This is a genomic window from Nocardia sp. NPDC058658 (assembly GCF_042716665.1).
In the GTDB taxonomy this organism is placed as follows: Bacteria; Actinomycetota; Actinomycetes; order Mycobacteriales; family Mycobacteriaceae; genus Nocardia.
In genome coordinates, this window is sequence record NZ_JBHXRR010000030.1 from 1 (window position 1) to 57,671 (window position 57,671).

Consider the following 57,671-nt stretch of genomic DNA (forward strand, 5'->3'; position numbering starts at 1 on the left):
ATACCGGAAACGAGGTGAACGAACCCGCCCTCGAACTCAGCGCCTGACCCATTGAACCGAAGGATTTGCGTTACACCACTACTGGGGACTTGACCATATCGCTGTCCCTGCCACGCGACGGCGGTGCCACTCGCAGCGCTGCATCGAACTTCCTGGACAACCTGTTGCCGGACAACGCTTCGGCGCGGCAACGGATGGCATCGGTGTACGGGGTCGGATCGATGGATACCGTTGAACTTCTCGCCGAGGCAGGTGGTGATGTCGCGGGTGGATTGGTGCTTTCGGCGCGGGAGGAACCGCCGACGGCCGGGCCGCTGGTACTGGATCCGGCCAGTGACGCCGACGTCGCAGGCCGCATCGACGCGGTGAAACGTTCGCCTGATCAGTGGATAGACGCGTCGACACCGGCCCGATTCTCCTTGGCTGGTACGCAGGGGAAATTCGCCCTCGCCGATATCGGTGGCGAGTGGTATTGGTCGAACGCCACGGTGCCCTCGACACACATCGTCAAGCCGGCGCGGCCTGGACTGGTCGGATTGGAAGATGCGGAGGCGATGGCGATGACGCTGGCCGCTCAGGTCGGTGTCGGTGCACCGAGCGCGCGAGTTGTTCACATGCTCGATCAAACCGCGTACCTCGTCGAGCGGTTCGATCGAGTGCGGTCCGGGCAGATCGCGGTGCGCCTGCACGCCGAAGACATCGCACAGGCGATGGGCCGGGGCCCCGACGAGAAGTACGGGGTCTCCGCCGTCCAGGTCATCCGACTGCTCCGCGAGCAGGTCGATGACGAAGTCGCCTACGATTTCATCCGGCAACTGGCCCTCAACACGTTCCTGGGTAACGCGGACGCGCACGCCAAGAACTACTCGTTGCTGTTGCGCCACAACAGCATTGCCCTGTCGCCGATGTACGACGTTGTGCCGGTCGGTTTGTACCCGGACTTCGATCAGAAATTGGCGATGCGCATCGGTGGAGCCCGGTACGCGGCCGAGGTCACTGCGGCGCATTGGCGCAAGCTTGCCCGGACATCCGGGCTCGTGGAAGACCGCGTCTCCGAAACGGTGACGGCACTGGCGAGTTCGCTTCGAGAAGCTGTCAGCTCACTGTCAGCAGGCTCGGCGGTTGATGGGATCACGCGTAGTCGCGACCTCGTCTACGACAACACGAAGTCATTCGTGAGTGGCTGAACGACTTGCCGAATCTCGTTCGCTTCGAGGGTCCCGGCAGGAGCTGCAAAGCCCGCTGCGGCAGCCGCGAGCTCGTTGCGCGCCGATTGTTCGAGGCCACGCTGTCGCTACTTACTCCACGGTGATTCGGTGTCGTCCGTGTCCGGTTGGGCTTCTCTGCGGCGGTGGGCCGCGACGCGTTGGGCGCTGCGGCCGAGGATGTCCAAGCCGGTCGCGCCGGCGTCGAGTCCGCGCGAGCCCAGCACCTTGGCCGAGTCGCCGAAGGACTTGATGCGAATTCCGAGTTCGGCGAGGGCGTCTCGCACGGTCGGGTCCTCATGATCGTGCCATCCGAGGACTTCTGCCCGACGTGCGGTTGCGAAACTGTCGAGGTCGCACCGCAGTTGCACGCCGTCGCGCTTGAGTTGGGTCGTCGACAACCATCGCAGGAGCTCGAGGGGCTTGATCGCCGCGTAGCTCGCGAGCTCGGCACGAGCTTTGAGCAACAGCTCGCTGTCGGAGTCGAGCTGTTCGGCGAGTATTCGGCGGGCAGTCGCGATCACCAGCTCGAGGTTGGCGAACTCGGTTTCGCGGACTCGTTCGATGCGCAGGCGTTGCCACTGATACATCGAATCCTGCGCGAGCGCGAGCAACTCGAGGGTTTCGCCCAGGCGATTGTCGCGCACTGCCCGTGTCAGGTATTTGGCGCGATCTTGCACGGGTTTCGTGCGGTCGAAACCATTGATGGTTTTGTTGATGTGGGCGCGCAGGCGCTCCACGACTGTCTCGATTGTCGGTCCCAAGTGTGCGACCGAGTCCCAGTCGACCGCGGGCAGCGTGCCGGTTTCATCGAGCGTGCGCACGATCCGCGTCAACGATCGGTGATGCCCGATGACGTCACCGATCGTGGTTGCCTTGGCCAGGTTCAACACCTGATCAACGGTGCCTTCGACACGCTCGATGGCCGCAGTTGTCTCAGCGATCGCGGTCTGAAGAGCGATCGTCGCGACGGCCATTTGCAGCGAGAGCGCTTTGGTCCCCGCCAGTTGTACTGGCTGCCATTGCATTTGGCCGCGAAAGCGCCCGGCGACGTCGGTGACTGTCATCCGGTTGAAGCCCGATTCCCCAGGAATGACTTTGAACTTGCGCAACAACTCGATATCGGCCGGCCGGATCCGGACGAAGGTTCCGTGCTGAGCGCCGATCGCAGCCAGCCCGGTGGCCAGGGCAGCCGCGCCGGTGACGGTTTGGGCGTCCACGCCGGCCACTTCGACCAATTCCACCGCGTTGAAGCGCAGCTTGCGCAAGTACGTGGCAACAGCATCGGCGTCGCCAGCGACAAGTAGCCCCTCCGGTTCAACGGAAACGCTGAGAGCGGTCTCGCTATCGGGCTGATCCACCGTTGGTCCTCTGCTCGGCTGGCGCTGTGTGGCCAGGCTACTTGCAGATTGTCGAGATCGTTGGCGGTCCCGAAGACAACGGCTCCAGCGTCTGACGGATCAGCGGCTCCACGCTCACCCAGTCGAGGCCGCCATGCCCGCACCCGAGCGCCGGGATGGCCACCGATCGGATCTCGCTCCGCTCGATGGTCTCGGCAAGGGACGGTAGGCCACGTCGGCCACGTCGGCCAGGCGGCTGGGGGAGCGCCAGTGTCGTTTCGTCGAGAAGTTGATGATGAACCGCGGACCGCTCGTGGCGCCGGTTGCCCACACGTGCATCGCACCGATCTGAACTTCGCCGGCCCGTGCGGCTCGGGCGTACTCCCGAAACATCTCCGGGTGGTCTGTTTGAACTGCAACGCGATCCCCTTGCCCATCACGCCGACTGTGCTGACGGCGTTGACGAGCGCTTCGACGTCGGCGTTGAGGAGGTCGCCGGATTGCACACGGATCATGTCGTCACCGTGAGGCACCGTGCCGAAATATGTCCTGGAACAGTGCCTCTCTTCGGGGAAGCGATCGTGCAACGCCGTGGCGGGACGAGGGGCATCACGCGTTACCTCTTGGGCGGCAGGGGCATTGCCTCGGCTCGCAGTTCAAGAAGTTGCGCGGCCTGGGCGGCGGTGATGACACCTCGGGCCCTCCCGAGCTCTATCACCTGTTCCATCCCCTGTAACAAGCCATCATTCAAGGCGGCCACGGCCTTGGCGATACCACTCTCAGGTACTTCGGCGTTCACGAAAATCCTCCCGTATCGGCTGGCAGTCTGTGCTGGCTGATGAGCAAGCTACAGTCCGGCACCGACAAGAACCGGAATCGGCGCGAACGCAAGGGTGGCGCCCGCAGTTGAACGAGTGCTCGGCGTCGAAAACTGCTGACAGAAGTCCATTTATCTGCTCGAATAGTCACCGACCGCGAATCTCAACGGTCACGAACTGGCTGGGTAGGAGCCGATCGTGGATGGGATGCAGACGTCGGGGTGGTTGCGGCGCGACGGGGATGGCGTTGCGCCGCCGACGGTCGGCCAGGTTGTTCGTGAGTACCGGCTCGCGGGCGGGGCCAATCAGGCCGCGGTCGCTGATGCGTTGGGGATCACGCAGCAGTTCCTGAGCCAGGTCGAGAAAGGAACACGCAAGGCCACGCTGGAGCAACGGCAAGGATTCGCGCGGGTTTTGGGGATCCCTCCCGAGGAACTCGGAATCGCGGGCCGCGCTCACCGCCGGGCGGGCGCCGATGACACCCGTGCGGTGGCTACCAGCCGAGGTCGGTGGCGAGTCCAACGCAACTGGCTGAATCACCACCGCGACGATCTGGCGAGACTGGCGACCGCATGGTATCCGGAAGAATACCGGCTTCCGAGGACGTCGCTGATCACTCTCGATGGTTGGCTGCCAACTGCCCCAGTAGATTTGGAATCACTCTCTCTCGAACTCGACGAAGGACCGCAACTCGCCGACATCACCGGTGCCGAGCGAGAGACTGCGCCCGTGCGCCCGCTGCGCGTTCCCGGGCTCGCCTTCGAGACGTATTCCGCGGCGGTGAAGCATCTTGACCCGCCGCAACTTTTCGAGTCGAGACCGAGCTACCGGTATCTCGGCGGGACGGTCACATCCGGTGTATTGGACTTCGGGCTGGCCAGCTACTTCGACAAACTCGATGTAAGCGAGGCGCTCGCGCACGAGTTGGCTGCGGCTTGTCTGGCTCATCCGACCACTGACGTCTCGGACTTGAGGGGCTGCTTGCCTTTCCGCGAGCTCATCGGAGATCCGTTCGATCCGGCTCGCCGCGCGATCATTCCGGCAATCACGACGTTGACGATCCGGCTGCGAAGGTTCCCAGCACCGCCGTCGTTTCTGCTGCACTGGCGGGATCCTTCTCGTGTCGCGACTGCAGCCGGTGTCTACGACGTGATTCCGGCCGGTGAGTTCCAGCCGTCGAGTCTGGGGTTGTGGGACCGCCGCAACGATTTCTCCCTGTGGCGCAACATGGTTCGGGAGTATTCAGAGGAGGTACTCGGCCATCTAGAACACGATGGGACGCGAAGCGTTCCGATCGATTACGCGAATTGGTCGTTCTATCAGCAGCTCAGTGCGGCACGTGCGCAGGGAAAGGTCACCGCGCATCTACTCGGATTCGGGCTCGATGCGCTGACATTGGCAGCCACGTTGCTCACGGTGGTCGTCATCGACGACGACGTGTTCGACGAAATCTTCGGCACGATGGTGCAGTTCAACGAGGAAGGCGAGGTCGTTGGCATCGGTGATGGGCGAGCCGCCGATGGAGTGCCGTTCACCGAGGAGTCGGTGACGCGGATGCTGGAAGCCGAACCCATGGCTGCGCCGGGAGCAGCGTGCTTGGCTCTTGCATGGCAGCATCGAGACAGCTTGATCAGCTGAGGAATCTGGAGATCATATGCCCACGCAATCGCGCACCCTGACCGACAGCGAGCAGGCGTGGGTCCGAACCCGCTCCTATCTGCGTGAACACCGAACCGCATTGGACCTGGCCGCGGCGGGGGAGTACCCAAACGCACACCGTGTGGCCGATTCCGCGCTACTTACACGACGCGAGTGGCTGCCGACCTCGCCAATTCCGTTGAACGACATCAGGCTGGATTGGTCTCCCACAGGCGCTCTGTCGTCGGCGGTCCATTCGCCGCGCAGTTCGGTCCTGCCTGTGCGCGCTGAGGGCGGGGAGTATGAGACATATTCCGCAGCGGTCGGCGATGTCGCGGCACCGACAGTCTTCGAGAATCGTCCGACCTACCGACTGTTTCGTGCGGAGTTGACTGGTCCAACGCCAACCCTGCAATTCGGCCTGGGGCATTACTTCGACAGTGTGGATATAGGGGAAGCGGCTGCTCACGAGTTCGCCGTTGCCTACCGCGACGGACAGGTCGCACCAGGCGTACGCGCCGCGATCACCGACCCATGTGACCTCGAGCAACGTCGTGCGAATCTCGCGATCAGCACGCTCACAATCCGGCGCGACGTCGACACCGGCGAGCGGTCGTTCCTGCTGCACTGGCGTGACCCACGCAAGGTTGGCCACGCCGGCGGGATGTATCAGGTGGTCCCGGTCGGCATCTTCCAGCCCTCGGCGTACGCCGAGTGGAACGTGGGAAATGACTTCTCCCTGTGGCGCAACATGATCCGTGAGTTTTCCGAGGAACTGTGTGGTGCCGACGAAGACCATGGCAGCGAGAATGCGCCGATCGGCTACGAGTCGTGGGAATTCGCTTCGAGGCTCACGGAAGGGCTCGGCGACGGATCGGTCGAGGCCTATTGCTTGGGCCTTGGCGTTGATCCTCTCAGCTTCGCCACGGATCTGCTGACCACTGTGATCATCGACGGGCCGGTCTTCGATGAACTATTCGGCGGAATCGTGACCGACAACGATGAGGGGCGCGTGCTCGAGTTGCAGCCCTTCACTTCAGAGCGGGTCGAGCAGATCATCGCGGAGCATCCGATCCAAGCCGCAGGGGCCGCAGCCCTTCGGCTGGCGATCTCTGAACTGCCCTGACTCGATACAACAGGCTGTTGTACAGCAGCCTGTTGTTGGAACCACCGCCATGGTCGGAGAGACGCTGGGGCGGTGAAGAATTCAGAGATAACAACGACCGGCCTGTTGCACCGCGCCGTCGATATCGGCTTGCAGTTCAAGGCTCGCCCCGAGATATTCGGTCGGCGAAGCACCACACGCGAGATCCGAGACCTGCTGGTCACTGAGCTCCCAGTGCAGCCCATGACCGGTGAGGAGGTCCTGGCCGAATTCGTTGATCACGTGCTGCCGCTGTGCAAGAACGAGGCATCGCCACGGTTCATGGGTTTCGGTGACACCGGCGATGATCAGCTCGCCCTGATGGGCAGCGCACTGGCCGTGCTGACGCAGCAGAACATGATCAACCAGTCGTTCGATAGCCCGAGTGCCACCTTCGTCGAGATCGCCGTATTGCGATGGCTACGAGACCTGCTCGGCTATCCGAGTCCACCGGTCGATGCGGTGCACACGGTATGGGATGTGGGCGGCATGGTCACTCCGGGCGGGACGACCAGCAATACCGTCGCGATGATGCTGGCCAGGGAAGCGACAGCGCCGGGCACGATGCAGACCGGCGTCACCAACCTGGGCCGGATGGGAGTGGTGGTTCCGAAGGGGATCGGGCACTACAGCGTGAAGGCGGCGTTGACGTGGATCGGGTGCGGAGCGCAGGTGATCGAAGTCCCCACCGACGGATTCCGCTACGAGAGAAGCGAACTCGCCCGAACGCTGCGGGAGAATGCTGATCGCGTGATGGCGGTGATTGCCTATGCCGGTGACAGCCGAACCCAGACGGTCGAGGATCTGCGGGCTGTGAACGATCTCGTGCGAGCAGTCGACCCGAGAATTTGGTTGCACGCGGACGCGTGCTGGGGGCTGCTCGCGGCATTCAGCCCGAAACTGCGGGACAAGATCGACGGCATCGCCGAGTTCGACAGCATCACCGTGGACCCGCACAAGATCATGGCCGTGCCCTACGGGCTGAGTGCGCTGCTGGTGCGTAAACCTGCTGTGCTGCGGACCATCTCGACCTACTCCGACCTGATCATGCAGGAGGACTTCGCCTTCGGTCAGGTCACTCCGTTCATCGGCACCAAAGGCTGGATGTCGCTGAAGCTGTGGATGATGATGCTCGGTCGCGGACGAGCGGGACTCGCAGAACTCGCCGACCATCGGCGGAAGCTGGCTCGACGATTCGCTGAGTTGGTCGATGCGCACCCACGACTGGTTCGGCTCAACGAACCAGACCTGGCGGCGGTTGTCTTCGCCTACCTGCCTGCGGGCATCGTGCCCGGACGTGTCGACGAGTTCGGGCTGGACCGCGTCAATCAGCTCAACATCGCCCTCCACGATCGGATCCTCGCCGAAGGCCGCTGGCACCTGCACCAATTCACGCTGCCGGATGACCTGGGCCGCCTACGAAAAGGATCGGTCGTGTATCCGCTGCGGTTCATGGCCAACAACCCTGGCCTCACCGAAACCCACATGCATGAAGTTCTCGCCTACCTCGACCATCTCGCCTCGGATCTGGAGGAACAAGCAGCATGACGAATTCAAGTTTTCGCGCGGTGTACGAGGCAGCCGGCACCTACGACAAGCTGCTGTTGCAGCATTTCTACGGCGGCACGGAAGACATCGACCTGGTTGCGGACTGGCTCACCGAGCATCATGCGGCACCGCGTGCAGCGTTGAATGTTGTCGAATTCGGCTGCGGCACCGGCAGAATCACGGACGCGATCGCACCATATGCCCGAAATCTCGTGCTGGCCGATTACAGCGAAACGATGGTAGTCGCGGTCGCACAGATGTTCCCCGACGCGCAAACGATTTGCGCGGACACCAGCGACGCCGTGACCTCCCTGCTCGCGGCCGACCGAGCGGCGACCTTCGACCTGGTGACGGCGTTCTGGTCGTTGAGCTACCCGATCGGCGAGTTCTTCGAGGAGCTGTCGCCAGCGGGCGTGCGGCCACGGTGTGACCAGGCCGTCGCCGCAGACCAAGCGCGGAAGTTCGTGCTCGACCTGGTTGGGCTGACCGCACCGGGCGGGCACTTGCTGGCCATGTTGTTCGACGCCGAAAGTTCGGAGCAGAAGTTGGTGACACAGGCCTGGGAAACAGTCGCTCCATTCCCCGGCGGTGGCCGCGCTTACACCCGGCACGTCCTGATCGACGCGCTTCGCGAGGCCGAGAACCGCGGCGACGGCACGCTGACCCACACACGGCTCGGGGGAGTGGCCTGGGCTCCCACACGTGAATCCGCCCGAGAATGGTTCTTCGGCGTCCATTTCAAGCACCACCCGCAATTGCTCGACGACCTCGAGCTCGAGCGGGCCGTGGAGGAGTTCATCGACCGGTACGAAATGCCGGAAGGTGGTGTCGCGCTGCCGAGTGGGGTCCATTTCATCGACTTCCACGCGGTCGCGCACCCGCGTGCATCGCTTCCGGATGGGTTGGCGTCGTGACTCCCGAACTGTTTGCCGCCGCGGCGCAGCTATGTCGCACCTACACTCCGGTCGGTGGCTACGGATTGGCGTACGGTTCGCAGGCCAGCGGCGCCGGTCACTCGGACTCGGACCTGGATCTGGTGTTGGTCGGACGGCATCGCCCCGGTTATCACATCATGAACGACCTGGTCACCGCCGTGTGCAAGATCCACGACGACTTCGGTCTGCGCAGTGACACGGAAGTCGATTACGAGACAAAGCTTTTCGCGACCTATACCGATGTCGACAGCGCAGTCGGGTTGCGGTGCTTCTCGCGGATCAGCGGTGTGCTCAGCCCGGATCCTGTCGTCGCCGAGCAACGCTGGCTGAATTCGTCGGCATTTGCTCAACGGCTTGTCCTCAATGCCCTGAGCAGTGAACACGTGTTCCTCGGCGGGAGCGTGGCGCGCTACCGCACTGACCGTGCGAGGGCGGAGCAGTCGATCGCCGTGCTCGCGATTTCGATACTGGGGGCGCTCGAACTGACCGTGTCTGACGCCGTACAGGCACTCGCCGAAGGGCCCGGAGCTGAGCGTGGCAAAGACTTCCTGGGCTACACACCGGGCCCTCGCCTGTACTCGACCGTTCAGGCTGGACTGGCATCGCTGGTCGCGCGGAATCTGGTCGAGGTGGTCGACGGTGTGCGGTTTCGCCGGTGCCATGTCCGAGACGAACAGGTCGGTCCTGGTCACGCCGCATGACGCACCTGCGACAATGGGCTCACCATCCCCATCGAAAGGAATCTAAGGTGAGCTCTGCCGGTATTGTGCCGCTGCTCGGACGTGTCGCTGCCGCTGTGTCGGAGGCGATCGTGCGAGTCCGCCCGGAAATGGCGGATGCGGACCCGGTAGTGCGACGATCCGATCGGGCCGACTTCCAATCCAACGCTGCATTGCCGTTGGCGAAGAAGGTCGGGATGCCACCGGCTCAACTCGGTGGCGAGCTCGCCGGCCAGCTTGATCTCGCTGAGGGTGTGATCGCCGATGTGCAGGTGTCGGGGCCAGGATTTCTGAACATTTCTCTCGCTGATCGGGCGATCTGGGAAAGCGTGGCTGCACGGCTGGCTGATGACCGTCTCGGTGTGCCAGCAACTGAGAGCGGGCATCGGGTGGTCATCGACTACTCCGCGCCGAACGTGGCGAAGGAGATGCATGTCGGGCATCTGCGGACCACGATCATCGGTGACAGCCTTGCCCGGATTTTCGGGTTTCTCGGTGCTGATGTCGTGCGCGCGAACCATCTCGGTGATTGGGGTACCCAGTTCGGGATGCTCATCCAGTACATCGACGAGCATCCCGAATCACCCTGGCACACTGGAGAACTCGAGGATGATACGAGTTCGGTGTCAGCGTTGGACAGCCTGTACAAAGCTGCCCGCGCCCAGTTCGACTCCGACCCCGCCTTCGCCGACCGGGCGCGGACGCGGGTGGTTGCCTTGCAAGCCGGCGACCCCGACACGGTCGCACGCTGGCGGGAGATCGTCGCCGAGTCTGAGAAGGCGTTCGGTGCGATCTATGACCGGCTCGGTGTCCTGCTCACCCCGGACGACTATGTCGGTGAGTCGTTCTACAACGACCAGCTCGCGGATACGGTCACCGAACTCATCGACAAGGGCGTAGCCGTCGACAGCGACGGCTCGATCGTCGTCTTGTCCGAGCAGGTCACAGGCCCTGACGATCAGCCTGTCGTACTCATGGCCCGCAAGCGTGACGGCGGGTACGGCTATGACAGCACCGACCTGGCCACCATTCGGTACCGCATCTCGTCGCTGCACGCGGACCGGCTGCTGTATGTCACCGATTCACGACAGGCTTTGCATTTTCAGCTGATCTTCGAAGCGGCGCGGCGAGTCGGGTGGCTCACCGAGGCGATCCAGGTCGATCACGTGGCTTACGGCACGATCCTGGGGCCCGATGGCAAACCGTTCAAAACCCGTGCGGGTGGGACTGTTCGGTTGATGGACCTGCTCGACGAAGCCGCTGCACGCGTCCGTGCTGTTGTCGCGGAGAAGAACCCGGACCTTTCTGCTGTCGAACTCGACACCATCGCCGAGCAGGCGGGCATCGGTGCGGTCAAGTACGCGGACCTGTCGACGTCGCGGGTCAAGGACTATACCTTCGACCTGGACCGGATGACGATGCTGAACGGCAATACCGGTGTTTACCTGCAGTATGCCCATGCTCGAGTGCGTTCGATCCTGCGCAAGGCCGACGCCACGACACTGTCCACGGTCAATACTGCAGTCCCGCTCGATCCGGCCGAGCGGGAGCTGGCGTTGGTGCTCGATGGCTACGGGACTGTCCTGGCCGAGGTAGCCGACGTACTGGAGCCGCACCGCCTGGCGGGCTACCTCTACGAGCTTGCCCGTTCCTACACCACCTTCTACGACGCGTGCCCGGTCCTCGCGGCTACTGAACCGATCCGATCGAACCGAATCGCGCTTTGCTGGTTGACTGCTCGAACCCTGGAACTCGGCCTGGGTCAGTTGGGAATGGCTGCACCGCAACGGATGTGACTTATCGGCCGGCCGCTCGCCCGTCCGCATCGGCGCTGCGTCCGGCCGACCGTCCGTAATCTCGCCGACAAGAAGTTCGAGGTGGAGCGGCAGGTCAGCCGGTCATGACATCGAGCGCCCTGGGTCAAGGCCCGACGTGCGGCAGGAGTTCGCTGTCACCTACTCGGCTGACGCCGGGGTGAAACGTCAGCCGAGGTAGCCCAGGTGAGGTGATGGCGGTGAAGATCTATGGCGCCGCGTACGGTCCGGCCCATACGGCGCATATCCGCTTCGTCAGGTCTACTGAACGGGATCGAATATCGTCGTCGGTCCACTGCTCGTGGTGCTCGTCGATGAGCTGCTTGTTCATCCGCAGCACACTGTATTTGCCGAGGAGGGAACGCTTTCCGCGGCCGGCTTCCTTGCCGGTTGGTGCTGCCACGGCCGCTTCTTCCTGGGTCCAGGGGCGATGAGACAACGAGCCGTTGAGCTTCTGGGTGACCAATGTGAGGTTGCCGAGTGTGTTGATCAAACGATCACGATCGGCGGCTTCGGACTCGTCGAGTCCGATATCCCAGTGGGTGCGCCACTGCCGCGGCATGACATGCTCGATTTGCAGCGTGTGCCCAATCTGGACGTCTTCGTTGTACTCGGTGCGAAGCTGATGCTCTACGCCTTCGAGTACCACTCGGAGCCGCCCCTGTCGAATGTTGCCGTACATCCGCAGGTTCGGTACTTCCGCGACCATCTCGTCGTCGGTCGGCCAACGTCGTGCCTCGGACCGCTGGACGGCAAGGAACCCAGCAACAATGGTGCCGATTGCTTCGCTGGCGTTCTCATCAAGCATCCCGAGAATGGACACCATGGTCTTGTTGACGTCCTTCATGGTTCGGCGTAGCAAGGTCCGGCGGATGACCCAGCTCTCGAGCGCCGATAGCGCCTGCCGCACTTGTGGTTCGGGAACCTTGTGGTTGTCAGAGATGATCCACATCAGTAGTGGCATCGTGGCTGCCAGTTCGAACTCTTGGACGACTCTGAAGTAGAACCTTCCTACCTCCGAGCCGTCTGGATTCTCAGCCATCAACCTGAACTTCTCGGCATCGCGGAGGAGTTCGGCGAGGAACGCTTCGGCTCTGTCGGAGGCCGACATCCGGTCGGCCGCGTACTCGGTGAACTTGCGGAACACGTCGTCGGTGAGGACCTCGTCCCGGGTGCGCATGGTCAGCCAGTACTGCAGGAACGTGTCGATACGTGATCGCATATGTCGACCCTGAGAGGTCTCTTCGCGCCACCAGTCGTCGTCGAAGTCGCTCCAGAACCTATCCGGCCAATTGTCGGTTTCGGCGCCGATCTTCTCACCCTGCTGGAAGATCCAGTTCTTGATCAGATCAGCCTTGAGTAGGGGCGCTCCACGGTCGTTGAGCGTTTCGAAGATCAGCTGGTCGTCGTCGTGTCCTGAGAGGTTGATCGCGACCAAGCACAATCGCGATTGCAGGACGTCGGTGAGTGCTTCCGCTCGCTGAGCCGCGATGACGTCGGCGTCGGCGTCGGCGTCGGCGTCGTCTGACGCTCCGCTGATCCAGGTGCGGATCTCATCCTGAAAGAAGCGGCTCGCCTCGATGATTCGGTGTTCAGCGAACGGTGCCAGGTCCGTGTCCTCGCTCATCACGGCAGCAAACGCATCCCGGTCGGAACGAGAAGGCCACACTTTGTACTGAGCTGGCTTGCCCTGGAATCTCTTGGCCCGGTTACACGTCAGCTCCGAGAGAGCCTCACCGTGGTCGTCGAACTTCAGCTCCGTCAAGACCTTTTGAGCGGCGTCGAGCATCACCTGCAACGTCGTGGTGCGCTGCTGTCCGTCGATGACTTCGTAGCGAGTCACGTCGCCGGTGATAGGCGCTTTAGCTTTGAACACTATGGCGCCGAGAAAATGTACCCCAATGGTGGCGAGAGTGTCTGCGGACTCACCGGCAGCAATCACCTTGTCGGCGAGGCGCTGCACGTCGCGCCAGAGTGGAGACCACTGGTCTTCCTCGGACCACACATACGGACGTTGAAACACCGGAATCTCGTACTGCACCGCACTGTCGAACAATGCCTTTGGCGCCCATGCGTCCGCCTTCATAGAATACTCCTTCTGGAAAATGGCCGGATGTTGTCCAGTTGCGGACTATATGCGGGAAGACGATTCGCCTCGAGTGCGGTACGAAAGGTTCAATCGGACTTGGCCGTAGGTGTGAGTTTTACGCGGGCGCCTGAGCCGAAGAAGCCGCCCTTGAATTCGATCGCTGTGGCGACCGTGCCTTTTGGGACGTCGAAGGCGATTGATTCTTCTTCTGTGAATCCGGGATTCAGGCTGGTGTGGCCGGAGGAGATGGGTTCAAATTCTCGGCCCTTTTCGTCGAAGAGTCGTTGTTGGCTGAGTGTGTAGTCCTGTGGCTCGTCGGATAGGTTGCTTGCTTGGAACTTTACGATGACGAACTCGCCTTGGGCTGTGTCTGAGAACAAGCCGTCGCGAGTCTCGGTGGCACCTTGCTCCCACGTGGTTATTGTGAATTTTATGCCGTCGTCATGGACTGCGTTTCCTGCGGGGGCGGCTTTTGGGGTGTTTATTGACCCGGTCGCGACTCCGATACCGACGATGGCGACTGCCGCGAGGATGACGGCGATTCCCCAGTTCGGTATGCCCTTCTTCGGGGGCGGGCCGTAGTTTCGGGGGTAGTACGGCTGACCGTGCGGTGGTTGGGGTCCTGGGGGTGGCGGGTAGTTCATTGTGTCCTCATCTGGCTGCGGTGCGGTCTTCGTTTTGCGGTGTTCAGGTTGTGGCTTGGCGGGCGAGTTCGGCGAAGTGGTCGTGGGCGAGTTTCATGTCGCGTTCTCGGTCTACTGCGGTGAAGGGCTCTACGTATGTGATGCCGTCGATAGTGAGGTCGGATGGGGGGAGGGTGCCCTTTTTGCGGTATTCGGTGGCTAGTTTGGTGGGGAGTTGGCGGCCGGTGGTGTCGTAGAGGGCTTCGCGTTCGTATTTTTGGAGGACGGGGAATTGGGTGCGGTAGATGGTTAGGAGTTCTTCGGCGGTGATGTCGAGCATTACGGCTACTATGGAGTCGATTTCGATGAGGGCCTGGCGACGCTCGGCGGCGGTTCGGAGTGGCACCGCTATGGTCCAGTCTTGGGGAACTTGGCCCAGGCATTGGGGGGCAGGGGTGTGGTTCGAGACGTATGCCCAGGAGTCACGTTGCCACTCAGGCGAATACATTTCGTCCCACAGGGGTTTGTACTCTGCGATGAGGCAATTTAGCCGAAGAGTACGAAGGATCAGTGCAGCTTCTAGCATGTGACCTCGAATATGTGGGAGTCTGCCCACCGTGGGACCGGCTAGTTCGGTGAGGCCGGTTACTTTGACAAAGAAGTCCGCAACGATTGACGACCAGATCCCAGCAGCTATCACAAGGTCAGTACTGGATGGCAAGGCCGCGCTTCGAAGGAGATTGACGTGACAAGGGCCAGGCGGGATTATCGCTGCATGGAGTGAGCGTACTGTTGCGGGGTCAGCCATTCTGCGCCAAGCGATTCTGAAGAAGTCTGAGCTGGGTTTGCTGTCCCAGCTAGGGTATGCCGATCTGTAAACTTCCGACAGCGACGATCGCTGATAGTTTGTTCGCGGGATAAATTCGGAGGGAATGCTTTCTAGGTCAACCCGTGAGTAGTCCGATTGGCCGCGCATCGTCGGATTTGCCTCCTGGAATACTGGACATGCCACCGTCAGATGTGGGCCTTGAAGGATCACATCCCTCCATGATGTTGGAACTGCGGAGCGCGACTCGAAATGTCCAGCTCGCCGATCGGCGAGCTCGTTCCATCCCAATGCTGACCTATATGGGACTTCTGCAAGTCGTGGGCTTGAAGATATCTTTTGAATTACCGTTGCGCTGGCTCTATTGACTGGATAAACCATACGGGCCTCCGGAGCTGGTGTGCCCGGTTCGTCGAGAAGTTTTGCCCAACCAGCGAGGCTTGATTCAGATATTGTAGTGATCCGCTCTTGGTGTGGGTGAATATCCCAGTGGCCATTCGAATCCCTTACGCCCGGAGGAGTCCCGCTACCATCGTGATGGAATGATCTCTGTACTACGTCTGGGTGGTATATCCACGATGCTTGAGTGAATTCGATCGTATCTTGAAGCACGCCGTATACATGGACACCAAAATCCTTCTTGTCGCTTATCTCTCGGAAGATGTATGCGTTGTTCTTAAATGCCCAGTGACGTCGCAGATGGCGGTATGTGTAGGTCCTGAATATATTGGCGCGTAGCTCGGAGAAGTGGGTCTCTGGATGAATTAGTCCGACTATTCCTCTCTTGGACATGGTTCGCCATGTGTGCTCCATGAAACAGCGATATAAGTCGGGCCGAAGTCCGCGAAGGATAGGTCGTTCTGTAGCGGAGCTGAGGTGCTCGTTGATGCCGGACTGTGAGGCTCGCTCTGATAGAAGAGTGTCGCGCAATTCGCTTTCTCTGAAACTCGCGGCCATCTTCTCCAGGCGAGTGGTCTCCGAGATCTTGTCAGTCAGTTTCCACCACGGGTCGAACTCCGCGAGTGCGCCGGCTTGGTCCCAGTCGGGCCGAACCCACGGCGGGTTACCAACCTGGAGGTCGAACCCGCCTTGAGCGAATACTGGTGCGAAGTCCAGTTCCCAGTGGTGGAAGCCCTGAACTTCGGCGATTCGCGAAGCAACGGTGAGCCATGGGAACTCCGTCACAGCTGCATCGAACGACTTGGCCTGGGCGAATACCCGGTCGTTGTCTTCAGTGACGTCTAGTTCGGACCAGCCTAGGTCTGAGGCGAAGCTGGTTTGGCCGTACTTCTCGAACTTGCCAGCCTTGGCTGTGGTGCCGAGGATAGCTTCGAGGCCCCCGACCCACTGGTCCCAGTCCGGTGCCGCGATGTCGCCGGTGACTGGCCATGACCAGATCGCGCACCAAGCGTTCATCACACGACGCAACCGCTGATAGGAACCGTTCTCGTCGTTCAGGACCGCTTCGATTTGTTCGCGGGTGACTGCGGGAACATGGTCGATGGGTTCGCTGCGCCACAAGTGGAGATCGCGGCGAATTTCGGACTCGGCGATGGTCAGGCGGCGGAGGGTGAACTCCCATAGGGTTTCGACGCGTTGAGCGAGGGAGGCCAGGCGTTTGGTGATGTCTTTGGAAGGGGACTTGCGGATTTCGTTGCGCCACAAGCGGAGTTCTTCGCGCTGGTCGGGGGCGTAGGTTTTGGCTTCGGCGGTGTCGACTATGGCGCCCCAGCCTTCGGCGGGGAGGAGGAAGTGGTGGATGCCTGCGCCGATTTCGGTGCCGAGGGGGACGTCCTTGGGGACGGTTTTGAGCCAGGCCTTTTTGGTGAGGTCGGTGGGGGTGTAGACCGCTCGACGGGCGCCGATCAGGGAGTTGCCTCGGCGGAGGTGGAGGCCGAACCAGGGGGCTTGCAGGCCGGCGACCATGGTGTCGAGCCAGAGGGAGATTTCGGCTAGTTCGACGGCTGTTGCGTTGAGGTCGACGCCGTAGACCTGGTGGATGGCGATGTGGGCCTTCACCTTTTGGAGTTCGATCGTGTACTGGTCGGCGTCGATCAGTTCGCCGAGGTCTTCCTGCTTGCGCTTCAAGTATTCGGCGGCGAGCTGGCGGACAGCTTCGATCGCGAACGCGCCAGAGCCGAGGGCGGGTTCGCAGATGGTGAGGGACAGGATTTCGTCGGGGGTGGTGCGGTGGCCGTCTTGGTCGAGGAGTTCTTCGAGGGCCTGGGAGACGACGAACTTGGTCAGGACTTCGGGGGTGTAGTACGACGCGGACTGTTGGCGTTCGCGGCCGGCTAGGCGGAAGACGAAGGTGCCCTTGGGGTGGAGGACGGGCTTCTTTTCGCCGGTGGCGGGGTCTTCGATGCGGACGAAGTCGGATTCGGAGAGGTGGTCGGCTCGGTGGGTGGGGACTACCCAGGAGCCTTTTTCGGGGTTGCCGTCTTTGGCTACTTCGTAGAGGTCTTCTTCGGCGAAGAAGCCGGTGTAGGACATCAGGCCCTCGTAGACCGCGCCCAGTTGGTTGATGCCGAGTTCGGCATAGCTGATGAAGCCGCGGTCGGCGCCCTTGCGAGACTTGGATTCCTTGGTCAGCAGGAGGTGGGCGAGTACCTGTTGGGTGGCGTCGTTGCCGAGGCCTACCTCGTCGATCAGGGAGGTTGCCTTGGGGGAGAACAGGTCTGCGCGCAAACGGTTGAATTCGAGGCCGGGGGCGGGATCATCGGTGACGTTCTCGCGCACGGTCGGGGTGTGTCCGTTTTCCACCAACCAGAATAGTTTCGCCAGGGATTCGTAGAGGTGGGTGCCGGTGCGGGCGTGGTGGGAGACGAGTTCGGTGAGGGTTAGTTCGCGGAGGCGGTCGAGGCCGTAGCCCTCTTCGTATTCGGCTGCGCCGGTGGGGAGGACCTGCATTTCGGGGGAGGCTTCGGCGTAGAGCAGGAACAGGATTCGGTACAGGAAGCGCAGGGAGTGTTTGGCTAGTTCGTTGCCGTCGATGTTGTCCAGCGGGAGGTCGCGGGCGCGGCGGCGGTTGACGACCTCGTTGGCGATGATTTCGATGGAGAGGCGGATGCCTTCGCGGAGGTCCTTGGAGACGCCGACGGTGTGTTTCACCGAGTCTTCGAGGACGCCGGTCCACCAGATGTTGCCGTCGGCGTCGGGCTTCAACGCCTGATGGCCGAAGATGGCTGCGGCGCGGTCTATTTCGCCGCCGCGGGCGTCGTGGCGGCGTTCGGCTACGACCAGGAGGTCCAGGGCGAGGTAGCGGCCCTCGGCCCAGCGTTCGGCTTCGGCGAGGACGAGCCAGCGGCCTGCTTGGACTACGACGAATGCGGGTGGGGTGTCGGAGCGGAAGGCGGCTGAGACGGCTTTCGACGCGGACTCGAGTGATTTGTTGTCTTCGATGGCGGGGGTGATCAGTTCGCCCGTGCCGAGGAAGTCTTCGATCGATTCGACTGGTTTCGCTTGTAGGAACAGCACATTCGGGGTTTCGGCGAGGGCGGCATCGGGGATGACCAGTTCGGAGCCGGCGCGTTCGGCGGTGAATGGGGTCAGCTCGCCGTCGAAACCGAATGCCGCGCGGACAGCGGCACTTGATTTCAAGGCGGACTCGGGATTCTCAGCGAGTGCACCCAGCATAGTGTGCAGCTCACCCGCGGCGGACAGTAGCGAGCTGCGGACGGTCTTGCGGCCTTCCTTGGCCTCGGCGTCCCACGCCTTGCGCAGCTCCATGACCTTGCCGTGGAACGACTCCTTCACCGAATCGGTGGTGAAGTAGTGCTCCGAGATCCAATCCTCGCCGACGACGATGGAATCGAAAGAGGCCATGATTACTGGTCCTTTCCGGGGACGATCACCAGCAGGGGACGCACCAACTGCTGGGTGGGGCCTGGGATTCGGCGAGGCGTTGTTCTTCGGCGATCCGTTGGGCGTACTTGTCGACCTTCTTGCGCGCGCCGCCGAACAGTTCGAGTTGGTCGGCGCCGGAGTGCCAGCGTTCGGCGCGGCGGCGCCATTGGGCGAGGCGTTCGTTGGCGGTGCGTTCCTGTTCGCCGAGGACGAGTTTCATCGATTGGGTGGCGTTGTCGACGGCGAGGGGGATCAGCTGCTGGTAGCGGTCCGGGTCGGGGATGGGACCGGGGTTGGCGGTGTCGGGCTTCAAACCGGTGTCGGGCTTCAAACCGGTGTCGGTGAGCAGGAAGTCGAGGTTCTCCAGGGGGCTGGTGAAGGCCAGGCTCGGGCGGTCGGGGTCGGGGAATTCGACGGTGGAGAAGACGCGGGACACGAGCTGGCCGCGGCGGTTCATCAAGGTGCCCATCAGCAGGACCGTGACGGCGTCGACGCCGCCGCGGATGGCGAAGATCTGGTTGCGGCCGAGGGCGGACAGGGCGCGGTCGCTGGCCCAGTCGAGCACGGGGTGCAGGGGGCCGAGGAAGTGGGCTTCGGGCCAGGTGGTGTTGTTGATGCCTTTGCCCTGGCGGGCGGCGCGGAGCTGGGCGTTGCCGACCTGGGTGTTGGTGGCGAGCTTGAGCTGGGTGTCGATGCGGCCCTGCTCGCGGTAGTTCTGTGGGAGGTGGGCCAGGCGCTGGCGCAGGTCGCGGGGTGGAATCAGTTCGGCGATACCGTGATTGGCGTGCAGAGCCCAGCCGACGCCACCGTTGGCGGGAGTGGCGTGCGGGACGTCGTTGTAGGCGGCGTGGAGGGCTTCTTCGAGGAACTCGATGTCGTCGGCGTAGAGGCTTTGGCGAGGGCGCTCGGGAAGCTCTGGCACGTCGTCGGTGTCGAGTTGAGCGAAGAAGGAGTCGAAGTCGTCGCCGTCGAGGAGGTCTTCGACGGTGCGGACCTGGTCGTCGAGGGTTGCTTTGCCCGCGAGGACATCGCGGATGGCCGATTCCTCTTCGCCCACACTGTGCTTGCCCATCAGGGACGCGACATCGCCCAGGGTGGAGTGCGCCTGGTTCTCGCGTTCGAGCAGGCGCGACAGGACACGCAGGTCGCCGGAGAACTCGGGGTCAGAGGGTTCCAGGATGAGCGAGGAGATGACCGGCGGGAACTTCTGGCCGTAGCGGTCGACGCGGCCATTGCGCTGTTCGATGCGGATCAGCGACCAGGGGATGTCGTAGTGAATCAGGTTGTGGCACTGGGCGTGCAGGTTCACGCCCTCGGAGGCGACATCGCCGGTGACCAGCACGCGGATGGGGGAGGTTTCGAGTTTGAAGCTGTCGACGATCTCCTGCTGCTCCACATCCGACAGGCCGCCGTGCAGCATGGCGATGTTCTCCGGCTTCAGGCCTAGGGCGGCGGGCAGGAGCTCCTTTAGCCATTTCAAGGTGGCGACGCGTTCGGCGAAGACTACGGCGCGCATCGATGACTTCGGGCCGACGCCGATGTCTTTCAGGCGTGCGACCAGGGCGGCCTGCTTGCCTGCGGATTCGGTGAAGGCCTTGTCGTTGAGGTCGCTGAGGGTGTTCAGGGCGGCGAGTTCGATGTGCTGTTCGGGGGTGCCGTCGCGGAGTTTGTCGCGGCGCTGGTTGATCGACTCGCGCAGGGCGGCGGGGGAGGACAGGAAGGCCTTCGCCAGGGTCCAGGGGAACAGGCCCTTGGTTTCGCCGGAGTAGGGGGATGCACCCTGAGGGTGCAGCCACACCTGCGAAAGTTCCTGGGCAACAGCGTCTTCGGCGGGGGAGGGTTTGACGGGGAGATGCACGGGCTCAGCGCGTTCGGCCCAGTCGCTGCCGACCTCCGCGGCGACCTCGTCGTGGTGACGGTGCCTGCGGATCAGCAGGTTCTGCACGTCCTCCTTGGTGAAGGAGCCGTCGGCGGCGACCGCGGTGGGGTCGAGCAGGCGGAGTAGTTCGGCGAAGGATTCCTCGCGGCCGTTGTGCGGGGTGGCGGAGGCGAGGATCAGGGCCTCGGTGTTGGGGGCAAGGACTCGGGCCAATTCGTTGTTCTGGGTACCGACGTTGGTGAGGTTGTGGGACTCGTCGATCACCACCGCATCCCAGTGCTGGCGCTCCAGATGTGCTTTGTAGCGGGGGCTTTTGAGGGTGTCGATCGAGATGATCGCGCGCTTGTAATACGTGAAGGGGTTGCGGGTGGCGGGGAGTTTCTGGCGGACCTTCTGGATGCCCGCCGAGTCCAGGCGGACGAACGGGAGGGCGAAACGGCACCACAGTTCGTGCTGCATCTGTTCGAGGACGTGCTTGGGGGTGACGATGAGGATGCGCTCGCCACGGCCGCGGCGCACCAGTTCCGAGAGGATCATGCCGATCTCGAGGGTCTTGCCGAGGCCGACCGCATCCGCGAGGAGGATGCGGGGGCGGATGTGCTGGGGGTCAAGGGCTTTGGCGACGGCGGCGCGCTGGTAGCCGAGGGAGTCGGCGAGCATCTGCGTGGAGACGGTGACGGTCTGGTCGCCGTACGGGAAGGGGGTTTTGCGCAGCAGGGCCTCGAGCCACAGGCGGGAGTTGCGGTAGCCCGACGAACCGTCGGAAATGATCTTGGCCTTGGCGGGGTCGAGAACCTCGATGTGGTCGAGGCTTTCGTAGAACGTGGCGGTGGTGTCGGCGACCAGTTCGCCGAGGCCGCGCACCCGCAGTAGCCAGCCGTCGGAACCCTGTTCGGCCGAGGTGACCAGCCATTCCTCGTCGCGGACTACGACGATCGAGCCGGGGGCGACATTGAGCGCGCGGGGCTCGATGGCATTGGTCATCAGGGGCACTCCTGCTGGTCGACGCTGAGGAGATCCAATTTAGTACCGAATGGCACACATTCGGACTTCTGCATGTTTATCCGAGGTGTGACCCAAGGCTAGTGATTGCTGAAAACTATGTCAATTGACAATTTTGTCTTGTTTCGTGTTCGTGATCCGAGTTGGCTGGACCGGCTGTGTGGCCGTCACGCTGCTACCGTTGACGCACCCGAGAACGGACAGTGGGGAGGTGGCGATCGGTGGAGCGTGACGCGGCAGGGGCGCCGACGGAGCTGGTTGCCGACGATGTGCTCGCATCTGATGTCGCAACCTACACGGCGGCGCGAACATCCGTCCTGGACTTCTCCTCGCCTGCCACGCCGGAACTTGTCGCGGGGAACGGTCCGCGTCCGACGGTGTCGATCGGCGAGCTCGTCGAGGCTGAAGCGTTGCGTGTGCTGGAATCACCGCCCACGCTCGTCGCCACCGCGGACGGCGTTCCGATGTTGAGTGTTAAGGATATTCGTCTCGGCCGCGAGCCTTCGGTCAACGGTGACGGCGCAATACCCGGTGCGGTGACGGCGCAGCCGGGCGATGTGGTGCTGGTGACCGGAGGATGGCATGCCGTGGTGTCGGTGTGTGAGGAGGCCGCGTTACTCGGGCCCGGGATTTCGGTACTGCGGGTGAAGCCGAACGTCATCGATGCTTGGTTCCTGGCCGGTGTGGTGCGCGCGGCGCATGACGCCGCTGGGCAGATCGACCTGTTCGCGGTCGCGTTCCCCCGAGTGGCGATCGGTGAGCAGCGGGCGGCCGGCGCGGCGGTCGCACAACTGCTACACGCCGAGGCCTCCTGGCGCACTTCGCGTCTCGCGGTCGAACGGATGGTCGTCGCGGGTCTGGCCGGGCTGTCGTCGGGAACCCTGCGGGTTACGTCCGAGCATGGTGGGCCGCATGGCTGAGGGGGCGGTGCCGCGGATCGTCGGCGATCGCTACGAACTGATCGAAGTCATAGGGCGCGGTGGCATGGGGCAGGTGTTCCGGGGATTCGACCGCAAGCTCAAACGGCAGGTCGCGATCAAGATCATCCATCCGCGGCTGGCCGAGAACGACGAATGGGAACGGCGATTCGTGCGCGAGGCCGAACTCATGGCGCGGATGAGTCATCCGGGCATGGCTACGGTGTTCGATGCGGGTATCGAGCCGGGGCCGCCCGAACAGCCGTTCCTGATCATGGAATACATCAACGGTGTCACTCTCGACAGCTTGCTGTCCGCGCGGGGCCGACTCCCCGTGGGTGCTGTCGCCGGCATCGCGGCACAAACCGCGGCGGTACTCGCTGAAGCGCACGGGCACCGGATCTTTCACCGCGACCTCAAGCCGTCGAACCTCATGCTCTGTGCCGACGGCACGGTCCGGGTACTCGACTTCGGTATCGCGGTCGCCCTCGATGCTGATCAGACCCGGCTCACTCGCACCGGCTCCGGTATCGGGACACCGGAATACATGGCGCCTGAACAGGTTCGAGGCAAGACCGTGGTGCCGCAAACCGATCTCTATTCGCTCGGCTTGGTCATCTACGAACTGCTCACCGGTCAGCGGGCCATGCTCGGCTCCTCGGAGTTCGACACCATGTTCAACCAGATCACCGCCGCGCCACCGGTTCTCGTGCCCGAACGCGACGGGGTGCCGGACGAACTCGCGGTGCTCGTGACGAGCATGCTGGCCAAGGAACCCATCGACCGCCCGGCCGATGCGGCGGCAGTGCACGCGGTACTGATGCGGTATGTCGGTGCGCTCGACGGGTTGATGGAACGTCCGGAACCGGCAAGCCCGGCGCGGCTGTACGCGACAGCGGTCGGAGCATCGGCGTCGACCCGGACCGCGACGACTCGACTGCGGGCTGATGCTCCTGCCCCCGCTCCCGAATTCACTCGTGGAGACCTCGATCGGGCGGTGCGGCGCGCCCGCGACCTCGCCGACGAATCCCGCTATGTTCCTGCTATCGGTGGGCTGAAAGACCTTCTCGGCGTTGCTGTTCCGGAATTGGGATCGCGCGATGGGGATGTTGTCGATGCGCGAGTCCGGCTGGCTGACCTGTGTCTGGAATCCGGGGACAACACCCAAGCCGGCACCCTCTACAGCGATCTGATCGACGACCTCACCGCCGAACGCGGGCCCTATGACGATCAGGTCATGTACTGCCAGCGACAACTGGCTACCTGTCAGGTGCGCAGCGGTCAGGTACGGGCGGCGCTGACCCGGTTACGGAAGCTGCACACTCAGCTGGCTGCTTGGCATGGCGAGAGCGATGCGCGGGTAGTGCAGCTGGCGGAGATGATCGCCCAGATCAGGGCTGGTTCGAGGTAAAAGGGTGCCCATCTGCGGTACCGGTGAAACCTCGGCAGGTCGAGGAAACGACGAGCGGGCATGGTTGCGATCTGGGCATCCTGGTAGCGAATACGCCTGACCTGGCGATACCGTGTGAAGGTTGGCCTGGTGTGAGGAGAGATCGGATGTCGGACGCGGGGACCGTGGTGGATGCCGATCTGGCGGATCGGGCATCGCGGTTGTTCCGGTTTCTCGCGCGTGTGCAGGGGGTTGGTGGGGCCGCGATCCTGGATGCCAACGATCTCGGGGCCGTGGAATGGCTCGGCGAGCTCCCCGCGAGCACCGCGGTCCGGTTCACGCCGGGGTCGGAGGACAAGCCGTTCCTGCGGTTGGACAAGGTGCCGGTAACGCCGCCGATCGCGCCACCCGAACCCGAGGTTCGTTCGTGGCTGGTGCCGGGGCGGCTCGACGATCACGCTGCCGAACCGGCCCTGCGAGCGCAGCGGGTCGACGGTGGGGCCGCGGTCGAACGGCTGGCCGACCACCCGGAGGTTTCCGAGCGGTTCGGCGCGTGGCTGGCTCGGTGGCGTGTCTGGGCGGAGAAGGCGCGGATCGAAGAACCGGCCTATCGCTGGTATCGGTCGGTCTACCGGATGTACTCCGATGTCAACGCCTCGGCGGAGAGCCGAGAAGGTGTGCTGGCGCTGGGCTGTGTGGTGTGGCGGCGTCCCGAAACCGGGACAGTCCGTAGACACGCCCTGACCATGCCGGTGAAGTTCGAATTCGATACCGATTCCGGCACGCTGACTGTGCGGCTGGATCTGGATGCGGGCCGTTCGACGATGGAGCTGTCCGATTTCCTCGATCCGGGTGAGATCGCGGATCTGTCGCTGCTGCGTGCGGTGGAGCGCGAATTCCTCAGTGGGATAGACCCGTTCGACCATGACGCTGTCGGGGTGCTCATGCGTAGGCTGCTGCACAGCCTCGGACCCGACTCGTCCTTCCACGACGAGATGATGCCTGCTGCGGCGACCACCGAGCCGGTCGGCTACTACGCGCCCGCCCTGATCGTGCGCTCGCGTGGCACACGAGGGCTCACCCGGGTACTCGAAACCATCGCCGACCGGATCGAGGATCAGCGCCGGGTGCCGTCCGGGTTGCGCACCCTGGTCGATCCGTCCTACACCGCCACGGCCGACTTTCCGTCCGACAACGGGGCGATCGTGCGCGACGGAACCGACAGCTTTCTGCCGCTCCCGCTGAACGCGGTCCAGCTGGCGATCCTGCACCACGTCGACTGTCATCCGCACACGATCGTGCAGGGGCCGCCCGGCACCGGTAAGACCCATACGGCTGCGGCACTGATCGCCCACCTGCTGGCGCAGGGAAAGCGGGTGCTGGTCACCGCGCATACCGACCGGGCACTGGCCGAGGTGCGGGGCAAACTGCCCGAGCGGATCCGGGATCTGTGTGTGTCGGTGGCCGGTGCGAGCCGGGACAACTTCGACGACCTCAAGCTGTCGATGGAACAGATCGCGGCCGCGGCCGATGACCACGACGCGCAGGTGGCTCGGCGCAGAGTCGAGGCCGCTACCGCGCGCGTGGCCCAGTTGCGGGCGGAGCGCACGCTGCTCGGCGAACAGCTGCTGCGGCATCGCGAGCGGGAAGTGACCACTCACGAAATCGGTTCCTACCGTGGCACATTGACCGAGCTCGTCCTCCGGCATCGAACCGAAGCAGCGCAGTACGGGTGGATTCTCGGTCTCGACCAGGTCGCACCGGGGACCACGTCACCGATTTCGTCCATCGAGGCCGGGCAATGGCGCGACCTGCTGCTCGATGAAGCGCTGGCTGACCCGGAAGCCGCCGCTCCGGCCTTGCTCACCGTGCACGACGTGCCCCCTGTTGCGCAGGTCGCGCAATGGAGCCAACGGCTCGAAGCCGCTACCGCGCGGGTTGCCGCCTCGTCCGCACACGGGACTCGGCCGTGGATCGAGGCGATTCGGGGGTTGACGCCTGCGAGCCGTGCCGAGGTGTCGGCCATCGCGCGAAAGGTCGACAACGAACTCGCGGAGCTGGCAGGTAGCCGCGACAGTTGGGTTCGCGATGCCGTCGCCGATGTCGCCAGGGGACGGGGTGGGGTGTGGCACGGGCGGCGGACTCGGATTCTGGAACTGCTCGACCCCGCAGCCGCACTGACCCGTGAGCTCGGCATCTCGCAGATTCGGGTGTCCGGTGGCGACCGGGCGGCACTCGTCGCGCTTGCGACATCGGTGCTCGCCCATATCGAGAAGGCCGGGCCGCTCAAGCTGCGGGCAGACGGCGCACCGAAGGTCGGTCTCACCACCAATCGGGTGGTCAAGGATGCGGCACCCCTGTTCGAACAGGTGCGGGTGGACGGCCGGATACCGGTGGAGCCGAAACAGCTGCGCGCGTTCCTGTGCTACGAGGAAGTCGAGCGGCTGGTCGAACAACTCGACGAGGTGTGGACGGGATACGGTGTCGGTGCCGCGGCGCCCGGCAGCGCGGGGATGCGGCTGGCCCACCACCGGGAACACGCGGATCAGCTGCGAGCGCTGCTGACCGTTGGGGCCGAATTGGTCACGGCGGGAAGACAATTGCGGGTATTCGGGATGGCTGAGCCCGATTGGTCGGACTCGGCTGCCCGGCGGGCACTGCTCGCTTCTTTCGACGCGGCTGTCGCCATCGATGAGCAGGCCGAAGCTTCGGCATTGTTCGACACGGTCGCCACTCGGATCGGCGGGCTGCGCTACCAGCCCGGCGCCACCGCGAACCTGCACGATCTGCACCAGGCGATCGAGCGACGCGATGTCGAGGCCTACCAGCGCGCGCACACGCGGCTGGACGAGCTGAACAAGCTGCGTGCCCGGTTCGCCCGTCGGGCTGAACTCGACGCGCGGATGACGACATTGCCGCGGCTGCGCGAAGCGGTGGCGTCCACCGCGGTGGCGCAGGTGTGGGACACCCAGCTCGGCCAGCTCGAAAAGGCTTGGGACTGGGCCGGACTCGGGGCCTGGCTGGCCACCGTCGAACCCGAGCCGATCAACACGCTGTTCGATCAGCTCGACGACATCGAGGCCGGGCTGCGTGCCGAGGCCACCGAGCTCGCCGTTGTCAAGGCATGGGATCGGGCCGTGGCGCCCGACCGGCTCGGGCCCGCCACCAGGATGGACCTGCGGCAGTACGCCCAGCTGGTACGGCGATACGGCAAGGGCACGGGCGAGCATGCCGACCGTCGACGGCGCGAGATCCGCGAGACCATGAGCCGCTGTCGGCCTGCCGTACCGGTGTGGATCATGCCGATCTACCGGGTGGTCGAACAGCTCGAGATCGCCCCTAACATGTTCGACGTGGTCGTGGTCGACGAAGCCTCGCAGGCCGGTGCCGAAGCGGTGTTCCTGCAGTACCTCGCACCACGGATCGTGGTGATCGGCGACGACCGGCAGGTGTCGCCCTCTGGGATCGGCATGAAGATCGACACCGTGCGTGGGCTTGCCAAGCAGTATCTGGCCGACAATCAGCACAAGGCCAGCTGGATCGACACCAAACGGAGCCTGTTCGATGACGCGGGGATGCGGTTCTCCTCGCGCCTCACCCTGGTCGAACACCGGCGCTGCGTTCCGGAGATCATCGGGTTCTCCAACCAGATCGCCTATAAGAAGGATGCCAAACCCCTTATCCCCGTGCGGGTTTTCGGCAGCGACCGCCTCGCGCCGATCCGCACCGAGTACGTGGCCGACGGGGTCAGTACCAAGGGCAATCTCAATGCGATCGAAGCCGACCGGATCGTCGCGCGAGTGGCAGAATGCCTGGCCGACCCGCGCTATGAGGGCAAGACCTTCGGCGTGGTCTCGCTGCTGGGAGCGCCGCAGGCCGACCTCATCTGGAACAAGCTGCTCCTCGCCGTGTCGCCGGAGGAGATCGACCGCAGACAGCTGCGATGCGGTGACGCGGCCGACTTCCAGGGCGCCGAACGTGACGTGATGTTCCTGTCGATGGTGAAATCGCTGAACCCCGAAACCCGGTACATGCCGCAGACCGACCTGTCAGCCATCCAGCGGTACAACGTCGCTGCCTCGCGGGCCGCCGATCAGATGTGGGTGTTCCACTCGCTGCGGTTGCAAGACCTCGGCAATGCCGACGACATGCGCTATCAGTTGCTGGACTACTGCCAGTCCCACGAGGCCGCGCAGACGCTCGACGACGACGAATTGCCGACTCCGGTACGGGAAGACCGCGTGGTGGCGCCGTTCTCGTCGGTCTTCGAACAGCAGGTGTTCAACCGAATCCTGGACCGCCGGTATCGGGTGCGTGCGCACTACGAGGTCGGGATCCACACCCTGGACATGGTGATCGTCGGCGGACATATTCGGGTGGCTGTGCTGTGTGAAGGCGACGCCTGGGCCGGGCCGCAGGCCTACCAGCAGGCGTTGTCGTGGCAGCGTGATCTGGAGCGGTGCGGGTGGCCGTTCTTCCGGGTTCGCCAGTCGCAGTTCATCTCCCATCCGGAACGGGCGCTCGAACCGCTGTGGGAACTGCTGGACTCGGTGGGGCTGGCTCCTGTCGCCGAGGAGTCAGCGGAGCCGGTTGTTGCGGAAGTGGCTGTCTTCCAGCCGGTTCCGGAGCGGGAATTGCTGAGCAGCTTCCGGTGGGACAAGCCGTGGCTCGATGAAGCCGAGGTCGACGAACCGGTCGAGCCGGCGTCATCTGTGGAGCCCGAGCCCGAGCCCGAGCCCGCGTCGGTGCCGGAATCGTCGGCTGTCGAGCCTCCGATTCCGGAATATCCGCCGCTGCGCGTAGGTGCCCGGGAGAGGTTGGCCCAGCAACGGGCGACATCCGAGATCGCCGAATACCAAGCGTTTTCTGGGCTGCTCTCGGTTTCGGGGGCGGCGGTCAATGTCGGCTCGATCAAAGAGGATCTGCTGCGCATCGTCGAAGTCGAGGGGCCGGTGACCGCTGACCGCCTGCATGCGGTGATCGGTCGTGTCCGGCCGGCCGATGACGAGGATCGAGACCGGATGCCGGTGCTCATCGATCGTGCGCTGGAAGCTGCTGTGCAGCAAGGGTTATTGGTCGTCGAGGACTTCCTCGAGGTCGGGCAGCCGCACTGGCTCACCTACCGAACAGAATCCCAGCCTGCCACCCGGGTTCGGCTGCTCGGTGCGCGCGCGATCGAACATGTACCGCCGAGCGAGCTCGGTGAGATCCTCGCTCGCAGTGCCGAATCCACGGGGTGGTCCAACCGACCGGCGCTGATGCAGCGCGCGGTGTCACTGCTGGGCCAGGGGCAACTCACCGACCGCGCCATCGCGATGCTCGCCATCGTGTTGCCTGTCGCTCAGCAGGCACAGAGGGGGAACTAGAGCAAGGCTTTCGCGGTCGTGCCGCGCAGGAAGGCCGCGATCTGGACGAGGCGGTGCGGGGAAACTCGCAGGCCGTCCAGATCCGCGATCAGGGCGTGCATGCCGCCGATCGGGTCGGCGGAGTCGGCTGCCCACACCGCGATTCGTTCGGCAGCCGCGCGGTTGTGGCGTCGGTCGTCGGTGTCGGTGGTGGTGAGCACGAGTAGATCCTCGCTGTCGCCGCCGATTTCGTGGAAGACCAGGTGCTCGGCGCGTGCCGCGTCATCGATCAATTGGCGAAGTTCTGCCGGATCGCAGCAGCCGATCAGGTCACCGAGTTCCTCGCTTGTGCCGATATCGCCCAGGTTGGTCAATTCCGACAGTATCTCCGGGAGTAGCGAGTACGTGTCGATGCCGGAATCGTCATCGAAGTCGATCAGGTCATCGGCATCATCGGCATCGTTGGGGTCGGTGGCGAATCGGTGATCGACAACGTACTCGTCGAGTTCTGAATCCGGTTCGGTCTGAGGGCCCGCGGCGACGGGCTCCTGCTCCGCAGAGACGGATGTCGTTGCAGTGCTGTGCCATTGGCGAAGTAGTTCCACCAGACCGGCGGTGTCGGTCCGGACGATCTCCGCTGCCAACGAGCGGATCACCGCGGTCGTTCCCGCGTCGTCGCGGCTCGGGTCTTCGGCCGACCCGGCGACAAACGCCACGATGACCAGTCGTCGTCGCGATGACCGACCCGGCCCGACAACTCGGCTGAGACGGTGGACCAACTGGGTGCTGTCGCGCGTGCGGGCCAAGAGCAGTGCGATCTCTGCACCTGGGATCGTGAGGGTCGGATCGAGGATGCGCTGTTCTACGAGAACCGAGACGGACTTGTCGCGAAGGCCATCGGCGATGGTGGATCGCTGCTGTGCGGTGAGAGTGGGGCTTGTTGTCGCCGCGGCGACGCCGTTGGCGGCGAGAACGCGATGGATCTGCGCAGCCGCTACCGGTCGATCAGCGAAGATGACCGACTGTGTGGTGGCCAAGAGGTCGGCGGGTAGTGCGCGGACGAGGTCCAGTTTTGCTGAGCTCTCGGCCAGGGCGGTAGCGCGATCGGCGACAGCCGCGAGATATCGGTTCGCGTGGTGTGCGCCGGAACCCCGGCCGGCTGCGAGCGCTTCTACGAACAGCCGGAATTCCGTAGGTGATTCGGGTGCGCCGTAGGTTCCGACCAGGGTGTCGTACTCGCGGTCTACAAGTGCTTGCGCTCGGTCCAGCGCGGCCCGTTCTTTCGGGTCGAGATCGACCGCGACGTGAATCAGGGTGATCGGCTCGAGGACACCGTCGGCGCGCGCAGTCGCGTAATCGCAACCCGCCAGGACCGGGCCGAAGTAGGGAAGCAGCTTGGCACGTACGGTCTGGTCGCCGCGGTCGAGCGCGCGGGTCAGTGCCAGCCGTGTCGCGAACTGGTCGGTGAGGACCTGGGCGAACACACCGTCGCTGTAGCGGTCGATATCGTCGATGACGAGCAACGCGTCCGAGCACTCGGCAGCGGGTGCGATCTGGCGGAGCCGGGGGACCGTCGATGGCGTCACGATCGCTACCTGCCAGGTGCGCGGGCTGCCCAGCCGCGGGCCGATATTCGGTCCGGTGACGCGGCAGTCGGGCGCGACCGCCGCCAGCTCCGCCAACCAACGGGTGCATGCCTGATCGTCGGCGACAACGACCACAGCCGGGGTGCCCGCCGTGACAGCCTCCAGGACGGCGCGAACACCGAGCACGGTCTTGCCGGTGCCGTCGACGGCTTCGATGACGCCCTTGCGGCCCTTGTCGATCCACAGTGCGAGAGCGCGCTGCTGCCAATTCCGTAAAGGCCTTGTATCGGCGGCCACGGAGGTGGGCGGTGGGACGGTCGGCTGCGGTATCGGGGCGGGCTTCGGCGGTGTCAGGGCGGGCGAGCGCGGGACGACTTTCAGCGACCAGCGCGGCGGGTTGGTCGACGCATCGACCACGAAACGCGACCACTCCGCATACAACAGTCGATTGACGACGGAACGGTCGACACCGGGCTCGGCGAGGCACGCGACGATCTGTGGTGCGCTCAGATTCGGTTGCGCCCGCAATATCGTGACGATTCGCTCCGTCAGCCCATTTCGCACACCGCACCGCCTTTTCACCCTCGGCCCTGTCCGGCCTGGATCGAGGGTAGCGGCTCGATCGCGTGTGCGCGGGGCGTGTCGGTTCGATGAACCCAGGTGGCCGAGTCGGCCCACGGTGTCGGCGGGTGGTGCGATGATGGGCGAGCTGATGCGAAAGGTTTGCCGCTCGTGCAATGGGGTAGCGGCTGGGTGGAGGGGTGGTGCGGTGCCGGACAGTTTCGCGTGGCGCGAGGCAGGCGACGAGGAGTTCCGCCAAGCGCGGCGGCTGGAGCAGGTGTCGCTGTTCGCGGAATTGAACCTGGACTACGACGAGATCGTGCGGACCAGGGATCTGTTGGGCCAGGTCATTCGTCAACACCGGCCGCAATTGGGCACTTCCCGGCTGATCGACAAGTTCCCCGCGTTGACCCTGACGACGTTGATCGGCCACGCCGGTCTCGATTACGAACAGGGCAAATACTGGGAGAGCTTCTGGGACGAACTCGACCTCGAACGCGAACAGGATTTCGAGAACCTGCTCCGCGCACGGCTGCCGGTGTTCCTCCGCAAGTTCGGGATGCGTCAGTTTCCTGAGCTGAGCAGCCAGTACGTCCAGATGATGGCGGTGCATGCCGGGGTGCCGGTGCACTGTCTCGGCGATCTGGTCGACATCATCGAACAACACATCGGGCAAGGACGTGATCCCAGCGGTGCCGCGGTGTTCGAGTGGCTCACCCAGCCCGGGCTCGAATATCGCATGAACCACCTCGACGTTCCGGTGCGCAACTTCCTGCAGCACGGTGGCGAAGTGGCTGTCGACATCGTCGACCGGATCATCGAGTTCGCGGACTACACACGCGAGCACCCCGATTTCGCCAACGACATGGCGCTCGATACCGCGACGACAGGGCTGCCGAGCCTGCTGCTCGAGGCACTGATCAGACGCTGGAGTCAGCGGCCGTTCGGTGCGAGCGCGGTCGCCGCGGCCAGGTCGGTGCGAGCGCGACGACCGGTCCTGGCGTACTCGCGCACCGACGATCAGGTCGTCGTCGAGGTGCCGTACCTGCCGGAGTCCGCCGACATCGCGTGGTTGGTGTCCTTCGACGGCGAGACCACCAGTGTGCACGCGCGGCGCGGCTGGGGACTCGCGGACGGTGACGCACAACCACCGACTTCGGTCCCGGTGCCACACCGGGTGCGGGAGGTGGTGCTGCGTCACGAAGGCACCGGCCAGCACTATCGAATCGCCTTGGTGGACAAGACGGATCCGCTGCTGCTGTTCGATGAACAGGGCAGACACCTGTCGCGTCACGTCGCGTTGCCGCGTGGTGAGGTGATCGCTGTTCATCCGGCGCGGGCGCACCTGCACGACGCCCACACCGGTGCGGCACTCGACTACCTCACCGAAGCGACGCCGGTGGGCTGGCGTGACTGGGTCGCGCGCGTGTACGACCTGACCGACACAGACACCGTCGCACTCCACGACGACGAGAGGTCAGGGCCGCCGCGGCAGGTGCGGCGCACCGGGGCGGCCCGTCTCGTCCTTCCTGACGCGGTCGACGGGGTGTACACCAGGTCCGGCCTGCCCGTCTACGCCGAACGGCCTGCGGTGGATCTGCCCGCCCATGCCGTGGAACCCGTGGACTGGCGGGTGCGAGTACGTCGCACGGGCACGGTCGACTGGTTGGCTGACGACATCTGGGAATCGGACACAGAGCCGGTCTCGCTCGACCCGTTCGAAGGACTCGACCCGGGCTTGCTCGGCATGTTCGACGTGGTCATCAGCGGGCCGCTCGGTCAAGACATCCGGCACAGCCTGTTCATTGCTGAAGGACTCGTCGTCGATCACGCGGACGAGTTTCGCGTCCCGAACCCGGCCGGGCTGGCGCCGACCAGTTCGACGGTGTCGGGTGCGGCGCCCCTGCGGATCGACAGGTCCGAGATCCAGTTCGGTGCCACGGACCGGGAATCGTTGTTCGCCATCGCGTCGGGGGCGGTCACCGAACGGCTGATTGTGCGGCCACCGGGGGTGGAGCTGCGGGTGGATCCGATCGGGGCAGCCGCTCGCTGGCGGACGGTGGCGCCGGTGCTGACCGTCGATGATCTGGCCGAATACATGGTGGTGGCCGCGCGGGTACCCGGTTCGGTCGAAGTCGACATCGTGCTGGTCGACGACGCCGGCGCAATTCGTCAGATCGCTGAACCGCAGGTGCTCCGGGGCAACATATTCCAGTCGCCGACAAGGGAATTCACCGACACCGCGCGTTCGATGCGACGGTCGCGGCTCGTCGTGCGCATCGACACCGAAGACGGAGCGACCACCTCGGTCACCCTCGCCAGGATCCAGCCGCGCAGATTGTGCACGGGCGTGGAGCTCATCGGCGCCGACCTCGTCTTCGACGGTGCGACCGACTCCGACCTGGCCGCTTACGTCTGGCCGTGCACGGCACCGTGGATCGTGCCGATCCAGGTCACCCTGGACGGTGGGCGTGCCACGCTGCCCCCGGAGTTCGTCGGCGCGGGACCGTTGACCGTGCAGGTCTTCGTCGACGATCCGTGGACGGTGATCACCGCGCCCGAACACCCCGACGAGACCGCCTTCACCGTCACCCAAGCCGGTTGGATACACGACGCGGATCTCGGCCGGACCGAGCTGGCCCGTTACCTCGCCGGTGCGGGCGACCTGCCGCGCGCGAGCTCGGCACTGCCGGAGGCATGGACCGTCTACGCGGCGGCGAGAGTCGGGCAGGTGCACCGGTCGTCGGTGCGCTCCGGGCTGCTCGAGGTGTTGCGCGCCGACCCTCGGTCCTCGGCGGAAGCGCTGGACCGCAGCACCATCGCGCGCAATGCTGTCCCGGCCCTGCTGATCAGTAGCGGCTTGATCGAACTGGACCTGTCCTCCCCGATCCGGTCCGGGGCGCTTACCGATCCGTGGCTCGGCTGTCTCGTCGGTATCGCCGACCTGCCGTTCGTCGCACTACACCAGGCGAATTCGGCCGCGGCCGAAATGCGAGCAGAGCTCGTCAACTACGGCGGCAGCCAGCTGATCGACCTCCTTTCCGGTGATGCGCGTGGCGCCTGCACCGATGTCTTCGATGCCGCGACCGTCCGCCTGCACTACATGCCGGACGCGCAGTTCGCCGCCATCAAACAAGCCTGCGAGATCGTGCCCGCCGCCCTGCTCGACGGTGACACCCGCCGCAGCGCGATCTTCGAAGCCTTCGCCCAACGGCTCGCCTGGCAGGACGACCCGGCCGCCACCGCCATGACCGTCCAGTCGGCGGACCTGATGCGGCTGCTTCGCCGTTCGTCGGCTGCGATCTACGACATGGTGAAAGCTCGCAACGAAGCATTGACCGGCGCCGACACGACCGAGTTCCCCTGGCTGCTGGTGTCGATGCAATCGCTGCTGTTCGCCGCGGTGGCCCGGCTGCGGGCGCGATCGGTGATCCGGGATTGGTCGATGCCCGCGCCGATGCGCGAATCGTGGGCGCGCCTCGCCGAACTGTGTCCCGCACTGGTGTGCACCGACGTGCTCATCGCCGACGCGGTCGCCTCCCACACCCTGCACCACGACCTCATCAACAAGATCGGAGAACCACGGTGACCGAGCGACTCGATCCCCTTGCGGCAGGCGCGGATATCGAAGCCGGTTACAAGCGGTACTTGAAAACCTTGCTGGCCCCGCGTGATCCGGTATTGGCCACGGCATTCGACCGGGCGGTGGACGAGACGTCGCTGCTCACCAAAGGGCCCCTGCTCGAGCTCACGCCCCCGTACGCCGCCGGGGCGTCGTTGCGGTCGTTGGTCGGCGAGGGCGTTCTGCACCCGAACTTCACCGAGTTCGCCGAGACCATCGCGCTGGATCGTCCGCTGTATCAGCATCAGGAGACCGCGGTCCGCAAGGCGGTCGCGGGCCGGAATCTGGTGGTGAGTACGGGAACCGGCTCCGGTAAGACCGAGAGCTTCCTGTTGCCGATCCTCAACGCGCTCATTGCGGAGAAGGCGGCAGGCACGCTCGGTCCCGGAGTGCGTGCGTTGCTGCTGTATCCGATGAACGCCTTGGCCAACGATCAGCTCAAACGGCTGCGTCAGCTGCTGGCGGCCACTCCGGACATCACCTTCGGTCGGTACACGGGGGAGACCAAGCAGCGTCGCATCGACGCGGAATCGGGCTACCGTTCGATGTTCCCCGGGGCAGCTCGACTGCCCAATGAACTGCTCAGCCGCGAAGAGATGTGGGAATCCCCGCCCAACATCCTGCTCACCAACTACGCGATGCTCGAATACCTGCTGCTGCGTCCGCGCGATATGGAACTTTTCGACGGAAAGTACGCGCGGACATGGCAATTCATCGCACTCGACGAGGCGCACGTCTACGACGGCGCACAAGGCAGTGAGGTCGGCCTGTTGCTGCGCAGGCTGCGCGACCGGGTGGCCGGCGACCGGCCGCTGCAGTGCATCGCGACGTCGGCGTCGCTGTCGGGCAGCACCGACGACAGGCAGGGGATCGAGGCAACGGCCTTCGCGCAGAAGCTCTTCGATGTCCCGTTCGAGTTCGTCGACGGCGATCCGTCCCGCCAGGATCTGGTCACCGCGACCCGGATGCCGCGCAGACCCGAACCCACCTGGCAACTCGACGACGACAAGTTACTGAAGCTCGCCGAGCCCGACGCGGATCTGACGTGGATCGGTGCGAACGCGGCGTCAGGCGATACCGCCGATGCCTTGCATGCGGAGCGTCGGACCGCCGATCTCAAAAAGTACGCGCGCGGTGGTCCTGCGAGCATGAGGGACCTGGCCGGGCATCTCTGGCCCGATGACGACCTCGCGGCGACCAAACTCGAGGCGCTCGTCGCATTGGGCTCGAAAGTAACCGGCGCAGACGGTAACCCGGTGTTGTCGGCTCGATATCACCTGTTCGTGCGCGCCACGGAGGGCGCGTTCGTCAGCTTCACCGATGCCGAGCCCAGGGTTCTGCTGAGTCGGCACGAGATCGACCCGGTGACCGGCCGGGCGGTGTTCGAGTTCGGTACCTGTCAGCGCTGTGGTGCGGTGCACCTGGCGGGCGAGCCGCACGCCGAGGGCGGGCGTGAGTACTTCCGTCCTGCCAAGCGGGACTCGAAGGTCAAGTGGCTGGTGCTCACCGACAGCGATGCAGCCGACCTCGTCGACGAGGACGATGCGACGCTCGACGAAGACGCGGGAACGGACCGCGGTACCGGGATCCGTTCGTTGTGCTCCGGGTGCGGCAGGCTCGACGGCGGTGCCGGATCGTGTGGGCTCGACTGCCCGGGTGGTCCGGTGCTGCGGGTGCGGGAACATCCTGGGGCGCAACGGATCATGAGCAAATGCACCGAGTGTGGGGCACGGTCGCGGCAGGTGATCCGGCGGTTACGGACCGATACCAACGCCGCGCCGGCGGTGATCACAACCGCGCTGTATCAGAACCTGCCCGCCGCCGAGGACGAGACCGCCGAGAATGTCGGTGGCGGACGCAAGCTGCTGATGTTCTCCGACTCACGGCAGGCCGCTGCGTTCGCGGCGCCCTATCTCGCCGAGACCTACGGGCGGATGCTGCAGCGCCGCTACCTCGCGCACGTGCTGTCCCAGCCGAAGTACGCGGGTGACGAGCTCTGCCCGGAAGATCTCGCCGAGGGGGCGCGCAAGGTCGCCGTCGACGCCGAGCACTTCGATGAGCGCGCCACCCGCACCGCCCTGCGACGCGCGGTCAATCCGTGGGTGATGGCTGAGCTGATGGCGATGGATCAGCGCATGTCGCTCGAAGGGCTCGGGTTGATGGCGGTGTCGCTGTTTCGGCCTCGGGCAGCCAAGATTCCTCCGGCGTTCGCCAAGTTCGGGCTCACGGACGAAGACTTCTGGGGCCTGCTGGACGAGTTGGTGAAGACGATCCGGTTGCAAGGCGCGATGAGCCTGCTGCCCGATGTGGACATCAAGGATCCGATCTTCGAACCCCGCGCGAATCGCATCTGGATCCGATCCCGTGCCGCCGATCGGGACCGTCGCATCATCAGCTGGCTGCCCGGTGGCAAACCCGGAACCACCAACAATCGGATCTTGTTCCTGCGCAAGGTCTTCGCCGCGATCGGCGCCCCGCCTGATATCGCCGAACGTGCCCTCGACGCGTGCTGGACGTTCCTGATCGACAACAAGTTCCTCACCCAGGAGACCGACCGCATCGCGGGGACACTGCATCAGCTCGACCAGGAGCAGCTACGGATCCGGCCCGGAGCCGAATGCGACTGGTTCCAGTGTGGGGCGTGCCGCCGGTTGACCACGCACAACATTCGTGACCTGTGCCCACAGGGAAACTGTGACGGGCGGCTGACGCCGTTCACCCTGCCCGCGCACAGCGACCAGGACACCAATCACTACCGGACCACCTATCGCACCATGGCCATGCTGCCCCTGTCCGCCGCCGAGCACACCGCCCAATGGGAGGCGACCGCCGCCGCGGAAGTGCAGCGCGACTTCGTCACCGGCCGGGTGAATGTGCTGTCGTGCTCGACGACCTTCGAGCTCGGTGTCGACGTCGGCGAACTGCAATCGGTGATGCTGCGCAATATGCCGCCCAAGACCGCGAACTACGTGCAGCGGGCCGGACGGGCCGGTCGCCGCGCGGCCTCCGCGGCCTTGGTGGTGACGTACGCGAAACGCAGTTCGCACGACCTGTCGAAATTCCAGAACCCGGAATCGATGATCGCGGGCCGGATGCGGATTCCCTGGATTCCCATCGAGAACGACCGGATCGGCCGACGTCATGCCCATTCCATCGCGCTGGCCGCCTACTTCCGGCACTGCTTCGACCGCACGGGGGAGGAATGGCGGACGGCCGGGGACTTCTTCACGCCCACCGACGGTGCGCAGGACTCACCGGCCGCACAGGTCAGGAAATTTCTGAGTCCCGTGCCCGAATCCGTGCGCGCCTCTCTACGGGCGGCGCTGCCGCAGCGGATCCAGCACGAGATCGGTGTCGACGACGATGCGTGGGTCGACCGGCTCTGCGCGCAGCTCGCCGATGCCGAGAACGACATCCGAACCGACATCGCCACCTTCGAGGAACTGATCGAACAGGCGGTGGCCGACCGGCAGCTTCAACTCGGACACAGACTGCAGAAGACCCTCGAGACGATCAACAAGCGGCAGCTACTCGGCTACTTGGCCAACAAGAATGTGTTGCCCAAGTACGGATTTCCGGTCGACACCGTGGAACTGCGGACTTCCCATTGCGAAGGAACCGTCGGAGCGCGACTCGAACTGTCTCGCGACCTCGGGCAGGCAATCTACGACTACGCGCCCGGAAACCAAGTGGTGGCAGGCGGGAAATTGTGGACCTCGCGTGGTCTGCACAAACTGCCCAAGCGAGAGCTGGAGACGCTGCAGTACCGGGTGTGCAAGGCGTGCAACCACTTCGAGTGCGGGCATGTCCTCGACGGGCCTGCGGTGTGTTCCAACTGTCAGACCGAGTTCGAGCAGACCAAACGTTGCGTCCTGCCGGAGTTCGGTTTCGTCGCGGATCGAAAGCCCGATGACGTGAAATCGGAACCGCCGAAACGCTCCTGGTTCGGTGCCAGCTACGTGGAGACGATCGGGGAATCGGTCGAGCTGCCACCGTGGCACTCCGACACAGGGGTCGAGGTGCTGGCACGGTCGGGCACCAGGGCCAGGTTGGCGGTGATCGGGGAGGGCGCCGGTAGCGGATTCGTGTTGTGCGGGTGGTGTGGCTGGGCCGATCCGATCGGAGCGAATCGCGCCAAGACCAAGGGGCACGCCCGACCAGCCACCGGCACCGCGTGTTCTGGTCCACTGGAAGTCGTTTCGCTGGCTCACCGCTATGAAACCGACGTCGCCGAGATCACCTTCTCCGCCGAGCTCGCCTACACGCCAGAGGCCGAGGCGCGGTGGCTGTCAGCGCTCTACGCACTGCTCGAAGGCGCGTCCGAGGCGCTGGAGATCAGCCGCGACGACATCGACGGCACCCTGTCGTGGAGCGTGGACGGGCGACGCAGCATCGTGCTGTTCGACACGGTCCCGGCCGGTGCGGGCGCGTCGAAACAGATTGCCGCGCAACTCGACTTGGTATTGCGTGCGGCGGCGGAGCGGGTCACCCAGTGCGACTGCGGCGTCGAGACGTCCTGCTACGGCTGCTTGCGCTCGTTCCGCAACGAGCGCTTCCACGACAAGCTCACCAGAGAAGGCGCGCTGGCCGTATTCGACGGGCTGGGACTTGTCTGCGCCGAGGATTCGGCCGTAGATCATTGGGGCTTCGCGCCCACCGAGGTGTCGGATGTGGTGCGGGCATTGATTGCCGAGCTGGCGAAGGCCGGCGTGCCGCAACCGGAGATCGGCATCGAGGAGGGGCGCCACTACTGGCCGGTCGAGCTGGCGTGGCCGTCGTCGAAGGTCGTCGTGGTGGAAGGTTTCGACAGCGATCGGGACTCCGGATTGCGCGGGGACGGCTACCGCGTGATTCCTGCCGAAGCCGACGACGCTGCGAGGCAGGTCGGCGCGCTCGTGATGCAGTGAACCGATTCGGGGGTGGTCAGGTCAGCAGTTCCGAGATCTGACCGCTCCACGTCACCACGAGCTCGTCGCGTGCGCGGCTGGCCGCGACGTACAGCAGCGACCGCTCGCGTTGCCTGGCCTCGGCTACCTCTTCCTCCGGCATGCCGCGCAGCCGTGCCCGCGACGGCACGTGCTCGCGATCGACACCGGCAAGGATCACACACCGGAATTCCATGCCCTTGGCTCGATGCATCGTCAAGACCAGCACGCGGTCGCCCTCGGGCAGCTCGTCGTCGAGGATCTCGGCATCGACGCCACGATCACGCAGGGCGCGGGCGAAGAGGTCCCGATCCTGCTGTGCGCTGGCCAGTACTGCGATATCGCCGGGCGCGACCTTGTCGGTGTCGATCCACCGGGTGATCTGATCGGCGATGACCTGGAGTTCGTCTGTGCCCGAACGGCATTCGACCAGCCGCGGATTCGGTCCGAGTCGGGCACTGGTGTAGCCGGCCGTGGATTCCGCACCTTCTTCGAGGTCGCGGTACTCGCCGCCTTCGAGGATGCTCACCGCGAAATGCAGGTTCTGGGCTGTCGTACGGTAGTTGAGGGTGAGCTTGGCAGACCTACCGCCGCGGATATTGATCCCGAGCCTGCTGAGAACGACAGGCTGACCGTAGATTCGCTGATGCGAGTCCTCGGCGATGAACAGGTCGTCGGGACCTTCGGCAACCAGCGCCCGCAACAACGACCAGTGAGTGGCGTGCAGATCCTGCGCCTCGTCCACGATGACATGGTCTGCCGGACGTACCCCGGTCGACTCGGCCCGCCACTCGAGGTCGGCCGCGGCGACCGCGAGGACCTCGGGGAAAGACAGCCGACCGGCGGCGCGACCGATCCTGCGGTACTGCTCGAAAATATGCCAGATCGCTACCCGCTGTTGACGAGACAGCCGCACCCCACGCCCGGCCCGCGGTACCCGCAGGTACTGCTCCTTGGAGGTCACCCCGTTGCCAAGGACGACGGTGACGTACTCGGTTGCCAGGAACGACGCGTTGCGAAGCCTCGGATCGAGATCGGTTCCCGCCGCGTCGACCGCCTCAGCCCAGCCGAACTCGGCCCCGCGTCGGATGCTGCGCCGGGTCGACGTGCCCGGTCCGTACACCATGTCGAAACTCTGCTCGAGATCACGGCCGGCGGTGAGGACGGCGGCAGCGAGTTTGTCGAGACCTGCCACGTAGACACCTTTGTCGCCGGGCTTCTCGGCGAGCGTGATGCCAGGGTCGAGCGCACGCAGGTCGTCCTGAAGCGACTTGGCCAGAGTCTTGTTGAAGGTAGTGACAACGATGCGGGCATCCGGGTTGCGATGCGCGAGATACCGCGCACGATGCAAGGCGACAACGGTTTTGCCGGTCCCGGCACCACCGGAGAGACGGAACGCTCCTCGATTGCCTTTCTCGACGAAGCGGCGCTGGTTCGGATGCAGGAACGTCCGCCACGCCTTGAAATCGCCCTCCTCGATGACGCGGCGCAGTTCGTCGCTGTCGTCGACGAGGGTGAACTGCATCTTCGTGGCCGGATGGGCCAGCGCGGCCAGGATCTGCTCATCTTCGTCGAGATCGTGGTCGACCGGCTGATCGGTGAAGCCGAGCCCGTCGCGGATGTCGTCTATGGATCTGCCCGCAGCCAGTTCGAGTACCGCGTTCTGCTGCCAGGTGACCGGGGAATCCTGTGCAGCGAGATGGATCGTGTCGCGATCCGCCGCCGCCAGCGCGGCGGCGGCGAGCTCGCGACCGAGGCCGAGATACTCGGTCAGCTGGGTCAGGGTGTAGCCCGCCCGGGCGAGGTAGCCGGTCGGCGATTGTGCGGCGAGCTCGACGAGTTTGCCGCTGCGGTCGGGCACCACCGTGCGCTTACGTCGATCGTCCTTGCCGTCCAGCGCGCCGACTATGCCTTCGAGCACGCCGTTGACCTTGTTGACCTGCAACTTCGATTGGGCGGCCAACTCGGTCGCCGCTTCGCTGTGCCAGGTCCCTACATAGATGTAGGTGGGGTCGCCGAGCCGGTCCTCGATGCGGAACATGATCGCGCGATGCTCGGGGTCGACCTGCCCGGTCCGCACCCTCGGGTCCACCGCCCCTGGCAACTTCTCGATACCCAGGTCGATGCTGGTGTCATCGGTGCCGACCCGGTCGAGGTAGCGGTAGATGCGGTCCTTGACCACACCGCTCAGCTTCGGCATCGACTTGTTGTTCGACGCCACCACGACCTGTGCCACAGAGTTCACCGTCCGTTCTCGCTCGTTCGGGCAATAGTATGGCGCCCTCCTGATCGGACGGCCCGGGCGGTCGATCGGCCGAGATCGCAGTGTGCCCACAATGTTGCGAACGCCCGAGAATTCCGCGAATTCGACTGGGGTGAACCATATTTCGTTATGACCACGCGCATTTCGCCTAACCTGATCCTGGACGTACACAGCTACGCAGGGGGCAGCGATGGCATCTATCGGTCGAGATCGACGGCGGCATTGGGTCGAGCAGCGGCTCGCGGAGGTACCTGGGCTCGGATCCGAGCGCCGACGGGCACTGTCGGTTCCGCTGATGGAGTCGGGCTGGCACGCACTGGTGTCGGAGACGAACCCACTGGGGAAACGAGCCGACGCATTTCTGGTCGGCCGCTCGGGGATCTACGCGCTCGTATTCTCCGACGAAGTACCAGGTGAGTCGGTGCTGCGCGCGATCCGCACGCATGCTGAGGAGACGTTGGCTGATCTCCAGTTCGACCGACGCGCGTTCGTACCCCACATGGTGCAGGTAGTGGTGGTGCTCCCGCGTGAAATCCGCTGGGCGGACGGTCGAATCCGGGTGGTCGACGAGGCGACGTTGCGCGCGGCGCTCGGCGGCGGAAAGGTGCTCGATGGGAAACGCTCGCGGTTGCTGGTGGAGGCCATCGCCCTGAGGCTTTCCGATTACATCCTGATCAGTACCGACGATGCGCCGACACCCGAATCGACCGCGACCGAAGGTCTGTTCACCGGCGAGGAACTCCACGAACACGAACGGGAGCGGGTGCTGCGACGCCCGTTCGCGGAATGGATGACTTTCCTCGATCCCGAGCAGCTGGCGTTGGTGCACCGGAACTTCAACGGTCCGGCGAGGCTCAGCGGTCCGGCCGGAACTGGCAAAACGGTCGTCGCCTTGCATCGGATGGCACGGTTCGCCAAGCAGAACTCCGGCCGGATGCTCTTCACGAGTTTCGTGAGAACGCTTCCCGCCTACCACCGTTCGGGATTTCAGCGAATCGCTCCGCACGTCGAAGACCGGGCCGAGTTCGAGGGGCTGCACGCCTGGGCGATCCGGTTCTTGCGGGACCGGGGCATTATGCCGCCCTTGGATGTCGACGGCTGTGAGAACGCCAAGGCGAGGATCTGGGTGAAGCATGCACGCAGCGCCCTGTCCGAGATAAAAGGTACCGGCCAGAGTTATTGGTCGGACGAACTCGATCGGGTGATCAAGGGGCGCGGCATCGCCACCCTCGAGCAGTACCAGTCGATCGAGCGGATGGGGCGCAATCGGGTGCGGTTGGGTCCCGCCGGTCGTGAGACTGTGTGGAGGTCGATCTATCTGCCGTACCAGCAGTGGCTGGAAGAACACCGGATTTGCGATTTCAACGACCTGTTCCGTTGTGCCAGTGAAGAACTCAAGGCTCGTCCGCTCGCAGAGCCGTATGGTCTCGTCGTGGTCGACGAGGTTCAGGACTTCACGCTGACAGAATTGCGGCTCGTTCACCAGATCGCCGGTGGCCGCCCCGACTCGCAGCTCCTGTTCGTCGGTGACGGCCAACAACAGGTGTATCCCGGCGGCTGGCGCCTGTCCGACGCGGGAATTCCGATCGTCGGTCGCGGCGCGGTGCTGCGGGTGAACTACCGCAACAGGGCAGCCGTGCACGACTACGCGAAAGCTGTCGATGCCACCAACACCGTCGACGACCTCGATGGTGGCGCGGGCGTGGTGCTGCGCGACAGCGACGTGGTACTGCCCGGTGGGGAAGCCGAAGCGGTGACCGGGAACAGGCGCGAAGTCGAAGCGAAGCTCGTCGAGGCGGTGAAGTCCGCGCAGTCGCGAAGGGCCGACCTCGCGGTGCTGGTCGCCACCACCAGCGAAGCGGACCGGTTGCGCAGGATCTTGACCAAATCGGAAATCCCGACATGTCCGCTGACCCATTACGACGGAACGCAGCACAACGAGGTGAAGGTCGGAACCGTACACCGAGCCAAAGGCATGGACTTCGCCGGCGTCTTCCACCTTTCGGTCCGCCCACGGATTCCGATTGCCGAGCTGGACGGAGCCGAGCGGGACCGGGCAGATCTGGACGCGCGGCAGACGATGGTCGCGTTGACCCGGGCCAGGGACTACATCTGGATCGGTGTGGTCGAGGGATAGGCAGCAAGGCCGCGACGGCGATCGTGGACTATTCGTTACCTGATCTACGAACGCCGTGAGCCTCCGACCGCATCTAAGTCAGTGAAAGGACCTGAGCGGGAACAGGTTCTGTAGATCGGCGAGGAGTGACATGTCCAATCTCGAGGAGCGGATGAGGCTGGCGGTCGAGTGGCTGGAATCGAACCAGTTCTCCGATGGGGCGGGTGGGGCCGGTTGGGGATGGGTGCATGATGTACCGCCCAATCCGCAGAACACCGCGGAGGTGGTGTGTGCGTTGACGGCGGCGGGGATCGCCGTGCCGCGGGCCGACGAGGTGTTGCATCTGGTGCGGCGGACCATGATGGCACCGCCGTGGGCTGCGCCGGGGGAGTTCAGCGGGGCCATCGACATCGCGTGGCGATTACGTGCGATGCACTGTCTAGGTGTGGGATTCGATGATCCCGATGTGCGCGATTGTGTCGAGGCGCTGATTCGGGACCAGGATCTGGAGTCGGGCGGCTACCGGATGTCGGGGACGGTCGGGCCGGTATCGATCACGGCGACAGCTACCGCGCTACATGCGCTGGGGCCTTTCATCGGCGTGGACGATCGGATCGCCCGGGCAACTCTGCGGGCGGTGACTTTTCTTGTGGTGACAACGCTGTCCGACGACGTCCGTACCGAGCCTGTCTACGCCGCAGCACAAATCGCGGAGGTTCTCGCGCGACCGGAATACGCGTCACTGGGTGGCAAGCGGTCGCGTCGGGCGTCGGAGCTGGCCATCGCGCGGGTACTCGACGGGCTCGCCGATGATGAGGATTGCAGCGAAGAGGAGTCGTTCCGGCGCGGCGAGGTAGCGCACACCTGGCGGCATCTCAGTTTGCACCTGGCGGTCAGTGCGCTGCTGTACGCGGACGGTGACCTGATCTTCCATCCCACCGTTCGTGCGGCACTGACCGAGATGTTCGACCTGCAGGAGATGACGCCGCAGCACGCGGCGCACGGCGGGTTCAACACGTCGAGCAAAGGATTCGTCACGTCCTTTGCCACGAAGTTGGCGGTCGAGGCGATGGCGCACGCGCGAACGGCAGTGACCGCGACAGTCAATCCCGGTCGCATCTTCGACATCATCTGCCGGTTCCAAGGGGCGCACCACACGGATGGCAGCTCCATAGGTGGGTGGGGCAATCGACGGTTGGTGATGAACAGCTTCACCGGTGTCGCGGTATTCGTGCTGTGCTCGGCGGCGGCGCTGACGATCGCGCTGATCGCTGCGATCTATCGAGAATCCATCGGCATCCCGAGCCGCATACTTTTCGTCTGGGGCACTGTCTTTTTCGCGATCGGGGTGCTCACGTGGGCGACGAGCCGGTTCCCGAATGTTTCCTCAGGGCGGATCGCGGCAGGGGTCTTCGCGGGGTTCACCGCGGTGGTGTTGCCGATCGTCACGTACGTGAATTCTTGATCGTCGCCCGGGCGGCTCGGTCAGGTGAGCGGCTCGTCGTATCGGAAGCTGTGTGCTGTCTGGACGAATGCCGCGCACTTGACGCGGTCCTTGCTGCCGGTGCCGATCCTCGAGCCCTTGACGCCGGTGTTGACATCAACGGAATGCGGGCGCACGGTCGCGATCGCCTCCGCAACGTTCTTCGGGTCGAGTCCACCGGCCAGCATCACCTTCGCGGGCGTCCCAGCGATCGCCTCGGCGATCTTGCTGCTGATCGTCCAGTCATGAGTCAGGCCGGTGCCTCCGAGTCGATCCGCCGTGCGTGTATCGAGAAGGACCGCAAAACAACCGGACGCTGCGGCCTCGGTAGCGGTGTTGATCCCGGCTTCGAGTGCCTTGATGTCGGTCACGTGCACTGCCCGGACGACCTCTCGACCACGCGAGCCCGCACATACCCTCTGCAAGGTTTCGTCGTCGACGTCCAGGCCGTGTACCTGGATGCGATCGACTCCGATGGCGTCGGCGAGTTCGAGGATTTCGACCGAATCGGTCAGGTGGGTGACGAGAACTCTGGTCACCGTGGTCGACAGCTCCCGCGCGCGTCGCGTTAGATGTTCGGCTACCTCTGGTGACAGCTCGTCCTCGCTGACGTGGGTCACGCCCGAAATGAATCCCACCGCATCAGCACCGGCGTCGAGCGCGTCGACAAGGTCAGCTTCGGACCGGATGCCACAGATCTTCGCCTGGACGCGGGCAGTCATGAGCCCCAACCCTAGTGCTGTTCCCTGCGCGGTGCGCGGGCTGGGGTTGATCGAGCCGGCCTGCGCGGTTCGCGCGACACGCCATCAAAGGATTGCGAGATCGCGTTCGGTGATAGATGCTGGTCCAACTGTTGGTGCGTAGCTGGGCGTGACTTTTCCGCGACCGTTTCGTAATCTTACGGTGACCTGTTCTCGACAATGACTGGTGATTGACAACGTGACTGCTTCGCATCGGAAACCGTCGGCTCCCAAGAGTCGTCTGCCGCTCGCTGTCTGCGGTCTTGCCGCGACCGTTCCCGGCATGTTGATGATGGTGATGCGGCCGGGGGCGCAGGTCGAGGCGGTGGCTTCGGTCGAACCGTTGTCGACCTCGGCTATCGAGCCTGATCCGATCGCCGCGGCTCCGACGAATGATCAGCCGCAGCCGGGGCCGATCGTCAAGGCGGATGACGAGATGGCGGCGTTGTCGGCGTTGAAGGTGAAGGTGTTGTGTGGGACGGAGTTCAACGGGACTCTGCCGCATGTGGCGCAGGTCGGGAACCTGCTGCAGAAGATGTTCGGGGTGGGGGATATCGGTGGTGCGCACGGGCGGTACGACGGTGACCATGGGGCGGGGCGCGCGCTCGACGTGATGACGTCGAATACCGCGTTGGGCAACACCATCGCGGATTTCGTGCTGGCCAACAAGGCGCGGTTCGGCGTCACCTATGTGATCTGGCAGCAGCGGTACAACGACGGCAACGGCTGGTCCTACATGGAGGATCGCGGTAGCCCGACGCAGAATCACTATGACCACGTGCATATTTCGTTCGAGGGATCGGGCGCGGCGAACATCGCCTGCTGATCGCTACGAGTTCAGGTTTCGAGTGCGGTCAGGATCGGTTCGGCCTGGTTTCTCAGAAGTTGTAGCTGACGCTCCGGGGGGAATCGTTCGGGGTCGAAGACTGCCTGGATGCCGATGCCGTCGATGAGGATCGTGAGGGCTTCGGCCGCGTTTTCGAGGTCGGGGCCCGGTCGGTAGCCGACTGAGGTCAGGACCAGTTCGAGCGCCTCGCGCCAGATTCGATAGCGGGCGCGTTGTTCCCTGGCGAGGTCGGGGTCATGGGTGGCCGAGTCCCAGAAGGCGATCCACACTTGCCATTCGACGAGGCGGGTTCGGTCCATCGGTAGGCATTGGCCCAGCAGTTCGTACAGGTCGTCGGACTCGGGGGTCATTCGGGTCACGCGGTCGGCGACGGCGGAGGATGCTGCGCTGAGTGCGGCCCGCAAGACAGCGCGCTTGTCTGCGAAGTAGTGCACGACCATGCCGGTGGTGCAACCGGCCTCGGCGGCGATGTCGCGGACGGTGGTGTGTGTCAAGCCTTTGGTTGCGATGACCTGGCACGCGGCGGCGCTGATCGCGCGGCGGCGCTCTTCGTGATCGACGATTTTCGGCATTGACACGAGAGTTTACATACTGGCTATTATGTAACCGTGGTTATGAAAAAGCTGATGTTGGTGACCGATCTCGGCTTCCTCGGCTACTGGGTGGCCACCGCACTGGGGCTGATCAGTGTGGGGGCGGATGAGTTTCTGCAGCAGTGGAACTGGTCGTTTCTCGGACTCGACGCGGCGGCGATCGGGTTGGGGCTGGTCGGGCTCGCGCTCGGTCGGCGCTCGGCCAGTTCGATGCTGTTGATCGTTGTGTCGTTGTCGCTCACCTCCGCCGCGGGGTTGATGGCGTTGAACTTCTATGTGATCCGGGGTGAGTACAGCCTGATGTGGTGGATCCCGAACCTCTGGTTGTTCGCGTTTCCGGTCGTGGCGCTCGTCGGGATCATCCGTGCGTCGGCTTCTGCTGAGATCGTTGGTGTGCCGCACAAAAGCTTCTGACCTGGCGCGCGGAGCGATTTGGGTGATCAGGTCACCCGAACGGGTGATCTCTGCGCGCGAAAGCGAGGAAGATGGGGGTATGGCCCCCAACAGTGCGAAATATCTGATCAGCAACGGCACCGACGACCGGGTGTCGCTTTTCGATGACGGGCGCGTGAAGGTTTGGTCGACCACCCACCTGTGGACCGAAGAAGGTCGCGAGCGGCACAATGCCCTCGGCGAGACTGTGCTGCTCGGTATCGGGCGCACGCTCGGGACGGCCGGTCCCGTGGATCGGCGTCAGCAGTGCGATGCGGAGTTCGAACTCGACCCGGAAAAGGGTCACACGGTCGCCGCGACCGTCGGCGCGGACAACGGGACGTTCGTGCAGTTCTTCCATGACGGCCAGATCGCGGTCGGCAACGACGGACGCGATGTGGCGACGGTGTTCAACGCGGGCCGGGAGACGAATTCGGCTCGCGGCACGAATGGTGTCGGCGGCTCGGTGATGGTCACCTTCGGTGGCAGTTACCGACCGAGAACCAAGCGCGAGAGCGACTTTCAGGTGGAATTGAGCGAGGCCACGGCCCCGCGGCCCAATCGGTTGTACAAGGACGAGTTCCTCGTGAAGTAGAGCTGAGCGGGGCGACCTGTCCGGTCGCCCCGGCTCCGCTTCGTCAGCCGTAGTAGCAGACGTAATGCATGGTGTCGACAACCTCGATGTCGAAGGCGCTGTCGCCGGGGATCTTGAACGACTCACCGGCACGGTAGGTGATGGCTTCGGTCGTGCCGTCCAGCGTCACGTTGGCCTCGCCCGCGACCAGCTCCATGATCTCCGGGGCGCCGGTGGTGAAGCGCAGCGACGACGGCTGGATCACGCCCACCGACACCGAGGCGCCGTCTGGCATCTCGAGGCTGTAGCTGACGCACTTGCCGTCGAAGTAGACGTTGGCCTTCTTACTGACGGAGACGTTCTCGAACTTCGACATGGGTCCTTCCGCAATTGGTTAGGGGAGGCTCAGTCTAGCCACGCGGGTTTGTTCGCCAAGATGCGCTCTACCTCGGTGGGGTCGAGCTCGGCCACGATCGCGAACACTGCTTCGGCGATGTCGGGCGCACTACGGGTTGCGGTGTCATACACGAGTTCGATGTCGATGTCGAAGTATGCGTGCGCAAGCCTGTTTCGCATTCCGCGGACGTCTCGCCACGGGACATCAGGGTGCTCGGCGCGGGTGGCGTCGGACAACGCCGAGGATGCCTCACCGATGATTTCGAGTTGGCGAACGACCGCATCCTGGCGGAGGCGGTCGGCAGCAAAATCTTCACGACTGACATCGCGGAGATAGGTAGCGATCTGATACGCGGCGAGAACGATATCAGCGAGGTAGCGTTCTTCACGCTGCTTCATGCAGGACCTTCGCCTCGCTGAGAACCTCGTCGCGGAAGTACCAGTGCAGGTACTCCTTGGATACGACATCGACCTTGCGGCCTAGGAGATCCTCGAGGTCGTATTGAAGGCCGAAGAACTCTATGCCCAGGCGGCTGTCGGGCTTGCGCACATAGAGAAAGTCGACGTCGCTGTCCGGTCCATCCGATCCACGTGCAACGGACCCGAAGACGGACAGCTCGGCAACGTCGTACTTCTCGCACAGGGCACGCAGTTGCGGCATCAGCGCGTCGAAATCGATCGTCATACTTCCAGTTTAGCTGGACGCACCAGCGCTTTTCAGCTGCCGAAGCGGGCCAGGACTGAGCTGGCTTCCTGGGAGGCGGTGCCTTCCTTGGCGAGGTGGGACATGGCTTCGGGGATTTCGCGGCCGTGGTGGGTCATGGCTTGGGCGTAGAGGCGGCCTGCTCGGTAGGAGGAGCGGACCAGGGGGCCTGCCATGACGCCGGCGAAGCCGAGTTCTTCGGCGACCTTGGAGTGTTCGACGAATTCCTCGGGCTTGACCCAGCGGTCGACGGGGTGGTGGCGGGGGGAGGGGCGCAGGTATTGGGTGATGGTGAGGATGTCGCAGCCTGCTTCGTGCAGGTCGCGCATGGCCTCGGTGACCTCTTCGGGGGTTTCGCCCATGCCGAGGATGAGGTTGGACTTGGTGACCAGGCCTGCTTCGCGGGCGGCGGTGATGACCGCGAGGGAGCGTTCGTAGCGGAAGGCGGGGCGGATGCGCTTGAAGATGCGCGGCACCGTTTCCAGGTTGTGCGCGAGGACCTCGGGGCGCGACGAGAAGACCTCGGCGAGCTGGGCGGGGTCGGCGTTGAAGTCGGGGATGAGCAGTTCGACGCCGGTGGCGGGGTTGATCGCCTTGATGGCGCGCACGGTTTCGGCGTAGAGCCAGGCGCCGCCGTCGTCGAGGTCGTCGCGGGCGACGCCGGTGATGGTGGAGTAGCGCAGGCCCATCGACTGCACGCTCTCGGCGACGCGGCGGGGCTCGTCGCGGTCGAGGGCGGCGGGCTTGCCGGTGTCGATCTGGCAGAAGTCGCAGCGGCGGGTGCACTGTTCACCGCCGATGAGGAACGTGGCTTCGCGATCTTCCCAGCATTCGAAGATGTTGGGGCAGCCCGCTTCTTCACACACGGTGTGCAGGCCCTCGGATTTCACCAGGCTCTTGAGCTCGGTGTATTCGGGGCCCATGGTGGCGCGGGTGCGAATCCACTTGGGTTTGCGCTCGATCGGGGTCTCCGCGTTGCGCGCTTCGATGCGCAGTAGCTTGCGTCCGGCGGGGGCAGAGGCGTCTACGGAACTCACCGGACCGACTCTACGCTCGGGGCCTGCGCGTTCGCCGGTGTGGTGGTGCGATCAATGTCATGGGCCTGTACGGGAATTTCACCGTCGAGGGCGGCAACGATCGCGGCGGCCACGAGGGGCTTGAGTTCGGCGACGGTGACTTCGCGGCCGAGTTCGCGGGTCAGGGTGGTGACACCGGCGTCTTTGATGCCGCAGGGCACGATCGCCTGGAAACCGTCGAGGGCGGAATTGCAGTTGAGCGAGACGCCGTGCAGGGTGACGCCGCGTTGCACGCGTACACCGACGGCGGCGATCTTGCGTTCGGCGAGGAGTTCGGTCGCGGGCAGCCACACACCGGAACGGCCGTCGACGCGCCCACAGGTGAGGCCGAAACCGGAGACCACCTGAATGATCGCTTCCTCGATGCGCCGGACGTACTTGACGACGTCGATGGGCTCGGCTAGGCGGATGATCGGGTAGCCGACCAGCTGACCGGGACCGTGCCAGGTGATCTTGCCGCCACGGTCGACCTCGATCACCGGACTGCCGTCGATCGGCAGATCCTCGGTCTCGGTGCGGCGGCCCGCGGTGTAGACCGACGGATGCTCGAGCAGGAGCAGCCGGTCGTCGCCTTCGCCGAGAGCGCGCTGATCGGCGATCTGCCGCTGTAGCTCCCAGGCGGAGTGGTAGTCGATGAGTCCGAGATCCTCGACCACGATCGGGGTCGCATCGAATCGTGCGGACGCGGTGGGGCGCGTGTCGTTCACGGCTTTGACGTTACGCCCCGGGGCACCGTTCGGTCAGCCCGCCACCGGTGACTGTTCGGTGCGAGTACGGCCGACCCGCGAATTTCCAGCGACTGTGCCGGTTCACGGTTCGATGGGGAAGTTTCGTTGCATGAGTGTCAAGTCCATCCAGCGGCCGAATTTGTAGCCGACCTCGGGCAGTTCGCCGACGGTGACGAAGCCGAAGCGTTCGTGCAGGACTATCGAGGGGCTGTTGCTGGATTCGATGGCGGCGATCATGGCGTGGACCCGGCCGGAATCTGTTGCGCGGGTGATCAATTCGGCGAGCAGTGCGGTGGCCGCGCCGCGACGCCGGAATCGGCTGTCGACGTAGACGGAGTTCTCCACGGAGAAGCGGTAACCGGATTTGGGGCGCCACTGGCCGTAGGAGGCGTAGCCGGCTACTTCACCGTCGATTTCGGCGATGAGGATGGGCATGCCCGCAGCGGTGCGATCGGTGAACCAGGCCAGGCGGTCGTCGAGGTCTACTTCGTCGGTGTCCCAGAGTGCGGTGGACTCGGCGATGTTGGTGTTGTGGATGGCCAGGACGGCGTCGAGGTCGGGCTTGTCGGCGTCGCGGATCAGCATCGGTTCATCCTCGGTCGACGGCGGCGGACAGGGCGGCGCCGATCGTCGGGTGCTGGTAGGTGTAGCCGGCGTTCTCCAGGACCGCGGGAATGGCACGAGGCCCGTGCATGATCGAATCGGCCAGTTCACCGACCAGGGCTTGCAGGGCGAAACCGGGGACGATGAACGGGGTCGGCCGGTGCAGGGCGCGGCCTAGGGCACGGGTGAATTCCGCGTTGGTGACGGGTGCGGGGCCCGTGACGTTGATCGGGCCGGAGAGCTCGGGGTGGGTGAGCGCGAAGATGATCGCGCCGACCTCGTCGTCGAGGGAGATCCACGGGAAGTATTGGCGGCCGCTGCCGAGGCGTCCGCCGAGGCCGAGCCAGTAGAGCGGGTGCAGTTTGCCGAGCATGCCGCCGTTGCGGGACAGCACCACGGCGCTGCGGATCAGCACCGTTCGCACGCCCGCCGCGGTCGCGGGTTCGGTGGCGGCTTCCCAGTCGCGGCACAGCGTGGCGAGGAAACCTGTTCCGGCGGGCGATGTTTCGTCGATGACGGCGTCGCCGGTGCTGACGCCGTAGTAGTGCGCGCCGCTGGCGTTGACCAAGGTCGGAACGCCGACGGCCGCGACCGCGGTGGCCAGGACATCGGTGGGGGTGATGCGGCTGTCGCGGAGCAGCTGCTTGTAGCTGCCGTTCCAGCGACGGTCGGCGATGCCGGCGCCGCACAGGTTCACGACTGCGTCGGCCCCGCGCAACGCCCGCTCGTCGAGCTGGGCGCGCGCGGGATCCCACGTGTATTCGTCCGGTGCCGCGGCGGGGCGACGGACAAGGCGGGAGACCTGGTGCCCGTCGCGGCGTAGTGCCGCGACGAGCGCCGTCCCGATCAGGCCGGACGAACCGGCGATGACCACCTTCATCGAATTCCTCGGCTACAGGCCGAGATCGGCCTCGAACGCCGAGTCTTCGAGCCGGTGCTTGATGGTGGAGACGAACCGGCCCGCGTCGGCACCGTCGATGAGACGGTGGTCGTAGGTGAGCGGCAGGTACACCATCGAGCGCACGCCGATGGACTCGCCACCGGCCTCGTCGGTCACCACCACCGGGCGCTTCACGATCGCGCCGGTGCCGAGCATGGCCGCCTGCGGCGGGACCAGGATCGGGGTGTCGAAGAGGGCGCCCTCGCTACCGATGTTGGTGATGGTGAAGGTGCCACCGGACAGCTCGTCGGGCTTGAGCCCGCCGGTGCGTGCGCGGTTGGCGATGTCGGCGATCGCGCGGGCAAGGCCTGCCAGCGACAGGTCGCTGGCGTTGTGGATGACCGGCGAGAGCAGACCCTGCTCGGTGTCGACCGCGATACCCAGGTGCACCGAGGAGTGGTAGGTGATCTCCTTGGTGTCCTCGTTGTAGGAGGCGTTCACGTTCGGGTGCACGCCGAGCGCCTCGACGACGGCCTTCGCGAAGAACGGCAGGTACGTCAGGTTGACGCCCTCGCGTGCCTTGAACGAGGCCTTCGCGAGCTGACGCAGATGCGCGACCTTGGTGACGTCGGCCTCGTGGACCTGGGTCAGCTGCGCGGTGCTCTGCAGCGATTCGCGCGTCTTGGTCGCGGTGATCTGGCGGATCCGGCTGGCCTTCTGCGTGGTGCCGACGAGGGCGGCCAGCTTCGGGGCGGCGGACTGCTTGGCCGGGGCCGCGGGTGCTGCGGCGGCCGGAGCCGGTGCGGCGGCGGGCGCCTTCTTGGCCTCGGCGGCGGCGAGCACGTCCTGCTTGCGGATGCGCCCGCCCACACCGGAACCGGTGATGCTCGACAGGTCGACGTTGTTCTCGTCGGCCAGCTTGCGCACCAGCGGGGTCACGTACGGGGTGCTGCCATTGGCCGATGCCGGGGCAGGAGCGGACGCGGGCTTGGGAGCCGGGGCCGGAGCGGGCTTCGGCGCGGGAGCCGCAGCGGCGGGTGCCGGGGCAGGCGCGGGAGCCGGAGCAGGCTTCGGTGCAGGCGAGGGAGCGGGCGCAGGCGCGGGAGCCGGCGCAGGCGCGGCGGCCGCGGGCTGACCGCTACCGATCACACCCAGCTGACCACCCACATCGATGACGTCGTCTTCCTGCGCCGTGATCTCGAGCAGCGTGCCCGCGACCGGCGAAGGGATCTCGGTGTCGACCTTGTCGGTGGACACCTCGAGCAGCGGCTCGTCGACGGCGACGGTGTCACCCACGGCCTTGAGCCAGCGGGTAACAGTGCCCTCGGTGACCGACTCGCCCAGTTCGGGCATCTTCACCGGCGTGCCGGAAGCAGCGGACGCGGCAGGCGCGGCGGCCGGGGCGGGAGCCGCGGCGGCAGGGGCCTGCGCGGCGGGCGCGGGTTCGGGTTCGGGGGCCGCGGGTGCGGCAGCGGGCTCAGGAGCGGTGGCAGGGGTTTCGCCGGCATCGCTGATCACGCCGAGCTCACCGCCGACCTCGACGATGTCGTCTTCCTGGGCCACGATCTTGGAGAGCACGCCCGCCGTGGGCGACGGGATCTCGGTGTCGACCTTGTCGGTGGAGACTTCCAGCAGCGGTTCGTCGACCTCGACCGTGTCTCCTTCCTGCTTCAGCCACCTGGTCACCGTGCCCTCGGTGACGCTCTCACCAAGGGCTGGCATCTGGACGGAGAAGGCCATGTCCTCTGACTCCTCTGCAGTGTGTACCCGGCGGACACTCGTCGCGGGTCGCGGCTTTCGTCCACCCCGCCGGTCTCGGCGGAGCACCCGGGAAACGTTGGTTCTTGTTCCGGCAACCATCCTTGCACTCGCTCGCCGCCGGTGTAGCGCAGGGCGGCGATCCGGGCGAAGCTGGCACCATGGAATGTACGGCGGTGAGCAGAATTCCACCGGAATGTAGGAGGTCGAGCCGGATGGGTTTGCTGGATCGTTTCCGCGGTGGGCGCGGTGCGAGCAGGTCAGTCGCTCGCGAGAGCGCGTCGGAGGTGAGCGCCCTGGCGGACTGGGCGCGGACGCGGCGCGGGGTCGAAGCCTTCGTCGAACCTAAAACGACTGTGACCGATGTCACAGCGGTGCTGGTGGCCGCGGACGGTGAATGGACCCGGCGGATCGTCGGTGAGAAGGGCGCGCGGCGGTTGGCCGGTGCGTTGAAGATTCCGGTCTACGACGTGAACCGCACCGGCTATCCGCAACGCATGCGCGACTTCGACGCCCGCCGCCGCATCGAACAGCGGCGGGCTCGCGAAGCCGAACTAGGGGAGTGACTACTCCGCGCCGATCTCCTCGATCACGGTGATCAGCGTGCGCACCGGGACGCCGGTGCCGCCCTTGCCGATGTAGCCGAACGGGCCACCGGTGTTGTAGGCCGGACCTGCGACGTCGAGGTGGGCCCACTGCACGCCCTCGGGGACGAAGTCCTTGAGGAACAGCGCGGCCGAGAGCATGCCGCCCCAGCGGTGCGGGGCGACATTGGCCAGGTCGGCGACCTTGGAGTTCAGGTCGGCGCGCAGCTCGGCGGGAAGCGGCATGGCCCAACCGTTTTCGCCGACCTTGCGCGAGATGGCGGCGACACGGTCGCGGAAGTCGTCGGTGCCCATCACGCCGGGGGTGCGGGTGCCCAGCGCCACCATCTGGGCGCCGGTCAGCGTGGCGACGTCGATCAAGTAGTCGGGCTCGTCCTCGATCGCGCGCACGATCGCGTCGGCCAGGATGAGCCGGCCTTCGGCGTCGGTGTTGATGACCTCGACGGTGGTGCCGCCGTACTGGGTGAGCACGTCGCCGGGGCGCTGCGCGGTAGCCGAGGGCATGTTCTCGGCCATCGGGACGGTCGCGGTGACGGTGACCGGCAGGCCGAGGCGCGCGGCCAGCAGCACGGTCGCGATGACCGCCGCGGCGCCCGCCATGTCGGAGGTCATGTTCTCCATGTTGGCGGCGGGCTTGATCGAGATGCCGCCGGTGTCGAAGGTGACGCCCTTGCCGACGAGCGCGATCTTCTTCGGGCCGCCCGCGTAGGTGATCCGGATCAGGCGCGGCGGGCGCGAGGAGCCCTGGCCGACGCCGATGATGCCGCCGTAACCGGCTGCGGCGAGGGCATTCTCGTCGAGCACCTCGACCTCGAGGCCCGCGGCTTCGGCGAGCAGGCGGGCCCGGTCGGCGAATTCGGCGGGGTAGAGCGCGCTGGGCGGGGTGTTCACGAAATCGCGTGCGGTGGCGATGGCTTCGGCCACCAGCTGTGCGCGCAGCAGTTCGAGGGTGCCGAATTCCGGTTCGGGAACCAGCAATTCGAGGCGGACCACCGGACGCTCGTCCGGCTTGGGTGCGCTCTTGGACTTGAACGACGAGAAGGTGTAAGCGCCGAGGTAGAACCCTTCGGCCGCCGCACCCAGGTCGATGCCGGACAGGGTGGTGGCGACGAGTTCGGTGCCGCTGAGCGCGCGTCCCGCGACGCCGGCGCTGCGACGCACCTGTTCGGCGTCGACCTTGTCGGCCGCGCCGAGGCCGACGGCGAGCACGCTGGTGACATTGTCGAGCCCGGCCGGTGCGGGCACCCGGGTCAGTTCCTCCGGCTTGCCCTTGGCGCCGACCGCGCCGAGAGTGTCGAGCAGTTGCGCGCGTACCTCGGCGGTGAGCACGTCGCCGAACAGGTCGGCGGGGGCGATGGCGGGGCCGTTCTCCGAGGACGTCAACCCGATCACCAGCACGTCGGTGTCGGGGGTGATGGTTTCGGTGCGCGCCAATTCTGGTCCGAGGGAGCGATCTGCGACTGCGGTCATTGCCCCAGGTTATTCGGTCGCTATCGGTGCGCGCATCACCAGTCCGAGTGAGGGGGTGTGAGCTGCTGTTGTTCGGTTTCCCCCTGAAATACTGGGAATTACTGGACAATACTGGTAGCTGTGGATACGCTCCGACTCGTGACGGACTCGGCCGAAGAGCTGGAGGTGCGCATCTCCGGTTTGCGGGCCGAGGTGCGACGGGCCGCTGCCGGTGGAGACCGGGCGGGCGCCCGGCAATTGCGCGCGGAATTGCGCAGGGTCGAGTTGGCTTGGGACGCGGCGGTTCTCGGGTCGGTGCCCGAGGAGGCATCGGAGGCGCCCGGGGTGCCGGTGCGTGAGCACGTGCATCGCGCGTTGACTTTGCTGTCGGTGCCGTCCTCGCCGAAGTTGGTGCTCGCCACCCATGACGCGTTCTTCTCCGGGGAGCTGCTGCCCGCCCGGCTGACGAGTCTGCGGCGCGACGAGGAACGTTCCTTCCGGTCGGCGCCGTACGCCCGCCCGTACTACCTGTGCGCGGCGCTCACCACCGATCTGCTCGCCCCCGCGCGTGGGTTGATGGCGGTGAGTTCGTGGCCCCTGGAAAGGCGAATGGTCGGTCCGTTGAGTCCGCGGGTCGGGCTGTTGGTGTCGGC

The 57,671-nt window shown here is 64.9% G+C and carries 36 protein-coding genes and 1 pseudogene (1 of these 37 running past the window's edge); 19 read left to right on the top strand and 18 right to left on the bottom strand.

Annotated features, from left to right (window positions below):
• The first annotated feature begins 89 nt into the window (after positions 1–89).
• Positions 90–1,187, top strand: coding sequence for a HipA domain-containing protein (locus ACFWUP_RS28550; RefSeq protein WP_379239068.1), 1,098 nt, complete (start codon positions 90–92; stop codon positions 1,185–1,187).
• 107 nt (positions 1,188–1,294) lie between these two features.
• Here ACFWUP_RS28550 and ACFWUP_RS28555 read toward each other — a convergent pair whose 3' ends face one another.
• Positions 1,295–2,566: a hypothetical protein gene (locus tag ACFWUP_RS28555; protein WP_379239069.1), complete on the bottom strand. Its 1,272-nt coding sequence runs from the start codon at positions 2,564–2,566 to the stop codon at positions 1,295–1,297.
• A 1,004-nt stretch (positions 2,567–3,570) separates the two neighbouring features.
• On the opposite strand from ACFWUP_RS28555, the gene ACFWUP_RS28560 reads away from it, so the two are divergent.
• From ACFWUP_RS28560 to argS, 6 genes are all read left to right on the top strand, one after another.
• Entirely contained in the window at positions 3,571–5,001 is a 1,431-nt protein-coding gene (locus ACFWUP_RS28560) for a helix-turn-helix domain-containing protein (RefSeq protein ID WP_379239114.1), read from the top strand.
• Between the two features lie 16 nt (positions 5,002–5,017).
• Entirely contained in the window at positions 5,018–6,127 is a 1,110-nt protein-coding gene (locus tag ACFWUP_RS28565) for a hypothetical protein (protein ID WP_379239070.1), read from the top strand.
• 72 nt (positions 6,128–6,199) lie between these two features.
• On the top strand, positions 6,200–7,693 hold the full coding sequence (locus tag ACFWUP_RS28570; protein WP_379239071.1) for a pyridoxal phosphate-dependent decarboxylase family protein: 1,494 nt from the start codon (positions 6,200–6,202) through the stop codon (positions 7,691–7,693).
• The gene (locus tag ACFWUP_RS28575) at positions 7,690–8,607 is read left to right on the top strand and encodes a methyltransferase (RefSeq protein WP_379239072.1); all 918 of its coding nucleotides are present in this window, start codon (positions 7,690–7,692) and stop codon (positions 8,605–8,607) included. Before ACFWUP_RS28570 ends, ACFWUP_RS28575 begins: the two co-directional genes overlap by 4 nt.
• Positions 8,604–9,329 (top strand): hypothetical protein, encoded by a 726-nt coding sequence (locus ACFWUP_RS28580; protein WP_379239073.1) that lies wholly within the window; start codon positions 8,604–8,606, stop codon positions 9,327–9,329. Before ACFWUP_RS28575 ends, ACFWUP_RS28580 begins: the two co-directional genes overlap by 4 nt.
• Positions 9,330–9,376: 47 nt before the next feature.
• On the top strand, positions 9,377–11,143 hold the full coding sequence (gene argS / locus ACFWUP_RS28585; protein ID WP_379239074.1) for an arginine--tRNA ligase: 1,767 nt from the start codon (positions 9,377–9,379) through the stop codon (positions 11,141–11,143).
• 226 nt (positions 11,144–11,369) lie between these two features.
• Here argS and ACFWUP_RS28590 read toward each other — a convergent pair whose 3' ends face one another.
• From ACFWUP_RS28590 to ACFWUP_RS28605, 4 genes and pseudogenes are all read right to left on the bottom strand, one after another.
• Positions 11,370–13,247, bottom strand: coding sequence for a DUF262 domain-containing protein (locus ACFWUP_RS28590; protein WP_379239075.1), 1,878 nt, complete (start codon positions 13,245–13,247; stop codon positions 11,370–11,372).
• An 89-nt stretch (positions 13,248–13,336) separates the two neighbouring features.
• Complete coding sequence (locus tag ACFWUP_RS28595; protein ID WP_379239076.1) at positions 13,337–13,894, bottom strand: DUF4352 domain-containing protein; 558 nt, start codon at positions 13,892–13,894, stop codon at positions 13,337–13,339.
• Positions 13,895–13,937: 43 nt separating this feature from the next.
• Positions 13,938–18,524: an Eco57I restriction-modification methylase domain-containing protein gene (locus ACFWUP_RS28600; protein ID WP_379239077.1), complete on the bottom strand. Its 4,587-nt coding sequence runs from the start codon at positions 18,522–18,524 to the stop codon at positions 13,938–13,940.
• Between the two features lie 2 nt (positions 18,525–18,526).
• Positions 18,527–21,408 (bottom strand): annotated as a pseudogene (locus ACFWUP_RS28605) (helicase-related protein).
• Between the two features lie 239 nt (positions 21,409–21,647).
• Here ACFWUP_RS28605 and ACFWUP_RS28610 point away from each other — a divergent pair.
• From ACFWUP_RS28610 to ACFWUP_RS28620, 3 genes are all read left to right on the top strand, one after another.
• Complete coding sequence (locus ACFWUP_RS28610; protein ID WP_379239078.1) at positions 21,648–22,346, top strand: hypothetical protein; 699 nt, start codon at positions 21,648–21,650, stop codon at positions 22,344–22,346.
• A complete protein-coding gene (locus ACFWUP_RS28615) occupies positions 22,339–23,754 on the top strand; it encodes a serine/threonine-protein kinase (RefSeq protein ID WP_379239079.1) in 1,416 nt (471 codons plus the stop codon). The genes ACFWUP_RS28610 and ACFWUP_RS28615 overlap by 8 nt, the downstream gene beginning before the upstream one ends.
• 146 nt (positions 23,755–23,900) lie before the next feature.
• Positions 23,901–29,099 (top strand): AAA domain-containing protein, encoded by a 5,199-nt coding sequence (locus ACFWUP_RS28620; protein WP_379239080.1) that lies wholly within the window; start codon positions 23,901–23,903, stop codon positions 29,097–29,099.
• Here ACFWUP_RS28620 and ACFWUP_RS28625 read toward each other — a convergent pair.
• Complete coding sequence (locus tag ACFWUP_RS28625) at positions 29,096–31,192, bottom strand: DEAD/DEAH box helicase (protein WP_379239081.1); 2,097 nt, start codon at positions 31,190–31,192, stop codon at positions 29,096–29,098. The two genes, ACFWUP_RS28620 and ACFWUP_RS28625, sit on opposite strands and share 4 nt — an antisense overlap.
• Positions 31,193–31,433: 241 nt before the next feature.
• Here ACFWUP_RS28625 and ACFWUP_RS28630 point away from each other — a divergent pair, with 241 nt between their 5' ends.
• Both ACFWUP_RS28630 and ACFWUP_RS28635 read left to right on the top strand, forming a co-directional pair.
• The gene (locus ACFWUP_RS28630; protein WP_379239082.1) at positions 31,434–34,814 is read left to right on the top strand and encodes a hypothetical protein; all 3,381 of its coding nucleotides are present in this window, start codon (positions 31,434–31,436) and stop codon (positions 34,812–34,814) included.
• Positions 34,811–39,754 (top strand): DEAD/DEAH box helicase, encoded by a 4,944-nt coding sequence (locus ACFWUP_RS28635; protein ID WP_379239083.1) that lies wholly within the window; start codon positions 34,811–34,813, stop codon positions 39,752–39,754. The genes ACFWUP_RS28630 and ACFWUP_RS28635 overlap by 4 nt, the downstream gene beginning before the upstream one ends.
• A 16-nt stretch (positions 39,755–39,770) precedes the next feature.
• Here the strand turns inward: ACFWUP_RS28635 and ACFWUP_RS28640 are convergent, their stop codons facing one another.
• Positions 39,771–42,008 (bottom strand): 3'-5' exonuclease, encoded by a 2,238-nt coding sequence (locus tag ACFWUP_RS28640; protein WP_379239084.1) that lies wholly within the window; start codon positions 42,006–42,008, stop codon positions 39,771–39,773.
• 217 nt (positions 42,009–42,225) lie between these two features.
• Here ACFWUP_RS28640 and ACFWUP_RS28645 point away from each other — a divergent pair, with 217 nt between their 5' ends.
• Together ACFWUP_RS28645 and ACFWUP_RS28650 are read left to right on the top strand one after the other, a co-directional pair.
• A complete protein-coding gene (locus ACFWUP_RS28645) occupies positions 42,226–44,172 on the top strand; it encodes a UvrD-helicase domain-containing protein (RefSeq protein WP_379239085.1) in 1,947 nt (648 codons plus the stop codon).
• Between the two features lie 130 nt (positions 44,173–44,302).
• Entirely contained in the window at positions 44,303–45,616 is a 1,314-nt protein-coding gene (locus tag ACFWUP_RS28650) for a hypothetical protein (RefSeq protein ID WP_379239086.1), read from the top strand.
• 20 nt (positions 45,617–45,636) lie between these two features.
• On the opposite strand, the gene ACFWUP_RS28655 is transcribed toward ACFWUP_RS28650, so the two are convergent.
• The gene (locus ACFWUP_RS28655; protein ID WP_379239087.1) at positions 45,637–46,356 is read right to left on the bottom strand and encodes a phosphoribosylanthranilate isomerase; all 720 of its coding nucleotides are present in this window, start codon (positions 46,354–46,356) and stop codon (positions 45,637–45,639) included.
• Positions 46,357–46,657: 301 nt separating this feature from the next.
• On the opposite strand from ACFWUP_RS28655, the gene ACFWUP_RS28660 reads away from it, so the two are divergent.
• Positions 46,658–47,200, top strand: coding sequence for a hypothetical protein (locus ACFWUP_RS28660; RefSeq protein ID WP_379239088.1), 543 nt, complete (start codon positions 46,658–46,660; stop codon positions 47,198–47,200).
• An 11-nt stretch (positions 47,201–47,211) separates the two neighbouring features.
• Here ACFWUP_RS28660 and ACFWUP_RS28665 read toward each other — a convergent pair whose 3' ends face one another.
• A complete protein-coding gene (locus tag ACFWUP_RS28665) occupies positions 47,212–47,793 on the bottom strand; it encodes a TetR/AcrR family transcriptional regulator (protein WP_379239089.1) in 582 nt (193 codons plus the stop codon).
• Between the two features lie 42 nt (positions 47,794–47,835).
• Here ACFWUP_RS28665 and ACFWUP_RS28670 point away from each other — a divergent pair, with 42 nt between their 5' ends.
• Positions 47,836–48,228, top strand: coding sequence for a DUF5360 family protein (locus tag ACFWUP_RS28670; RefSeq protein ID WP_379239115.1), 393 nt, complete (start codon positions 47,836–47,838; stop codon positions 48,226–48,228).
• A 79-nt stretch (positions 48,229–48,307) separates the two neighbouring features.
• Positions 48,308–48,841 (top strand): hypothetical protein, encoded by a 534-nt coding sequence (locus ACFWUP_RS28675; protein WP_379239090.1) that lies wholly within the window; start codon positions 48,308–48,310, stop codon positions 48,839–48,841.
• Between the two features lie 43 nt (positions 48,842–48,884).
• On the opposite strand, the gene ACFWUP_RS28680 is transcribed toward ACFWUP_RS28675, so the two are convergent.
• The 8 genes from ACFWUP_RS28680 to sucB all read right to left on the bottom strand — a co-directional run bounded on the left by ACFWUP_RS28680 (position 48,885) and on the right by sucB (position 54,946).
• Positions 48,885–49,196: a pyrimidine/purine nucleoside phosphorylase gene (locus ACFWUP_RS28680; protein ID WP_379239091.1), complete on the bottom strand. Its 312-nt coding sequence runs from the start codon at positions 49,194–49,196 to the stop codon at positions 48,885–48,887.
• Positions 49,197–49,225: 29 nt separating this feature from the next.
• Positions 49,226–49,615: a DUF86 domain-containing protein gene (locus tag ACFWUP_RS28685; RefSeq protein ID WP_379239092.1), complete on the bottom strand. Its 390-nt coding sequence runs from the start codon at positions 49,613–49,615 to the stop codon at positions 49,226–49,228.
• A complete protein-coding gene (locus ACFWUP_RS28690) occupies positions 49,602–49,901 on the bottom strand; it encodes a nucleotidyltransferase family protein (RefSeq protein ID WP_379239093.1) in 300 nt (99 codons plus the stop codon). The genes ACFWUP_RS28685 and ACFWUP_RS28690 overlap by 14 nt, the downstream gene beginning before the upstream one ends.
• Before the next feature lie 32 nt (positions 49,902–49,933).
• Positions 49,934–50,956: a lipoyl synthase gene (gene lipA / locus ACFWUP_RS28695; protein ID WP_379239094.1), complete on the bottom strand. Its 1,023-nt coding sequence runs from the start codon at positions 50,954–50,956 to the stop codon at positions 49,934–49,936.
• Positions 50,953–51,702 carry a lipoyl(octanoyl) transferase LipB gene (lipB, locus tag ACFWUP_RS28700; protein WP_379239095.1) on the bottom strand — a complete coding sequence of 250 codons (750 nt, stop codon included), beginning with the start codon at positions 51,700–51,702 and terminating at the stop codon, positions 50,953–50,955. Before lipB ends, lipA begins: the two co-directional genes overlap by 4 nt.
• A gap of 102 nt (positions 51,703–51,804) precedes the next feature.
• Complete coding sequence (locus ACFWUP_RS28705; RefSeq protein ID WP_379239096.1) at positions 51,805–52,308, bottom strand: GNAT family N-acetyltransferase; 504 nt, start codon at positions 52,306–52,308, stop codon at positions 51,805–51,807.
• A gap of 4 nt (positions 52,309–52,312) precedes the next feature.
• Positions 52,313–53,206: a TIGR01777 family oxidoreductase gene (locus ACFWUP_RS28710; RefSeq protein WP_379239097.1), complete on the bottom strand. Its 894-nt coding sequence runs from the start codon at positions 53,204–53,206 to the stop codon at positions 52,313–52,315.
• Positions 53,207–53,218: 12 nt separating this feature from the next.
• Complete coding sequence (sucB, locus tag ACFWUP_RS28715; protein ID WP_379239098.1) at positions 53,219–54,946, bottom strand: 2-oxoglutarate dehydrogenase, E2 component, dihydrolipoamide succinyltransferase; 1,728 nt, start codon at positions 54,944–54,946, stop codon at positions 53,219–53,221.
• 233 nt (positions 54,947–55,179) lie between these two features.
• On the opposite strand from sucB, the gene ACFWUP_RS28720 reads away from it, so the two are divergent.
• Entirely contained in the window at positions 55,180–55,530 is a 351-nt protein-coding gene (locus ACFWUP_RS28720) for an oxidoreductase (protein WP_379239099.1), read from the top strand.
• Here ACFWUP_RS28720 and ACFWUP_RS28725 read toward each other — a convergent pair whose 3' ends face one another.
• On the bottom strand, positions 55,531–57,039 hold the full coding sequence (locus ACFWUP_RS28725) for a leucyl aminopeptidase (protein WP_379239100.1): 1,509 nt from the start codon (positions 57,037–57,039) through the stop codon (positions 55,531–55,533). It abuts the gene before it with no gap.
• Between the two features lie 138 nt (positions 57,040–57,177).
• On the opposite strand from ACFWUP_RS28725, the gene ACFWUP_RS28730 reads away from it, so the two are divergent.
• Positions 57,178–57,671, top strand: the 5' portion of a protein-coding gene (locus ACFWUP_RS28730) for a hypothetical protein (protein WP_379239101.1). It continues 292 nt past the right edge of the window; 494 of the gene's 786 nt are visible here — the first part of the coding sequence; its start codon is at positions 57,178–57,180; the stop codon falls past the right edge of the window.

Excerpts from the sequence above, each read along its gene's own strand:
- ACFWUP_RS28560 (WP_379239114.1), top strand. The coding sequence starts at position 3,571 with ATGCAGACGTCGGGGTGGTTGCGGCGCGACGGGGATGGCGTTGCGCCG.
- ACFWUP_RS28565 (WP_379239070.1), top strand. The coding sequence starts at position 5,018 with ATGCCCACGCAATCGCGCACCCTGACCGACAGCGAGCAGGCGTGGGTC.
- ACFWUP_RS28575 (WP_379239072.1), top strand. The coding sequence starts at position 7,690 with ATGACGAATTCAAGTTTTCGCGCGGTGTACGAGGCAGCCGGCACCTAC.
- ACFWUP_RS28590 (WP_379239075.1), bottom strand. The coding sequence starts at position 13,247 with ATGAAGGCGGACGCATGGGCGCCAAAGGCATTGTTCGACAGTGCGGTG.
- ACFWUP_RS28595 (WP_379239076.1), bottom strand. The coding sequence starts at position 13,894 with ATGAACTACCCGCCACCCCCAGGACCCCAACCACCGCACGGTCAGCCG.
- ACFWUP_RS28600 (WP_379239077.1), bottom strand. The coding sequence starts at position 18,524 with ATGGCCTCTTTCGATTCCATCGTCGTCGGCGAGGATTGGATCTCGGAG.
- ACFWUP_RS28615 (WP_379239079.1), top strand. The coding sequence starts at position 22,339 with ATGGCTGAGGGGGCGGTGCCGCGGATCGTCGGCGATCGCTACGAACTG.
- ACFWUP_RS28620 (WP_379239080.1), top strand. The coding sequence starts at position 23,901 with ATGTCGGACGCGGGGACCGTGGTGGATGCCGATCTGGCGGATCGGGCA.
- ACFWUP_RS28645 (WP_379239085.1), top strand. The coding sequence starts at position 42,226 with ATGGCATCTATCGGTCGAGATCGACGGCGGCATTGGGTCGAGCAGCGG.
- ACFWUP_RS28650 (WP_379239086.1), top strand. The coding sequence starts at position 44,303 with ATGTCCAATCTCGAGGAGCGGATGAGGCTGGCGGTCGAGTGGCTGGAA.
- ACFWUP_RS28655 (WP_379239087.1), bottom strand. The coding sequence starts at position 46,356 with ATGACTGCCCGCGTCCAGGCGAAGATCTGTGGCATCCGGTCCGAAGCT.
- ACFWUP_RS28660 (WP_379239088.1), top strand. The coding sequence starts at position 46,658 with ATGTTGATGATGGTGATGCGGCCGGGGGCGCAGGTCGAGGCGGTGGCT.
- ACFWUP_RS28665 (WP_379239089.1), bottom strand. The coding sequence starts at position 47,793 with ATGCCGAAAATCGTCGATCACGAAGAGCGCCGCCGCGCGATCAGCGCC.
- ACFWUP_RS28670 (WP_379239115.1), top strand. The coding sequence starts at position 47,836 with ATGAAAAAGCTGATGTTGGTGACCGATCTCGGCTTCCTCGGCTACTGG.
- ACFWUP_RS28675 (WP_379239090.1), top strand. The coding sequence starts at position 48,308 with ATGGCCCCCAACAGTGCGAAATATCTGATCAGCAACGGCACCGACGAC.
- ACFWUP_RS28680 (WP_379239091.1), bottom strand. The coding sequence starts at position 49,196 with ATGTCGAAGTTCGAGAACGTCTCCGTCAGTAAGAAGGCCAACGTCTAC.
- ACFWUP_RS28685 (WP_379239092.1), bottom strand. The coding sequence starts at position 49,615 with ATGAAGCAGCGTGAAGAACGCTACCTCGCTGATATCGTTCTCGCCGCG.
- ACFWUP_RS28690 (WP_379239093.1), bottom strand. The coding sequence starts at position 49,901 with ATGACGATCGATTTCGACGCGCTGATGCCGCAACTGCGTGCCCTGTGC.
- ACFWUP_RS28705 (WP_379239096.1), bottom strand. The coding sequence starts at position 52,308 with ATGCTGATCCGCGACGCCGACAAGCCCGACCTCGACGCCGTCCTGGCC.
- ACFWUP_RS28710 (WP_379239097.1), bottom strand. The coding sequence starts at position 53,206 with ATGAAGGTGGTCATCGCCGGTTCGTCCGGCCTGATCGGGACGGCGCTC.
- sucB (WP_379239098.1), bottom strand. The coding sequence starts at position 54,946 with ATGGCCTTCTCCGTCCAGATGCCAGCCCTTGGTGAGAGCGTCACCGAG.
- ACFWUP_RS28720 (WP_379239099.1), top strand. The coding sequence starts at position 55,180 with ATGGGTTTGCTGGATCGTTTCCGCGGTGGGCGCGGTGCGAGCAGGTCA.
- ACFWUP_RS28725 (WP_379239100.1), bottom strand. The coding sequence starts at position 57,039 with ATGACCGCAGTCGCAGATCGCTCCCTCGGACCAGAATTGGCGCGCACC.